Genomic DNA, 57671 nt, shown 5'->3' on the forward strand with positions numbered 1-57671 from the left:
GGCCGGGGCCGTACGCCCCCGGCCCGCGCCGGCGTTCACCTCGGTCGGCCGGCCGATGTCAGCGGCATTGGCCGAAGCGCGGACCGTGCACGGTGATGCCCGTCAGGTCGGGGGCAGGGGTGTTGCCCTCGCACCTCAAGGGGCCCGTGACGGTGGTGCCGGTCAGCGTGGTGCCGCCCGCGTTGGACTCGAAGGTGACCGGACCGTTGATCGATCCGCCTTCGCACAGGGAGACCGGGCCGAAGGTCCCGCGCACGGTCAGCGGGCCGATGACGCGCACGCCGCACAGCGACAGGGCGCGAGCGCCGTCGGCGGAGAACGATCCGGTGACGGCGGCGTCCCGGGCCGCCAGTGCGCCGCCGGACTCGATCCGCACCGGGCCGGACTGCCGGGCTCCCGCAGCGAGGCAGAGCGACTCTCCCGCGAGGACCGTCAGCGGGCCGGTGTGGTGTCCCGTCAGGCAGGGGCGGCTGAACCCGACGGTGACGGCGGCCGGTTGTGGACTGCTGCTCGCGGAGTGCAGCGGGTCGCCCTCGTACCGTGCGGTGATCGCATGGCTGCCCGGCCGCAGTACCGGCGTGCGCAGCACGGCCCGCCCGTCCGTGAGCGGCGCGGTGCCGAGCGGTGCGTCGCCGTCGAGGAAGACGACGCTGCCGGACGGGGTACCGCCGGCCGAGGCGGTGACCTCGGCGGTGACGGTGATGGCATGCCCGTACAGCGGGGTGGTGGTGTCCGCGGTGAGGGTGAGGGCGGTGTCGTGGCGCCAGGTGACGACGGCCCGGCCGTCGCCCTGGTTGACGCCGGGGGTCAGGCCGGCTCCGGTGGTGATCGGGTCGGCGTAGCCGCTGCCGCCGCCTCCTCCGGCGCCCGGCAGGTTGTCGGGGTTTCCGCCGCCGGAGCCGCCGCCGCCGCCGAACCAGCCGCCGCCTCCGCCCCCGCCGCCGTTGCCGCCGCGCCCGCCGTTGCCTCCCGCGCCGCCGCTGCCCGGGTTGGGCAGGCCGGTGTTGGGGTCGGTGGCACCGCCGGGGGAACCGGGGCCGCCCAGCCGTGAGTTGGGGCTTCCGGTGCCGTGGGCGGCTTGGGTGGCTCCCCCGCCGGCGATTCCGGAGCCCTCGGGTCCGTCGGCCTGGCCGCCGGGCTCGCCGGCGCGGCCACCGCCGTCGCCGCCGTGCAGCTCGGGCCCGCCGTTTCCGGCTCCGCCACCCCCTCCGGCGACCAGGATCCGCTCGGACGGGCCGAAGGCTCCGACGCGGAGGTCGGAGGCCCCGCCGCCGGAGCCCCCTCCCCCGTGGGCGCCGCCTCCGCCCGCGCCGTGGCCGTACCCTCCGGGTCGGGCGTACTCCCCTCGCCTGGAGCTGCCGGGGATGCCGGCGGCGCCCACGGTGAGCTGGAGGACCTGGCCGGGGGTGACGGCCACGGTGGCACGGGTGTGGCCCCCACGGCCGCCGGGGGCACCGGTGTTGGGCGGGTTGGGGGTGACGTATCCGGCGGCGCTACCGCCCTCTGCGCCGAACAGGTCCACGGTCACGGAGCTGACCCCGGCCGGGACGGTGAAGGTGTCGGTCCCGGGCGCGGTCCAGGCGCATCCGGCTCCGGGGCCCGTGGTGACGACACCCGTCGTCCCACAGACGGGTTCGGCCGCGGCGGCCGTCGCGGCGGGTGGGTGAAGGGCGGCGGCGACGAGCACGGCGGCGCCGGCCAGGACGAGGGCAGGGGTCCGCACGGGGCGGGTTGTGTTCATGTGTCAGTTCTTCTGCCGAGTCGGGGAAGGGGAAGCGGGAGGGCGACGGACGGGTTCAGATGCCGTCGTCCGCGCACAGCGCCCAGGAGTCGGTGTAGGTGTTCGGGGAGCTGCCGCCGCCGGTGTGGGCGTCGGCGGTCCAGTACGCGGCCGTGGTCGTTCCGTCGCCTACGGGGACGCCGCCGGAGGTGCTGGGGAAGCTGCCGTTGAGGTGGTCGCCGACGGAGCCCGGTCCCGTGAAGTTGGTGGTGGTGAGGCTGCCGCCGCTGATCGCGGCGCCGCCGCTGACCAGGGTGCCGTCCCCTTCGCCGCAGCCGACGGTGGCCGTCTGCCCGCTGGTGGCGGCGGTGGGGCCGCTGACGGAGGTGTGCCGGACGGTGACCGTGGCGCCGCCGACGTCGATGCCGTTGCCGCTGCAGATGGCGTACGCGTAGGTGGTGTTGTTGCTGTTGCCTCCGCCGCCGTTCCAGCCGACCGCGGTCCAGGAGTCGGGGTCGGTCTCGCCGTTGGCGGCGGCCTTCTGGCCGAAGCCGTGGGCGGAGTCGTCGAAGGTCGGGAAGGACGCGATCGGCTTGAGGCTGCCGACGCTCGCGGGGGTGATGCGGGCGCCGCCGCCGAGCAGGCGGGTGTTGGCGGGGCAGGTGGCGGTGACGAGGCCGACGGTTCCGCTGCTGGTGGGTCCGGCGAGCTTGTTCATCACCACCTGGGTGTGGTTGACGAGGCTGCTGGTGAAGCACAGGGCGTACGGGGTGCTGGAGAAGGAGGCGTTGACCGCTCCTCCGCTGCCGCCGATGCCGAGCCAGTGGGTGACGTCGGTGCCGACGACTCCGGTGGAACCGAGGTACTCGGTGCTTCCGTCGGGGCTGGGCACGGTGCCGTTGATCTTGTTGCCGTTGGAGGAGGTGCCGGTGCCGATGGTCTGGCTGATACCGCCGCCGGAGATCAGGCCGCTCGAGCAGGCGGCGTCGGTGGTGATCTCGGCGAACGTGGACGCGGGACCGGCGGTGGCCCCGGGCGTACGGACCGTGACGCCGACGGAGTTGGCGTACGCGACGAACGGGACGGTCACGGCGAGGGCCGCTCCCGCCACGAGGGCGAGAGCGCGGCCCATCGGGCGAGGACGGCGGTCGAAGACAGGGTGCATGGGATCCATCTCCTCGGATCTCCGCAGGGGTGCTGCCCAGTGCGGTGGGCGGCAGCTGCGTACCGTAGCAGCGGAATCCATTCGTATCTATGAGGTGTTTGCGGACTGAGACCTGCCATATGCGAGGTGCCGTGTTCGCCCGGGGTATCGAGCGCCAGGTGCTGCCGGTCGCCCAGCGGTACGGACTCGTGGAGCCGGCTCTCGGGATGCCCGGCTGATGTCCGGCCGATGTCGGTGGCGTCTGCGACGATGCATCGCATGTACGAGGCAGTCATCCCGGTCCTCCGGGTCGGCGACGCCGCGGCGGCCGCCGCGTGGTACGAGCGGCTCGATTTCGCGCAGCAGTGGGTGCACCGTTCGAGCCGGGGTTTCCCGCCTTCGTGGAAGTGGCCCGGGGTGAGGTCCGCTTGTTCCTGTCGGAGCATGAGGGCGACGCCCGCCCCGACACCCTGGTCTATCTGCGCGTGCGTGATGTCGACGCCGTGGCAGCCGAGTTCGGGGTGCGGGTGGAGGAGGCTCCCTGGGCGCGTGAGATCGAGCTGCGGGACCCGGACGGGAACCGGCTCCGGATCGGAACGCCCAAGGCGTGACCCGCGGCTCCCGAGGAGCCGCCGAGCGGGCCGTCGCCGGGCTCGACCGGGGCATCGGCCGGCTCGAGCGGTCGAGCCGCCGGCGACGGCCGAATCCCGGCAGATCGCGCCCGGTCGGTCGGTCAGGGACGCCCGGACCGGACGATATCCGCCCACTGGGACGACAACGGCGTCCTGAAGCAGGCCGTGGGGCCGCCCGGCCCGCGTGCGGGCACCGGGCGGCTTCGCGAGGTCACGTCCTCGGAACGGAGCTCAGCAGGCCGGCCACCTTCCACCGGCGGTCGGCCGGAACAAGACCGAGGAGCAGCACTTCCCACATCTCGTCGACACGCTGGTCCAGGTCACTGCGGCCGGACAGCACCGAAGAGACCATCTGGATCCCGGCCAGGCTGGAGATCACGAGATATGCCACGGTCTCCGGTGAGATCGTCGGCACGATGTCACCGTCCTCGATCGCCTTGCTGACCATGTTCTCGCACGCGTCGATCCACATCCGGTACGCGACGGGCAGATCGCCGGTGTAGGTGAGCTCCATCAGCAGCCGTGTCCCGGCCCGCACGAGGACGTCCTTGTCGATCATCCGCGCCGTGGTCTTGGAGATCACGACGATCTTCTCCAGCGCGCTCCCGTCGCTTCGGATGACCTCCTCCACGACGGCGCTCATCCGGCTGTTGTGCTCGTTGAGCACCGCGTTGGCGAGAGCCTCCTTGGCCGGGAAGTGGAAGTGCAGTGCACCCCTGGTGGTCCCGGCCTGCTCGATGATCCGACCGAGGCTCGCTCCGGCGAAGCCTGCGGCGTCGAACACCGCCGCGGCGCTCTCGATGATGTGCTGCCGGGTCGCGATCGCCCGTTCCTGCTGAACTTCTCTCATCCGTTGGACCCTCCCAACGGGGCAACTGTTGCTGACATCGCTCAAACCTATCCGGACCGCTGTCATCGGCCCATGCCATGGGTGCGCCACACGTCCTGCCGGCCCGTGCCGACGGCACCCGTGCCCGCACCGTACGTCGCCCCGTCCCGTCCGTTCGCACTCCGTGTCCGCCACCTGCGGCGTGCTCGCCGCATACCACTACTTGATGGCGACCAGACGCTCCACGTGCCCGCCCTTGAGGCGGTCCGACTCCTTGATGTCGAAGCCCGTCGAGCGGACGTTCTCGATCGGACGGCGGCGCAGATGTTCACCCGCCGAAGGCACGCTGAACCGCTCGATGATCCCCTGGATGCCTCGGAGCAGCCAGTTGGGGCTCACCACGTGGTCGATGCAGACGAATCGGCCGCCGGGGCGCAACACCCGGTGGATCTCACGCATCGCCCGGTCCACGTCGGGAATGGCGCACATGCTGAGCGTGCAGACTACCGTGTCGAAAGTGGCGTCCCCGAAGGGCAGTTGATGGGCGTCGCCCTTGCGCAGCTCGACCTCGCGCCCCAGTTCGTCGGCGCGTGCTCGCGCGGCCTCCAGCATCTTGTCGCTGATGTCTATGCCGGTCAGCGCGATGCCGGACGGGTAGTAGGGCAGGTTGAGACCGGTCCCGATGGCGACCTCCAGGACCTCTCCGTCCGCCCGGCTGCACACCCATTCCCGCTGCCCCTCGTACAGCAGCCGATCCCAGAACTTCATGTCCTTGTCATAGCCCGCTGCCATCTTGTCCCAGTACGCGCGCCACTTCTCCTGCTTGCTGACCATCGGCTCCGCCCTCTCTCGGTGTCTGCGTTCTCACTTGCCGGTGACATAGCGGGGCCGGGCGAGCCGTCCGGCCACCACGCCGGAGAGCTTCTGCGCCGACATCGCGAAGAGCATCCTGCTCGCCATGAAGCGGTACAGGTGCCGGGGCCGGACGCCGCGCATTCCCACTTCCAGCCGGCGCACCACCTCGCGGGCGTCCTCCTCGGTCGTCATGGTCCGGTGCAGGAAGCGCAGCATGAACACGAAGATCCCGCTCCGTTCGAAGACCATCTGCGCGGCCGCCATTTCGAGCAGTACGCCGAACTTGGACCTGCCGAAGGGGAAGTACGTGTCGTTGAGCCTGAGCCGCAGCATCGCTCCCCGGCCCTCGACCTTCCCGAAGAGCGGCGATTCCTCGGCGAGGCGCCGGATGCCGGCCTCGAGGATGCGCTGGGCCGCCACCGCCCGCTCGTGCGCGGCCGGGTCGGTCATCTGCCGCAGTGCGTGGTGCGCGATGTGTGCGCCCAGCCCGTTGCGAAAGTACCTTCTGCGCATGGCGACTTGGCCGGCGTCCGTCGCCATGGCCCGGTCGAAGACCTCCTGGGTGCACAGCACCGACGAGATCGGGAAGAGCATGTCCGTCATGGCCTTGCCGATCGCCACCAGGTCGACGTGGGTCAGCATCTGTCGATGTGCGAGGTAGTCGTTCCCCGTGCGCCATCCGCCGGACAGCACCTCGTCGACACCGACCAGGTAGCCGCCCGTCTCGCGCAGGCGCTCGACCGTACTCAGGATGCGCTCCGGCAGACGCTGGCACATGCCGCCGCGGATGGCCTCGAACCACACCAGTGCGACGTCCCCGGAGGAGAGCACCTGCTGGAGCCTGTGCACCGCGTCGTCGGCGAACGGGTCGATGTAGACCAGGTCGTGGTAATAGGGGCGGAAGGCGTCCTCGTCGGATTCGGTGACCTGCGGGCCCTCCTTGCTCAGGTTGATGGCGAACAAGGACTTGCCGGCGAAGTTGCCGGTGAAGGTGACCACCTTGGTACGCGTCGGGTTGGCCAGCATCGCGAGGGCGGCGGCCTGGTCGACCGCGGTCGCCCCGCTGACCGCGGGGAAGGCCTTGTCGAAGCCGGTCAGCCCGGTCAGGAACTCTTCGAGGTCCGCGTAGTAGTCGTGCTCCGGCTCGTGGACCGCCAGCACCTCGGCGGGGACGTCCGGCGGGTTGTGCCCGCGGAAGTTGCTGCCGAAGCCGCCGCAGCAGTCCAGGATCTCGCGTCCGTCGTCGAGGCGCAGCCGGGCGCCGCTCGCGCGCTCGACCTCCAGGTGCATACCGACGATCATTTCCATCTTGGCCATGGAAGGGTTGATGTACCGCGCCCAGTACTCGCGCATCGTGTCCCGGTCGGCATCGATCTCCGCCAGTGTCCTGCGCTGCTCGGGGCTGATCAGCCCGTACTCGTCGAGCGCCGCCAGCACGACCTCGGCACAGAAGGTGTTGCCACCGAAGGTGGAGGTCTGCGCGTAGCAGTCGACGTCGTTGTTCCAGATCTCGTACGCCTGCTCGGTCATGGTGAAACAGCCGAACGGCACCTGGTGTCCGCCGATGTTCTCCCCGTAGACGAGCACGTCGGCGCTCAGTGGTCCGGTGAAGAGGCTGGTGTCACCGAGATCCAGTTCGCTGTCGCAGAGCACCACCATCCCGCCCTGCGACCGGACGGTCCTGAGCAGCGGCTCCAGTTCGTCCGTCGACCCGCCGGCCGATCCGTCGCGTACGACCACGACGGCCGACCAGGAGTGCTCCGGTAACGCCTCCATCGCCTCCAAGGCGCTGGGCACCACCACGACGTGCGGTGTCATCGCTCTCTCGACCCCCTGGGAGGTCGGATCGACGAAGGGTGCGAAGACGCCCTTCGCGTCGATCAGCAGGATCCAGCCGCCGTCGTGCCGCTTGTTGCGTACCGAGGTCTGCCGCGCCAGCTTCATCGCGCCGGAGAGCGCCTCGACCGTCGAATTGATGAGGAAGCTTCGGTAGAGAGGCGCACCACCGCGCGCTGTGAGCGACGAGCTGATGAGGTAGGCCAGCTTGGTGCTCGCCTCGTTCATGTAATTGCTGGACGTCAGAAAGGTGCATTTCTGATCGGTGATGCGGCGCTCCATTCGGTCCAGCAGACCGGTGGTCGCCGGTCTGAACACTGAGCCCTCGGTCGACTGTCGCTCCACGGAAACTCCTCGGATTCAGCTGATCACAACAGGAAAGTGGGATGGGGAACATGCGAGGGGGACACGGGCGGCGCCGGCGTGGGCGCCGCCCGTGTCGGGGCGGGGAGCCGCCGTTCAGCGAACCCCCGCGGACTTGGCCAGGTGCCAGCCCTGCGCACGGCGGCGTTCCCGCCAGAAGTGGGCGTACCGGCCGTCGCGCGCGACGAGGTCGGTGTGGACGCCCTCCTCCACGACCCGGCCTTCGCCGAGCACGATGATGTGGTCCGCCTCGCGCAAGGTGTGCAGCCGGTGCGCGATCACCAGGACGGTGCGGTCCCGCGCCAGTGCCGACATCGCCTCTTGCAGGGCGTGCTCGTTCTCGGCGTCGAGTGCCGCGGTCGCCTCGTCGAACAACACGATCGGGGTGTCCTTGAGCAGGGCGCGCGCGATCGAGATGCGCTGCCGCTCACCGCCGGAGAGACGACTGCCGCCCTCTCCGACGGGCGCTTCCCAGCCGCCCGGCAGCCGGTCGGCGATCTGGTCGACGCGCGCGGTGCGGGCCGCGGCGTAGACCTCCTCGTCGGTCGCGTCGGGCCTGCCGAGACGTACGTTCTCCAGAATCGTTCCGTCGAAGAGGTAGACGTCCTGGAAGACGGCCGAGATGACGGACGTCAGATCCTCGGTCCGCATCTCGCGCACGTCCACGCCGCCGACCCGCACGGCACCGGCGTCCGGGTCGAAGAACCGCGCGATCAGCCGGATCACGGTCGTCTTGCCGGCGCCGGACGGACCCACCAGTGCGGTCATCCGGCGCTGCGGCACCCGCATCGACAGTCCGTCCAGGACCGTGGAGCCGTTGTAGCCGAAGCGCACGCCGTCGAGTTCGATGTCGGCGCCGTCCGCCCGGCGCGACGTCTCCGGTTCGGGCAGCGTCTCCGTGTCGATCAGTTCGTTGATCTCGGTCAGCGCGTTCTCGGCCACCCGGATCGCGCCGCCCAGTTCGGAGGTGAGCATGACGGGCTCGACGAACCGGGCCGACAGCACGAGCAGCGCGATGAACTCGGCCGTCTCCAGTGATCCGCCCAGCGCCAGCCGGGTTCCCAGAGCGAGGAGCACGATGAACGACGCCTGTGCGATGAAGGCGAGCCAGAGCAGACCGGGCATGCCGGCGCGCAGCATGCGCCGACCGGCCGCGTGCTGCGCGACCAGCGAGTCGTCGAGCGCGGCGTGCCCCTGCGCCGTACGGCCGAAGGCCCGTAGCACCGGCTGGGCACGGGCGAACTCCACGATCCGTACGGCCGCGTCGGCGTGGATGCGGTCCGCCTCCTGGTCGGCCGCCGCCATGCTGCGGCCCGCCACCCGGTACACCAGCGCCACGGCGATCGCGGCGACGGTCATCGACAGGGCCAGCCGCCAGTCGAACAGGAACATCGCCAGCACCACGACGGCAGGCGTGACGAAGGTGTCGACCAACTGGCGCAGCAGATGGGCGGGCACGCCCATGATGTCGACCACGCGCTGTGAGGCCAGGCGCCCGAGTCCGCCGACGCGGTCGGGGGTGAACCACGCCAGCGGGAGCTGGGCGACCTTGTCTCCGATCCGGTGGTGCAGGTCGCGGCTCATGGCCGCACCCGTGCCGTAACCGGCCAGCGTCGCCGGGTAGCTCACCGCGGCGTAGCCGAGCCACAGCACCGCGAGGGTGATCACCCACGGCCAGGCTCGTTCCGGTTCGTCACCGAGCAGTTCACGCAGGGCGGGGACGAGCATGACGAACGCCACGCCCTGGAGTACGGCGGCGACGGTGAACCAGGCGAGCAGTCTGCGCAGCGCGCGGTCGTGCTTCGGGCCCAGTGCGGTGAACAGTCGACGAATCAACGCCCCTCCTCCTTCGCGATGCCGGCGCCTGCGTAGGCGTCGTCGCCGTCGGCGTCCTCGACGCCGGCCTGCTCCTGCAGGCTCCACAGCCGCGCGTACCGCCCACCAGCGGCGAGCAGTTCCTCGTGTGTTCCCTGCTCGACCATCCGGCCCTGTTCGAGCACCACGATGCGGTCGACGCCGACCACCGAGGCCAGCCGGTGCGCGACCACGAGCACGGTCCGCCCGACGGCCAGCTCCGACAGCGCGTCCTGGATCATCGCCTCCGATTCGGGGTCGGCGTGGGCGGTCGCCTCGTCGAGCACCACGATCGGGGTGTCCGCGAGAATCGCCCGGGCAATGGAGATCCGCTGTGCCTCGCCGCCGGAGAAGCGGGCCTCCGTGCCGACCATCGAGTCGTAGCCGCGCGGCAGCTCCTCGATGCGCCGGTCGATGGCCGCCGCGCGAGCGGCACGGCGCACCGTCTCCTCGTCCGCGTCGGGACGGGCGAGCCGGATGTTGTCCCGCACGGAGGCGTCCAGCAGCTGAACGTCCTGCAGGACGAACGACACCAGCCGGTACAGCTGGTCCGGCGCGATGTCGCGCAGGTCCACGCCACCGACCGTCACGGTGCCCGCGGTCGGGTCGAAGAACCGGGGCAGCAGCTTCGCCAGTGTCGTCTTGCCCGAACCCGAGCTGCCCACGAGGGCTGTCACGCTGCCGGGTTCGAGGGTCAGGTCGATGCCGCTGAGGACCGGTCGGTCCGCGTCGTAGGCGAACTCGACACCGGACAGTTCCACCCGGACGCCGCCGTCGGTCTCCGGCTGCCTGGGCGAGTCGGGGATCGCGAGTTCCGGCGCGGCGAGCAGGGCGCCCACGCGCTTGGCCGCCGACCCGGCCATCTCCATGTCGTGGCCGTGGAAGTCGAGAGCCTGCAGGGGGGCGGCGACGCTCAGGCCCAGGATGGCGAACGGCAGCAGGTCGAACGGGTCCAGGGAACCGGACGAGACGAGCGCCGTGCCGCCGATCAGCACGGTGAGCAGAATGGTGACGGGTCCGAGGATCAGTGCCGAGGCCGCGGTGGCCCGGTAGCCCTTGGAGATCCAGGCGATGAAGAACGTCGTGAAGTCGTCGGCGGCCTGCGCGTACTGACGGTGCGCCCGCCTGGCCTGGCCGAACATCTTGACCACGGCGATGCCCTCGACGAACTCGATGACCCTGGAGACGATGCGTTCCTGGGCCTTCTCGTAGGCGTCGGTCTGCGCGTCCAGGCTCACCATCATCCGGATGAACAGCCCGATTCCGATCACCAGCGGGATCATCAGGATCAACGCCATCCGCCAGTCCACCACGAACAGGTAGACCAGGGTCGCGAGCGGGGTGACCACGCTCGCGGTGAGGTTCAGCAGGGAGTGGGCCACCAGGTGGTGCATCGTGTCCACGTCGTGCTGGACCGCTTTCCCGATTCCGCCCGCGCCGCGATCGGTGAACCACCCCAGCGGCACCCGGCCGAGCCGGTCGACCAGCCGGCGTCGCACCGAGAGCTGGAAGTCCAGGTCCGCGGCATGGGCGATCGCGCCCGCCGCGGTGTTCAGCGCCAGCCACAGCATCAGCGCGCCGCCCGCCACGGCGGCGACCGTCCATGCGGCGCCTTTGTCGACGGGGCCTTCCGTCAGAAGCACCCTCGCCAGTTCCGCAACCGCGGCGAACGGCACCACGGCGACCACCGCCGCGACGGCCTGCACCCCGATCGCAGCGCCCAGCCTCGACCTGACGGGGCGCAATAACTCTCCAAGACCAACTGTTTCCAACGGTTGCGCCTGCTCCGATTTCATTGCGTCCCTGTCACCTTCCGTCGACTTCGACCCCCCGCTCCGGCCATCCGCCAGAACAGTTGGAGTGCGCGCACACGCCTGCCAGGCCCATGTGCGCGTTCACCAACCTACCAAGAAACAGGCTGATTAACCCGTTTCGTTTTCCGCTTCCGTGCCGGACCCCGTCTACCGGGTGAGGGACAGGCCGCCGTCGAAGGGGATCACCGTGCCGGTCAGGTACGCCGAGCCCCGGGAACCCAGGAACTGGACGATGCCCGCGATGTCGTCAAGACCGCCTGGCCGGCGCATGGGTGAGCTCAGGCCGATCTCGGCAGCCAGCGATTCCTGCAGCATGTCCGACTCGAAGGGGCCGAGCGCGATGGCGTTGACCGCGATGCGCGGAGCGAGCCGGCCGGCCAGGTGCCCGGTCAGATGGTGCATGGCGGCCTTGCTCGCCGCGTAGGAGTAGATCTCGGCCGACGGTACGTGCAGCCCGTCCACGGAGCCGATGTTGACGACGCGGGCCGGGTCTCCGGCGACCGCGGCCGACTCCAGCAACGGCCGGAGGAACCTGACCAGATGGAAGACGGCCTTCAGGTTCACCTGGAGCGCCGAGTCCCAGGCCGCGTCGTCGAAATCGTCCAGCGGTGCCGTATGCAGGACGGCCGCGTTGTTCACCAACAGATGCAGCCGGTCGACGTGTTCGCCGAGCTGGTCCGCGAGCGCGCGGCAGTCGTCCTCCGACGCCAGACCGCCGGCGAGCGGAACGCAGTCGCCCAGCAGCGAGAGCCGGGCGGCCGTCTTCTCGGCCGCCGCCATGTCGCGAGAGGTCAGGTACACCGTTGCGCCCGCCTCGACCAGGGCCTGGGCGATCAGCGCACCGACGCCCTTCGCCGCCCCGGTGACCAGCGCGGACTTGCCTCGGACCGAGAACAGCCCGGAGGGATCCTCGTTCATGATGTGCGTCCTTCCTTGACCGCCAGCTCCGCGGCCCGCTTCCGCAGCTCCTTCTTGTCGATCTTTCCGACGGAGGTGAGCGGCATGGCGTCGATGAATACGAACCGGTCCGGGATCTTGTAGGCCGCCAGACCGCGGTCGCGGAGGTGCAGTTTGAGTACGCGGCTCTTCAGCCCGTCCTCGTACGCGACGACGAAGGCGCAGATCCGTTCGCCGAGACCGTCGTCGGGTTCCGCGACGACGGCGACGTCATGCACCGCCGGGTGGGTTGCCAGCTGCTCCTCGATCTCGTCGGCCGCGACCTTGTCGCCGCCGCGGTTGACGAGGTCCTTGGCCCGGTCGACCACGACGAGGTGGCCGGACGGCAGTCGGCGCACGATGTCGCCCGTGCGGTAGAAGCCGTCGGCGGTGAAGGCACGCGCGTTGTGCTCGTCCGCGCGGAAGTAACCGCGGATCGTGTACGGCCCCCGGGTGAGCAGGTGTCCCGGCTCGCCGTCCGGTACGGGGCGGTCCTCGTCGTCCACGACCGCGATCTCGTCGGCCGCCGACATCGGGACGCCCTGCGTCGTCTCCACGAGCTCGTCCGGGTCGTCCAGCCGCGTGTAGCAGATCAGGCCTTCCGCCATGCCGAACACCTGCTGGAGCCGGCAGCCCAGGACCGGCCGGACCCTGGCCGCGGCGGACGGTCCGAGCCGGGCGCCGCCGACCTGGAGGACCCGCAGGCTGGACAGGTCGTGCCGGCTGTCCTTGGCGGCGTCCAGCCACAGCAGCGCGATGGGCGGGACCACCGCGGTGACGGTCACCCCGTACCGCTCGATCAGGGGAAAGACATCGCCGTCGCTCGGACCCGGCGCCAGGACCACGGTCGCCCCGCTGTCCAGCGCCCCCAGCACACCCGGTGCGCAGAGCGGGAAGTTGTGCGCGGCGGGCAGTGCGCACAGATAGACGTCGTCCACGTCGAGCGGGCAGGCCATGACGCTCGCTCGCGCGTTGTACAGGTAGTCGTCGTGGGTACGCGGGATCAGCTTCGGGACCGCGGTTGTTCCACCCGACAGTTGCAGCACCGCGGGAGACCCCGGATCGGGTTCCGGCAGGGGCACCGGATCGGCGAACAGTCCGGACAGCGCGCGGTGGTCCCCGGGATCGCCGTCCACGACGATCGTGCGCAGCGTCGGACACTCCGCCCGGACCCGCTCGGCCATCACCCGGTGGTCGAACCCCGACCGCTGGTCCGGAATGACCATCGCCACGGCCCCACTCTGCCGGCACAACTGCGTGATCTCGTGCTCGCGGTGCGCAGGCTGGGCCAGGACCGGCACCGCGCCGACCCTGAACAGGGCGAAGCAGACGAGCACGAACGCGGCGGTGTTGGGTAGTTGGACGAGCACTCGCTCGCCCGCGGCGGCCGTCCCCTCCTTGTGCAGGCCTGCCGCGAGGCGGTCGACCTCCGCGTCCAGCTCGGCGTAGGTCCAGCTGTTCGGGCCGTCGACCAGAGCCGTACGGGCGCCGTGCCGGGCCGCGGAGTCACGCAGCATGCGGCCGAGCGAGATGCCGCTCCACAGCCCCTCGGCGCGGTACTTCGCGGCCAGGTCCTCGGGCCACGGCGTGAACTCGCGCTGCCGCGACGCTTCACTCACCAGTGCATTCATCGTCGATCCTCTTCAGGGGGTGGAGGGCCAGCTGGGCGGGTCGACGCGCAGCGCCGTCACCAGCCACCGCACGAACTCACGGTCCTGGTCGACCAGGTGGAAGTGACCGCCGGGCATCTCCCGCAGCTCGAAGTCCCCCGTGGTGCAGTCGCTCCAGCCGCGGGCCTCGTCCGCGTCCACCTCTCGGTCGTCGAGGTTGATCACCGCTGCGATCGGGGCGTGGACCAGGCCGGGCGAGGCCGGGCGGTACGTCTCGATGAGCCGGTAGTCCGCCCGGATGGTGGGCAGCACCAGCTGGCGGATCGCCGGGTCCTCGAACCGGGCGGCCGAGGCGGCGTTCAGGCCGACCACGTCGGCGATCAGCCCCTCGTCGTCCATCCGGTGCACCGTGTTGGGCCGTTGCCGGTGGGGGGCCGGATGAGCGGAGAGGATCAGCCGCGTGAGGTTCTTGCCTCGCCGCTCCAGCCGCCGTGTGACCTCGTAGGCGACCGCGGCGCCCATGCTGTGCCCGAAGACGGCTGTGGGCCGGTCGACGGCCGGTGCCAGCGCCGCGGCGAACTCGTCCGCCAGCTGTTCGAGGGTGTCCGGCAGGGACTCGCCGAGGCGGTCCTCCCGGTCCGGGTAGCGGGCGATGACGAGTTCGACCCAGTCCGGGAAGTGCTGCACCCAGCGCTGGTAGAAGCTGGCGCTGCCTCCGGCGTGTGGGAAGCACACCAGGCGCAGCCGCGCCGTCGGACGCGGACGGTACACGCGGTAGCAGTCGTCGTAGCGGACCGCCCTGCCCTGTCGTGTCGTCAGATCCGTGCCGTTCATATCGCTCCTTCGTCCTGCGGAACCAGTTGCTCGAGCGGGACGTCGTGGACGCTCAGTTGCGCGACGCCCGGGTCTCCGGCCAGGGCCGCGCCGGCGCGCGACGCGTCCAGTACGTCGGCGGCGAAGTGCACGCCCGCCGGGACGTGGCCGCGTACCACTTCGTCGACGGCCACCGCCGCCGCGGCGGCGACGAGTTCCGCGGCGCCGGTGGCCCTCAGCACCAGCGAGCGGGTCATCGACCCGCCGCCTCCGCGCCCGTCGAGCTGGCAGAGCAGGACGACCTGCGGGGTCCGGCCCAGCAGGTCGAACTCCGCCGCGCGGCAGAGCCGTTCCGCCGCCGCTGCCAGGCCGTCCTCCGTGAGTCCGGGCAGCCCGCCGAGCACGGCCGACGTCTGCCCGTCGAACAGGACGCTGTACCAGTCGCCGTCGCGAAGGCCGAGCCGCAGCGCGGTCCGGCGCGCCTCCGGCGACAGATAGGGGTGAACCGTCATCGCGTCGGTGAATCCGGGCAGGGCGCGGTCGGCCGCGCGCCGTGCCACCCCCGAACGCGGTTCCCCGGAACGCCAGGCCGCGAACGACTCGTCGGCGCCCTCGGCGATGCCCGCGACGAAGTCGTAGGCGCCGGCCCGGCCGATCCGGTCCCGGACGGCGTGGTACACGGTGAGGCGGTCCACGTCCGTGAACCCGAGACCCGCGAGATAGCGCGGGAGCAGCCCGGTCAGACCGGGAATCATTCCCGCGGAGAGCAGCACGCTGCCCGTGTCCACCGCCGACGAGCGGGTCATCCGCTCGTACACGGGGTCGTCGCCACCGACGTCGACGTACCGCGCACCGCTCCTGACCGCCGCCACCGCGACGCGGTCCATGAGCAGCCGGGACGGGCCGGCGCAGTTGACCACCACGTCGGAAGCGGCGCAGAAGTCACGCAGCGACGCCGGGTCGTCGGCGTCGGCCGCGACGGCGTGTCCTTCGCCGTGGAGCACTCCGGCGACCACGGCCTCCGCCGCCGCCATGTCGCGGCCTCCGATCAGCACCTCACCGACGCCGCGTGCCCGGAGTCTCGCCGCCACCTCCCGGCCTACGGCGCCGGCTCCGCCGAGCAGCCCGATCCTCGGCGCCCGGCTCATTGGTCCCGCCCGTCCAGCAGGGCGGCCAGGGCCGCCATCGCCGACTGCCGCCGCTGCGGGACCGTCCGGAGATCGACGCGGCCGGCGTCGGTCAACTGCGCGGCCAGTGCCTTGCCCAGTGGATGCGGCACCGCGCCGGTGTCGATGACACGCACCGGCCCCGGATACGGCTGCGGATCGTGCCCGCGCAGGGCCCGCACCGTTTTGCGGAACAGGTCGAACCGGGTACCGATCGGCGTCCGCGAACGCAGCCCCGCGGCGAGGCCCAGCGCGTCGAGCCGCTCGGACGGCCGCCGCGCCCGCAGCGGGTGGTCGTCCGGCACCGGTTCGCCCGGCGTGTGGCCGAACTCCGCGGCGTCGAGCCCGAGTTCGGCCGCGAGCAGGCTTTCGAGCCACAGCTCGTCGGTCACCTGCTCGTCGACCCGGTAGCCGTCGACCAGCACCACCTCGTCGACCTCTGTCCCCAGGTCGCGCAGTGTCCGCGCGACCTCGAGCGCGAGGACCGCCGCGGCACCGGCTCCGACCACCGTGACGGCGGTGGGGTTCTCCGCGCGCACCAAGCGCGCGTATCCGGTGGCCCTTCGCCGGATCAGCGCCTCGTCCGGGGTCCGCGTATAGCTGTCGGAGTGACCCGCGGACAGCCCGTAGACCTTGCGCCCGGGATCGAGCAGGCCGGACAGCTCGCTGTACCGGTCGAGTTCGCCGGTGCCGTCGTGCACCAGCAGCACGGCGGGCTCGGTCTCGCCGGTGCCCATCCGCCGCAGCGGGGAGACCGTCCTTTCGGCACCCGTCTCCGGCGGTTCCTCGACCTGGGACTGAAGGAACTCGGCCATCGCGGCCACGGTCGGCGTGGGCAGCAGCTGGCGCACCAGGGTGTCGAAGAACATGCCCGCCGCCTGCGGCACGCGTGCCCGCAGCTGTGCGACGAGCTGCGTCGACAGCAGCGAGTTGCCGCCGAGCACGAAGAAGTCGTCGTCGCGCCCCACACGCTCGACCTGGAGGATCTCGGCCCACAGATCGGCGAGTACGGTCTCGAGACCTTCGCGGGGCGCTTCGCCGGCGGCCGCCGGGGCGCTGCCGGGGATCTCGGCCAGCTCGGCGGTCAGCGCACGCCGGTCGATCTTGCCGTTCTCCGTGACAGGCAGGCTGGGCATCGTCCGGATCACCGCCGGGCACATGTACTCCGGCAGCAGGTCGCGGAGATGGTCCTCGATCTGCGGTTCACCGGCGTCCTGGCCCGTGGTCTCGTACTCGACGAACGCGACGAGTCGGCGCCGCAGCGCCTCGACGCCGTCCACGAGGACCACCGCGGCACGCACCGCCGGATGGCCGAGCAGGGCCGCTTCCACTTCCGCGAGCTCCACGCGGTGTCCGCGGATCTTGACCTGATGGTCCTCGCGACCGAGGAACTCGATCGCGCCGGTGGGCAGATAGCGGCCGAGGTCACCGGTCCGGTACAGCCTGCGGCCGGTCACCGGGTGGGTGAGGAAGCGTTCGGCGGTGCGCCGCGGGTCGTTGAGGTAGCCCTGGGCCAGCCCGTCCCCTCCGATGTAGAGCTCGCCCGCCACCCAGTCGGGGCAGTCCCGGAGCCCCTGGTCGAGGACGTGGAACGTCTGATTGCGCAGCGGGTAGCCGTACGGGATGCTCGGCGCGCCGGGGTCGACGTCGCCGATCGGGTAGTGGATCGACCAGATCGACGCCTCGGTGGCGCCGCCCAGCGAGATGAGACGCAGGCCCGGGATCCGGGCCCGGATCTCGTCGGGGAGATTCACCGGGATCCAGTCGCCGGACAGCAGGGCCAGGCGAAGCGTGCCGTTGCCGAGGCCGGGGTGCGAGCCCAGGTAGTGCCCGAGCATCTGCAGTTGCGCGGGAACCGAGTTCCACACGGTCACTTCGTGGCGTTCGATCAGCTCGGCCCAGTGCCCGGGGTCGCCCCGGCGGTCCGGTGCGGGCAGCACCAGCACGCCACCGATGCCGAGCGGTCCGAAGATGTCGTACACCGACAGGTCGAAGCTCAGGTTCGCCAGCCCGAGCACGCGGTCGGCGGGTTCGATCCCGAAGCGCTCGTTCATGTCCGCGACCGTGTTCGCCGCGGCCTGGTGGGTGATCACCACGCCCTTGGGCGTGCCCGTCGAACCCGAGGTGTAGATGACGTAGGCGACGTCGCCGGGGCCGACCCGGCGCTCGGTGGTGTCCGGGAGGCCGGCGTCGGCGGGCAACGTGTCGAGCGGGATGCCCCGCACCTGTTCCGGCAAGGTGTCGTCGGCGCGGGCACTGACGAGGAACCGTGCCTCGGAGTCCTGGAGGATGACGTCGCGCCGCGCGGTCGGCTGCCCCATGTCGATCGGCAGGTACACACCGCCGGCCGCGAGGATGCCGAGCACCGCCGCGATCTGGTCGAGCCCCTTGTCCAGGGCGACGGCCACGATGTCGCCCGGCGTGGCGCCCGCCGCGCGCAACGCGGCCTCGACGGCGGTCGCGCGTCCGCAGAGCGCGCGGTAGGTGTGCGCGCCCTCGGCGTCGATGACGGCCGTCCGGTCCGGGTGCCGCCGCGCGGTGGCGAACACCGGCTCGTGCAGAAGGACCGCTGGCAGGTCGCCGGTCGTCGCGTTCACCTCGGCACGCCGTGCGGCCTGTGCCGCGGGCAGCGGGACGGGCTCGGTGTCGGCCCAGGCCGCCGACCCGGTGGCGAGCCGCTCGAGCAGTCCCGCGAAGGCTTCGAACATCGCCTCCACCAGGCCGGGCGGGAAGACGTCGTCGCGGACGTTCCAGTTCAGCAGCAGCGCGCCGTTGCGCTCCATGACCTGGCAGTCGATCCATACCTGGGGCGTCTGGGTGATGCTGAAGCCGACGTCGCCGGCGGCCTGCTCCTCGTGCTCGGATCCGCCGATCGCGCTGGTGAACACGACCGGCATGACGGCCTCGTCCCGGCTGCGCCGCCGCATCAGCTCACGGATGACCTCGATGCCCGAGTAGAGCCGGTGGTCCATGTCGTCGAACAGCTGCTGTCCGAGGCGCCGTGCGCGTGCCTCGAACGACTCGCCCTCGCCGGGCCGGACGGCCAGCAGGGTGACGGCGGTGAAGTCGCCGAAGAGCGCCTCCACCTGGGGGTGCAGCGGCAGACGGTTGTGCAGGGTCAGGTTCAGGGTGCACTCGGGACGTCTGCTGAACCGCCCGACGACGTCCGCGAACGCGGCCATGACGGCACCCGACGCCGTCAGCCCGGCGCCGCCGGCGCACTCCCTGAACGCGGCCCACTCCGCGGCGTCCAGGCTGCCGACGTGCCGGTGGAAGGTCGGCGCGGCGTCGAGCAGCGTCGTGGTGGGCAGTTCGGGGGCGGGCGGGAGGTCGTCGATGCGCTCCAGCCAGTAGTCGCGGTCCCGCTGGTAGCGCGGGGATTCGAGCAGCGCCCGCTCGGCGAGCACGTAGTCCCGGTAGGTGATGTCGCACGGCGGCAACGCGTACTGCGGGTCCGCCTGCAACCGGTCCAGCTGACCCAGGAGGCGCTGGATGCTCGTCCAGTCCGCCATCAGGAAGTCCAGCGACAGGTGCAGGATCGCCCGGTCGGGGGTCTGGGTGACGCGCACCTCGAACAGCGGCCACTCACCGGTCGGGTGGACCTTGTGGCCGAGTTCGTCACGCTCCTCGCGCAGCCGCGCCTCGACCGCGTCGTCGCTCTCGCCCCGGAGGTCGGCGACCGGGATCCGGTAGTACGGCACCGTGGGCAGCACCTGCTGGTAGCCCTCCTGGTGGACCACCAGCCGCAGCATGTCGTGGTGCTCGATCAGGCGGTTCCAGCCCTGCTCCACCCGGACGGGGTCCAGGGCGGCGTGCTCGACCTCCATGTAGAGGTGGCAGGCGACACCGCCGTACGCGTATCCCTGCTGGCGACCGACCAGGTACGCGGCCTGCACGTCGGTCAGCGGGAACGGCTCGTAGCGGTTCTCGGGATCCGGGACGATGGTGCGCAGTTGGTCGCCGCGCAACTGCTCGAGCAGTTCCTCCTTCGCGGCACGCATCCGCTCGATGCGGTCGGGCGTCAGGGCACCCTTCGGCGCCCGGTAGCGCAACTGGCCGGCGTCCTCCCACAGTTGCACCCCGGCGGCGGACAATTCGGCGATCAGACCTTCAGCACTCACAGGACACCGTCCTCCATCGAACCGTCTACCGCTCCGGCCGTCTCCAGGCTCGCGTCGATCGACGCGGCGACCGCTGCCACCGTCGGTTCCTGGAACATCTGCCGGAGCACCAGTTCCACGCCGAACCGGGCACGAATGGCCTCGGCGAAGCCCGTGGCGGTGAGGCTGTCACCGCCGAGGGCGAAGAAGTTGTGCGCCCTGCCGACCTGGGGCGCGTGCAGCAACTCCGACCACATCCGCGCCACCGTCTCCTCCATCGGGGTCCGGGGCGCCTCACCTCCGTCGCCCGGGTCGGGCTGTTCGGCGAACAGCTCCCCGATGCGGTTGCGGTCGATCTTGCCGTTGGCGCTGAGCGGCAGCACCGGGAGCATCAGCACCCGTTCGGGCACCATGTGCGCGGGCAGCTGCTCCCTGGCCAGTGCCAGGACCTCGGTCTCCCTGACCACCGGCAGGTCCGCGGCGGTGCGCGCCACCAGCAGCATGAGCGAGGTGTCGTCCCGCTCGGTGATGGCGACGTCGCGGAGCCCGCCCTCCTGGAGGACCTCCGCCCACTCCGCCTTGTCGAGCAGGGGCCCGCCGGCGCGCGCCCGCTGTCCGGCGCGGGGTGCGAAACCATGCTCGATGAGACCGGCGGTCAGCAGACCGATGGGGGCCAGCTCCGAGTGCTCCAGGCCGATCAGGATGCCTCCGGGCACGAGCAGCTGGCGTACCTCGGCCGCGCCCGCGACCGCGTCGGCGTACCGGTGCAGCGAGTTGTTCGCCAGGACGACATCGAAGGCGTGCCGCGACTCGGACGGCAGGACACCGTCGCGCACCACGCGGAAGTCCGTGCTGTGCGGAAGGTCGGCGAGACGCTCCTCGGCCGACTCCAGCAGCCGCGGCGCGGCATCGAACAGGGTGAACTCGACGCTTCCGGGCGCGACCGTCTCCAGCAGCCGCCGGGCGGCGATGCCCGAGCGGGCGCCCAGCTCGGCGACCCGTACCGGGCGGCCGAGTTCGGCCGCGAGGGCGTTGACGGTGTCCGCCGCACCGCGTAGCGCGCTCTCGGTGTCCGGCCGGTCGGTGACCGCCGCTTCCGGCGACAGCACCGGGTCTTCGAGCAGGACCAGCGGATCGCGTTCACCGCGCAGGATGCCGGCGATCGTCCCGGTCATCTCGGCGAGGCGGTCGGCGGTGGCGCGCACGACGCCGGTGGCCCGCTCCAGGTTTGCCTGCCACGTCCGCGGATCGAGGGCGGTCTGCCAGCGCTTTCCGACGGCGTACGCGTGGTCCTCGCAGTTCAGCACCTCGCGTACGACCAGCCAGTCCAGCCAGAGCCGCAGCGCGCCCCGCATCCCTTCGGCGGTGCCGAGGGCACCGGCCACCTCGTCGAGGGACGCGGGCGATTCGGTGATCCCCGCCCTGATCACGCCCGCCATGCAGGACTCGATCAGGGCCGCTTCCACCTCCGCGGAATCGGCGGCGCTCTCCGCGGTGATCTCCACCGTGGGTGTCGGGGCGGTCAGGGCGTCGGGCGTGACGGTTGCCCCGGTGGCGTCGGTGACGACGGCGGCGACGAGCTTCTGCTGGTTTCCGGTGCCGATGGTGGCGACCACGACCCGGCCGATGTGCGGATGCGCCTCGAGTACGGACTCGATCTCACCGAGCTCGATCCGGAAACCCCGGACCTTGACCTGGTGGTCGGCGCGGCCGAGGAACTCCAGGGTGCCGTCGGCCCAGAACCGGCCGAGGTCGCCGGTGCGGTACCAGCGTTCTCCGTCCCGCTGCACGAACTTCTCGGCGGTCTTGGCCGGATCGCCGCGGTATCCCTCGGCGACGCCCGTACCACCGATCCACAGCTCGCCGGGGACCCAGTCGGGGCAGTCGCGGCCTGCCTGGTCCACGACGCGGTAGCGCTGGTTCCGCAGGGCGAATCCGTAGGGGATCGATCGCCAGTCCTCGGGGACGTGATCGACCTCGATCGCGTTGGACCAGATCGCTGCCTCCGTGGCACCGCCCATGGCGATGAACCGGCCGTCGGGACAGCGCTCCTTGAAGCGGCCTGGCAGGTCGAGCCCGACCCAGTCACCGGATACCAGGACCAGCCTCAGCCGGTCGTCCAGTGCGCGTGCCTCGGCGACGGATACGTACATGTCGAACAGGGCCGGGACGCTGTTCCAGACCGTCACCTCATGGCGACGGCACAGCTCGACCCAGCGCTGGGCCTCGCGCCGGTCGCCTTCCTCGATGAGTACCAGCGCGCCGCCGACGGCCAGCAGTCCGAACATGTCGTAGACCGACAGGTCGAAGTCGGCTGCGGACACGGCCAGTACCCGGTCGTCGGCTCCGATGCCGAAGCGCTCGTTGATGTCCTCGACGGTGTTGACCGCCGCTCGGTGGGAGACCTCCACGCCCTTGGGCAGGCCCGTCGACCCCGATGTGAAGATCACATACGCCGTGTCCGACACCTCGCGAGCCACCGGTGCCGACAGGCCGTGCGACGTGGAGCCCAGCTCTCCCGGTTCCAGGACCTGTACACCGGACGGCCAGGAGCCGTCGGCCGCGTCGACGACCGCGTACCGCGCACCGGCGGCCTCGAGTATCAGCGACCGGCGGGCCGCCGGCTGGTCCACGCCGACCGGCACGTACACGCCGCCCGCGGCCAGCACACCCAGGATCGCGGCGATCTGGCCCGGTCCCTTCGGGACCGTCACCGCGACAGCGTCGCCGGGCTCGACACCGTGGGCCGTCAGCCCGCCGGCGATCCGCAGCGCCTGTTCGGCAAGCTCGCCGTACGACAGTTCGCCGTCCTCACCCCACACCAGAGCAGCCCGGCCGGGCTCCGCGGACGCCCGCTCGAAGAAGCCCTGATGTAGCAGACGGCCACTCTCCGGAGCACCGGTCTCGCTCACCCGCGCACGCACGGCGAGCTGCCCGGCCGGCAGCCTCACCGGAGCGGCCTGCGACCAGTCACCCTCGACCAGCCACTCCAGCACCCCGCAGTACGCCTCGAACATCCCCTCGACAACACCCTCGGGGAACAGGCCCTCCACGAAGTCCCAGTTCAGGTACACGCCGTCGGGGTGCTCGCGGACCTGGTGGTCCAGCCAGACCTGCGGCGTCTGGGAGATGCCCCAGCAGATCTCGGCGTGCTTGTCGGCCCCCAGGTCGGGCAGGCCCTCGACGATGCCGAGGGCGCTGGTGAAGACCAGCGGCATGCTGACCTCCGCCGCGCCGGCCCGGCGCGCCATCTCCCGCAGCACCCAGGTGGCGGGTACGGCCTGGTGGTCGAGGTCCTGCCACATCTGCTCCTGCAGCGTGCGGGCCCTGTCCAGGAGTCCGGAGCCGGGATCGGGCCGGTAGGAGACCAGCAGCAGCGAGGTGAAGTCGCCGAGGATGTTGTTGATGTCGGGATGCACTTCGCGGCGCTGGAACGTGGTCAGCACCAGCGTCATGTCCGGGCGGGTGCTCCAGGCGCCGAGGACCTCCGCGTAGCAGGCCAGCAGCAGCGCCGACGGCGTCAGCTCGTACTGACGCGCCCGCTCGGTGATCCGGGCCCACCGGTCGGCATCCAGCCAGATGTCGTCACGTGCGAACCGGGGCTGCTCGATGCGCGCGGGGTCGGTGGCCAGCGGCAGCTGCGGGGCGGGCGGCAGGTCGTCCAGTCGGGACAGCCAGTACTCGCGGGCCGCTTCGACCTCGGCCTGCGGGGGCTGCGCGTTGAGCTGGTAGTCGCGGAACGACACGCCGACGGGGCGCAGCGCCGCCTCCGGGTCCCGGTACAGCTGCTCCAGCTCCGTCGTGAGAATCAGCACGCTGAGCGCGTCGAGGATCAGGTTGTCCAGGCCCACACCGATGCGCGTCCGGTCGCCGTACCGCACCGCGCGCACGTCGAACAGGGGCCAGACGGTGGGGTCGAAGACGCGATGCGACATCGTGTCGCGCAGCGCCTCCAGTTCCTCGTCTCCGCTCTTCGCCGCGGTCTCCACGGGGATGGTGAAGCGGGGTACGGACGGCTGTATCCGCTGCATGCCCTGGTCGTCGAAGACCGCACGGAGGATCTCGTGCCGGTCGATGAGGATGTTCCAGGCCCGCTCCAGCCTGTCGAGGTCGACGTCGGTGCCGTCGAACTCGGTGTAGAAGTGGCAGCCGACACCGCCCAGGGTGAACTCGGGACGGCGGCCGAACCAGTACGCGCGCTGGACGTCGGTGGCCGGGAAGGGCTCGTACCTGGCCGCCTCGTCGGCGTCGAACGGTGTGGCGGCCGGGCTGGAGTCGTCGAACCGGAGGAGTGCGGCGAAATCGGCCAGCACCGGGTGGGCGAACAGCAGCCGCAGTTCCGCGCCGGCGATCCCCTCGGATATCAGGCCGGCGATCAGCCGGGTTCCGATGAGGCTGTCACCGCCGCAGTGGAAGAAGTTGTCCGTACGATGCAGCCGCTCCAGGGACAGCAGCTTGGTCCAGAGCCGGGCGACCGCCTCCTCCATGGGCCCGCGCGGAGGTTCGGCGACGACGGCCGCGGCGACCTCGTGCTCGGCGAGTTCCGCGAGTTCGGCGACGACCCTCGCGCGGTCCACCTTGCCGTTCGCGGTCAACGGAAGGTCCGCGGTGACGACCAGCCGCTCCGGCACCATGTGGCCGGGCAGCCTGTCGCCGGTCCAGTCGCGCACCTCGTCCACGTCCACCGATTCGCCGTCGGGGTGGGTGACGACGGCGGCGACGATCTTCTGCTGGGTACCGGTGCCGACGGCGGCGACCACGGCACGGCCGATGTGCGGGTGAGCCTCCAGCACGGACTCGATCTCACCGAGCTCGATCCGGAAACCCCGGACCTTCACCTGATGATCGGCACGCCCGAGGAACTCCAGCGTCCCGTCCGACCAGAACCGCCCCAGGTCACCCGTGCGATACCACCGCACACCGTCCCGCACGAGGAACTTCTCCGCCGTCTTCGCCGGATCACCGCGATATCCCTCGGCGACTCCCACGCCACCGATCCACAGCTCGCCCGGCACCCAGTCCGGGCAGTCCCGACCGGCCTCGTCCACCACCCGATACCGCTGATTGCGTAACGCGAACCCGTACGGAATCGAACGCCACTCCTCCGGCACCCGGTCGACGTCGAGCGCGTTCGACCAGATCGCCGCCTCCGTCGCACCACCCATCGCGACGAAACGGCCCTCCGGACATCGCGCCTTGAAACGACCCGGCAGATCGAGACCCACCCAGTCGCCCGAGACCAGCACCAACCGCAACCGGTCGTCCAGCCCCTGCGCCTCCGCCACCGACACATACATGTCGAACAACGCCGGCACACTGTTCCACACCGTCACACCATGACGACGGCACAACTCCACCCACCGCTGCGCCTCACGCCGATCCCCCTCCTCGATCAGCACCAACGCGCCACCGACGGCCAGCAGGCCGAACATGTCGTACACCGACAGATCGAAATCGGCCGCCGACACCGCCAGTACCCGGTCCTCGGCACCCACGCCGAACCGGTCATTGATGTCCTCGACCGTATTCACCGCCGCCCGGTGCGACACCTCCACACCCTTCGGCCGGCCCGTCGACCCCGACGTGAAGATCACATACGCCGCATCCGACACCCCACGATCCACCGGCACCGGCAAACCGGCCGACCCGACCAACTCCCCGTACTCCCACACCCGTACATCCGACGGCCACTCGCCGGCCGCCCCGTCCACCACCGCATGACGGACACCCGCGGCGTCGAGCATCAACGCCCGACGCACCGCGGGCTGATCCACACCGACCGGCACATACACAGCACCCGCCGCCAACACACCCAAGATCGCGGCAACCTGCTCCGGCCCCTTCCCGGCCGTCACCGCCACCGCATCACCCGGCAACACCCCACCGGCCACCAACCCGCCGGCCACCCGCAACGCACGCCCGGCAAGCTCGCCGTACGACAACTCACCGTCCTCACCCCACGCCAGAGCAACCCGACCGGGCTCCGCACCGGCCCGCTCGAAAAAGCCCTCATGGAGCAAACGGCCGCTCTCCGGCGCACCCGTCTCCCCCACCCGAGCACGCACCACTTGCTGCCCCACCGGCAGACCCACCGGAGCGGCAACCGACCAGTCACCCTCGACCAACCACTCCAACACCCCGCGGTACGCCTCGAACATCCCCTCCACGACACCCTCGGGGAACAGCCCCTCCACAAAGTCCCAGTTCAGATAGACGCCGTTGTCCATGTCCATGAGCTGGTGGTCGAGCCATACCTGCGGAGTCTGTGTGATCGAGTACCCGAGTTCACCGAAGGATTGACGGAAGCGACCGCTCAGCAGCTCTCCGCCACCGGCGTTGCTGGCGAATACGACCGGGGCGGTCTGCGCCTCCAGGTCCGTGTGGCGTGAAATGTCGCGGAGGACTTCGACAGCGGAGTACGCGCTGTGGGAGATGTCGCTCTGGAACCGCTGCTGCACCGCGCGAACACGGTCGAGGAACGAATCACCGGACAGATCGACGTCGAGCAGCACGAGATTGGTGAAGTCGGCAATCATGCCGGCGACATCTTCGTGCAGCGCGACCCGGTCGAACAGCGGAAGATTCAACAGCAGCCGCGACTGACCGCTCCAGCGTCCGAGGATCTCGGCGAAGGCCGTGGCCAGCACCATGGCAGGGGTGACCTGGTTGCGCCGCGACAGCTGCACGAGGCGCTCGAATCTCTCGGGCTCGAGCCGGTGCTCCAGGCGCCGGAAGACCGGCCGCTCGATCAGAGCCGGGTCCTGGGCGAGCGGCAGCCGCGGCGCGGAGGGGAGATCGGCCAGGCGTGACAGCCAGTACTCGCGGTCGCGGACGAATGCCGCGCTGCGGGAGCGCCCCAGGTCCGCGCGGTACTGCGGGAAGCTGTAGGTCAGGGGCCGCAGGGCCGCGGCGCCGCCGGTGTAGCACACGGCGAGGTCGTCGAGGAAGACGTTGAAGCTGAGGACATCGGCCACCAGCAGGTCCAGCTCGATGTGCAGGCGCGTCCGGCCGCCCGGCAGCAGCGACAGCCGTACGTCGAACACCTCACCCCGCTCCACGGCGAGCCTGCGGTGCGACAGTCGGCCTCGGATCCGCGTCAGTTCGCGGTCCGTCGCGGTCTCGTCGAGGTCACGCAGGTCGTTCCGGGTCAGCCCGGTCCATGCCGCCTTCGGCATGATCTGCTGGGTCCCGTCCTCCAGGAAACGCGCCCTCAGCATCGGATGCCGCTCCGTCAGCGCGGAGACCGCCCGCTCCAGGCGGTCCGCGTCCACGCCGGCCCCGTCGACCTCGAGATAGATGTGGCAGCCCACACCGCCGAGCACCTGGCCGTCGGTGCGCCCCACCCAGTAGGCGTGCTGGACCGGGCTCAGCTCGAACGGTGCGCCGAGGTCGACCTCCACCGCAGTGTCCTCGGCGGGAACGATCGCCTTGCACTCGCTCAGGAGGTCCCACCACTCCGCGATCGTCGCATGGGCGAACAGTTCGCCGACGGTGATGTCGAGCCCTTCGCGGTTCCACAGACTGACAACACGCATGACGCCGATCGAATCAATTCCGTACTCGATCAGATTCTCATGCTCGTCGAGGTCTTCGGGGTTCTCCCCCAGCAGGGCGGCAACCAGGGAAAGCAACTCGCTCTTGCTTGCCGGAATTCCCTGCTCAGCGCCTCCCGAACCGGAAGGACTCGCGTCAGACATGTTGTTCTCCAGTATGTGAGATTCCCAAAAACCTGCCACGGAACAATGCAAGCGGCCGGCCGGACCCGGAGCAGGGCCTGTCCGGCGGACAGGCGCTACCGGAAGAGGCGCCTGATGTGCTCGGGGGCCTCCTCCTTGCCCCACGCCACGACCTGCTCCATGACGTCGGGTGTGGCGTCGAAGAAGCGATTGTCGGGGTTGCTCAGATCGAGGGGCGTCGGGATGACTTCCGTGTCCCGTACCCGGGCGAGGATCTGCTCGGCGGCGTCCGCGGGCGTCACCTCACCGTCCTCGACCCGCCGGCAGAGCTCCCTCGTGAAGGTGAGGAGGCGGACGAGGCCCTGGCCGACAGGCGCGGGCAGCCCCGGCGGATCGGACTTCTCCAGATCCCTCAGGGGCCCGTCGTGCTTGGTCTCCAGGAACAGGCGGTGGGCCCGCTCCAGGGCCATCGACGGCAGGAAGCTGATCGACTTCCAGACCTGGCAGACCGCGTTCCACAGGGCGTAGTCGCGGAATCCGACGAAGGAGCTGTAGACCAGGTCGTCGTGGACGTCGAACAGGCCCTGCTGGAGCGCGTCGATGTACGAGAACCGCTCGGTCGACCAGTCGCCGTCGCGGGACGCCTCGATCAGCCGCCACGCCAGGGCGTTGACGACCTCGAATGTGTTGTTCAGGCCTCGCGAGTAGAGCGCGTCGATGAACCCCGCAGCGTGCGCGGTCAGGCAGTACCGCTCACCGACCGTCCGCGTCGCGGAGTACTGCAGCCGGCCGGTGCTGACCCAGGGGCGCACCGCCCTGGCACCGTGGAACTGTTCCGCGATCTGCGGGTACCGCGCCAGGAACGCGTCGAACTCCTCCTGGGGGGAGCGGCCGTCCTTCGGGAAGACCCTCTCGTCCACCGTCAGCCCGACGCTGCACAGCGTGCTGACAGCGCCCTCGTGGTTGTCGAACGGGATCACCCACAGCCAGCCGCCGTCGAAGACGTGGTGCAGGGTGCCGGCGTGCCAGGGGCTGGGCTGGTTGTGGCCCTTCGCTCCCTCGCAGTCGTCGTACGGCTTCACGCCCACCATGTGGGTGAACAGACTGCGCGAGTGGTGCCGCGCCCGGGTGGGCTCCTCCCGCAGGCCGAACTTGTCGGCCACCGGCGAACGGAATCCGCTGCCGTCCACCAGGTACTCGGCGTGGAACTCCTCCCCCCGGTCCGACCGCAGCACGACCCCGTCGGGTCCGGTCTCGATGTCCTGGATGCGGGTGCCCAGGCTCGCGTCGGCACCGTAGGCGACGGCGACGTTGAACAGGTAGGCGTCCGTGTCCTGACGGAACAGGTGACTCTCGGTGCTGTGCCAGCTGGGGATCTTCAACTGGTTGACCTGCTCCGGGTCCTGGAGCTTGCCCTCCTGGTGGTACACGAACCCGAAGTTCTGCTTGCGGCCGCTCAGGGGGGAGATCTTCGTCTGGATGCCGCGGAAGCTGGCGAGCGATCCGATCTCGGGCACCTCGTAGCGGTCCGCGATGACCTTGATCATGGTCGAGGTGTACGGGATGGTCGACTCGCCCACCGCGAAGCGCGGGTGCGTGCCCGCGTCGATGACCAGCACCTTCACACCGTGTCTGGCCAGCACCGCGGCAAGCGTCCCACCCGCCATACCCGCACCGAGGATGGCGACGTCGTAACGCTTCGCGTCCCGCTGTCCGTTGTCCGTCATGTTCACAGTTCGCCTTTCGGAGCAGTACGTGGCCGGTGTCCTGGTAGGGGGCTGCGGAGTTCTCGCCCGATCGCGTCCTGCGGCACCGGGAGCCGGACACGTCTGTGCGGCAGGCGGACGCGGCGGGGCCTGCGGGGGGACCGACGGCGAACGCCGGCCGAATGCGGAGGTGTTGGGGGTCCCGTGAGTGATGTGTCATCCGTGAGCGGCCCGGCGGCGGGCCGACACGGCAGCCGTCAGGTCGCTTCCTGGAGAGCGCGCAACGCTCCGCGGAAGAAGACCAGCGGTTGCTCGAAACGCGTCGGCAGTCCCATGTCCACCACCTCGCTGACGAAGATGGTGTGGTCACCGACCTCGGACGCGCTGACCACGCGACAGGAGAGGAATCCCAGCGCGTCGTCGAGGACGGGCGTCCCCGTCGCCGAGGGGCTGTGCGCCACGTCCCGCAGCGACGCCGTCGCCTTCGCGGCGAACTTCCGCGCGAGGAGTTCCTGTTGCGCGGAGAGGAAGTTGACCACGTACGCTCCCGTCCCCTCGATGATCGGGCGCAGTCGGGAGTCGTTGTGCAGGCAGATCAGCACCAGCGGCGGATCGAGGGAGACCGAAGTGAAGGAGTTGACCGTGGTCCCGGCCGCCTGTGCACCGGTTCCGCTGGTGATCACCGTCACCCCGGTCACGAAGTGACCGCAGACACGACGGAGCATCGCCGTGTCGACGGGTCCGGCCTGGTTCGGCTTGTGAGTGTCCGGCTGCATCGGTCACATGGCCTCTCGGGGCAGGGAGGGCGTTCGACGCCTTCCTCGGCTGGATATGCACACCATCTGTTCCTGCGAGGTGGAATTCCCCGGCTGAAGCCGCTCCCCCTTTCCTTCGGTCTTCGCGCAGGTCGACCGGCCGCCCGATGCTTCTCGGCCGGCTTCTCTCGCCGTTTCCGCGTTCAGAAAGGAGAATTCGACGACATGCGCTCGATGAGGTTGGCCCTGATCCTGTGACCGTCCCGCCACAGGATGGCACGCACCGAAGATAGCCACGCCACCTGAGAGCTGTCATCAATTCGATCACCAGTGGGGTCAACTGGTGAGAGAGACAGAATGGGCCGTGAGGAACGCACGGGCCGATGAGGAATTCACATGCCGCCCGACAAGTCGGAAATCACCACTTGGCGGACAGGCCGGGGGAAGAGCCGAGGCCCTCACGATGAAGGCCTCGGCCGGTGAAGCCCCCTCCTTCACGTGCCACGACGCGTCAGCGGCGCCGGCCGTGCCACGCGGCGGCCACATCGAGTGCCTGCCGGCGATTGAGTCGCGGGTCGCACAGCGTCGTGTACGTCCCGTCCGCCCGCCCCGGCCTCTCCGGCCCGGACGCCTCCGCCACGCACTCGGTGACCGCATGCGGCGTCGCCTCCAGATGCAGTCCTCCCGCGACCCCCTTCGCCGCGACGACGGCGTCCTGGAAGCGGACGACCTCTCGTACGATCTCGTCGACGCCGCGGGTCTTCAGCCCTCCCGGTCCGGTCACGGTGTTTCCGTGCATCGGGTCCGACAACCAGCTGACCGGATGCCCCGCGGCCCGTACGGCGGACACCAGTCCCGGCAGCCGCTCGGCCACGGTCCCGGCGCCCATCCGGGCGATCAGGGTCAGTCTGCCGGGCACCCGGTCCGGGTCCAGCACGGCGCACAGGCGCACCAGTTCGTCCGAGGAGCAGGACGGGCCGACCTTGCAGGAGACGGGGTTGTCCACGGACGCCAGCAGACGCACGTGCGCCCCGTCGGGCTGTCGGGTGCGCTCGCCGATCCACGGCCAGTGCGTCGAGGTGAGCAGCAGCCTGCCGTCGATACTGCGGCGCACCAGGGGGAGTTCGTAGTCGAGGACGAGTGCCTCGTGGCTGGTCCAGGTTCGTGCTTCCGGCGCCCCGGCTCCCCCGCCGCCGCGAAGCCGCAGGGCTGCCACGGCCGTGGCAGCGGCGTCGTAGCACGCCACCATCCGCGAAGGCTCCGGGCGCCGGGCCAGGGCATCGGGCTCGGGAGCGTTGACCAGGTGGCCGCGGTAGACCGGCAGTTTCCCGTCGGTACGTTCCATGGGCCGGGACCGAGGCTTGGCGAACTGGCCGGCGATGCGGCCGACCCTCAGGACGGGCGCGCAGGAGCGGGCTCGCATCGCCTCGGCGAGCTCGTCCAGCAGGTCCGCCTTGCGCAGCACCGGACCGGCGGCGCATTCCGCCGGGTCCTCCGCGCAGTCGCCGGCCTGCATCACCAGGTACCGGCCGTGCGCGACCTCGGCCAACAGGGCGCGCAGCGTGTCCACTTCGTCCCTGGTGACCAGCGCCGGGCTGTTCGCGAGGGCGTCACGCGCCGGGGCGAGCCGCGGATGGTCGGTCCAGTCGGGCTGCTGCTCGGCGGGCAGCGCGCGCCGGCGTCGCATCTCGTCCGAGGAGAGGGCGACGCCCTCGTCCTCGGCGAGCAGCAGGGCAGCGCCGCTGTCCGCTACGGCGTGCCCTTTCCACGGACGGGAGGACGTCGCCGTCATGCGTGCGCCTCTTCGGCCATCGCCCCGGAGGCGACGCCCACGGGCTCGACGGCCGGCACCAGGAAGCGCCCGATGCTGCCCATCTTCTCGCAGGTCTCCTCCAGTTCCCGCTCGGGTCGGGAGTCCCCCACGATGCCCGCGCCCGCACGCAGCCACGTGCGTCCGTTCTGCCGGTAGACGCTGCGCAGCACCAGGGCGGCGTCCATGGCCCCGTTCTGGTCCAACGTCAGGACGGCTCCGCTGTAGAGCCCCCGCACCTCGGACTCGTTGTGGCGGATGCTGTCGTACGCGGCCTCCTTGGGAACACCCGATGCGGTGACGGCGGGAAAGACCGCGCTGAAGGCGTCCCAGGCGTCCCGGCCGGTCTCGAGCTGCCCGCTCACCCGGGAGGCCAGGTGCTGCACGGTGCCACGCTCCCGCACGGCCATGAACTCCTCGACGCCGACGGTGCCGGGGGCGCACACGTCGAGCAGCTCGTCGTACGCGACCTTCACGGAGATCGCGTGCTCGAATATCTCCTTGGGGTCCGCGAGAAGATCTCCGCGGAGTCGCTCGTCCTCGGCCCGGTCCCCCGTCAACGCCCTGGTTCCGGCGAGGGGTTGGCTGACCACGCGCCCGTCGGGGTCGATATGGGCGACGATCTCCGGGCTGAAGCCGGTCGCCTCGATGCCGCCGAGGCGGAGCAGGAAGGAACGTGCGGGGCTGTTGCCGCGCCGGCCCGCCAGGTACGTCCCCACGAAGTCGACCTCGAAGTCGACCGGCACCACCCGGGAGAAGATCACCTTCTGGAGGCGCTGGTCCTGGATCGCCTCGACCGCGGCACCCACGGACCGGCGGTAGGCGTCCGCTCCGGCCTGCCGCACGTCCACAGGGTTCGGCTCGGTCCGGAACTCGTCGTTGTCCTTCATCAGTGCGTCCAGAGCGGCCGTGAGGGTGGCCTGGTCCGCGGAGCGCAGATGGGCCTCGCCCTCCTCGATCCTGATTTCGGTGTGGGGTACGACGAGGTGGAGCAGGCGCTGATCACCGATGTGCCGCACGTCCCCGTCCTTGGCGTACGACAGCTCGAACGTCGCCCAGCCGTAGGCACGCCAGTCCTTGATCCGTACGGCGTCGAGAAGGTCCTGCACCTGTTTCAGTGGACAGCCGTCCCACGGCAGCAGCACTTCTTCCTGCTGGCGCAGTCGTGCGCCGGTGCGGTCCAGGGTGACCTCGGCGAAGGAGCCGCCCGCATAGGACCACGTACCGCTGTTCTCGTACACCACGTAGTCCGCGTGCAGGCCGGACGAGGCCAGGCGGGCGACAGCGGTCATGGGGTCCGAGACCAGCCTCAGCCGCGTCTCGAAGTAGTGCCTGGGGAACTGGTTCATCGCGAACGTCCTTTTCTCGAAAGCCAAAAGGGAAATGCGAAGCGGAGAGTTCACCGCAGGCCGACCGGCGGCACCGCGTGCGCGACGGCACCGGGTTCCGGGCAGGCGCCGAGTGCGGCCGGTCCCGGGACCCGGCAGTGCTCGGGGTCCGTGGACGGCGACCGCTTCCGGCCCGAGCCACAGCCGTGGACGGCGAGCGGTCCGAACGGGACGCCCAGCCGAAGAAGACAGGCGCGAAGGCGGCCCGGAGGTTGGGTGAATGCCGCTCGGTGGACAGTGCGTGGACCGGTATCCCGGGGAGGGGGACCGGCAGCACGGGTCACGAGATCATCCGTACCTGCTCGGTACGGGCCGCGGTGAGGGACGGGTCACCGCGTACATCAGCGCGCAGAACAGCGCGGTGAGGCCGAGAATACACACGATCCCGTCAACTGGGGTCGGTTCCCTGGTGATTGTGTTCGTATCCGGCCCCGCAGACTTCGACTTCCGGTCCCGGGGACACGGAGGCGTCCCCGAACAGGGGCGTGCCCGGGTGCGGTTCAGCACCCGGGTCGCAGGTCAGCCGGGTCAGGCCGTGCCCAGGGCGGCGGCCAACAGCCCGCAGCGCAGTACGGGCCTCAGGAGGACGTGGCGCACGTCGGCGAAGAGGGTGACCTGATCGCCGTGGGAGGAGTGCCCCATGATCACGCAATTGGCGACCGCATGAGCGTCGGCGCGCAGGTGGGGTCCGGTGGCACCGCGCGGTACGGTCCAGTCGATACGGTCGAAGGCGTCGGACGCCTCGGAGGCGAACCGCTCGGCCGCCGTCCGGGCTCCTCGGCGAAGGACGTTGAGGGCGAACTCACCGACGGTGAGCGCCGCGTGGGCCGTCGGGCTTGCGCTGTGCAGGCTCACCAGGATGGTGGCCGGATCGCGGGCGACGGTCGCGAGGAACGTGCACTTCGTACCCCAGGGGCGGGCCTCGGTGTCGAAGGCGGTGGCGACGGCCACGCCCGTGCGCATGCGCGCCGTCAGGTACTTCATGCCGTCGGCGCCGGCCGGGCGCATCCTGTTGACCGCGCGCGTACGCGCTGCTCGGATCATGCGAATCTCCACGCTCTGCTCGTCGGACGGGTACGGGGCGTGGGACACGGTGCCGCAATCCGGTCGGCCGTTCCCCTGCGACGAGTGACTCGACCCCGGAAACTCGCGTCGTCCATGGCGCTCTCCTGAGCTGCGGCGGCGGATATCTTCTCGGATGTTCGCTCGGCTGCCATCGTGCCGGGAGTTTCTATCGGGGCGGAATGGAGCCTTATCCCGACTGTATCTCACATATGTCCCGCAGGCCGTTACTACGACTATTTCGTACGACTCCTCATTTTCGGGAGAACTTCGCAGGTCCCGCGCAGGACCCGCGGCAGGACGAACGGTGGCGGACCGCGCCGCGGCTCGGGCCCATCCACCGCCGGGGCGACGGCCGGTCGAACTCGGCGTGATCGAAGGCGGCATCGGTCGTCACCGGCCGGCGGCCCGGCCGGTGACGACGGATGCCGAACTGCGGCAGACGGTTCACGGAGCCGCGATACGTGAAGTACGCAATTCCACCCGGAAAGCATGAGCCGAATTCCACCGTCAGCCTGTTCCGAACAGGGGGAACACCCTCGGCATTGCCAAGGAATTCACGCGGCGACGAACAGCCACCTCACATGTGCGCGTGCGATTCCCCTGTACGGACTTCCCATGCCGAGGATTCCGGCAGGGAACCTCGTGAGGGGATCGGCCCGTGCCTGCGGGAGGCCTGCTCCACCCGGGCGTCAGTGCTGCCCGGCTCCGTCTGCGTCGGGGACGGTGCGGGGCAGCACCGCGAGAGCGACGAGGACGCCGGCCACCACGATCACGGCGCCGATGGTCATGCCGAGCGCGTAGCCGTCCGCGAGGGCCTCGAGCGTGCCGGAGTCTCCGGTGCGCGCGTTGGCGGCGGTGCCGAGGGCTGCCAGCCCGAGTGCGGCGCCGATCTGGCGTGAGCTGTTGAGCAGACCGGAGGCGGCGCCCGCCTCGTGGGCCGGGACGCCCCCGGTGGCGAGGGAGGCGATGGGGCCGAGACAGAGCCCGATGCCGATGCTGGCGACGAGCGAGGGGCCCAGAACGTCGGCGGCGAACGAACCGTCGGCGGTGAAGAGGCTGAACCAGGCGAATCCGATCCCCGTCAGCACGCCGCCGATGGCCAGCACCATCCTGGGGGCGAGACGGCCGCCCAGCTTGATGGCGAGAACCGACCCGACGACGACACCGAGCGCGAAGGGCAGGAATTCGAGACCGCTGCGGGCGGGACCGCTCCCCAGCACGCGCTGGAGGTAGAGGGAGATGAAGTAGAAGGCCGACGCCATGGCGCCGCCGAGCAGGAGGATGAAGAGGTTGGCGCCCACGACCGAGCGGTGGGTGAACAGACCCAGCCTGATCAACGGGTCGCGTGAGGTGGTCTTCTCCACGTAGAGGAAGGCGGCCAGCAGGACGACGGCCGCGGCAAGCGTCAGGAGGGTCGTCGACGAGGTCCACGGGTACTGGTCGGTGCGGACGACGCCGAACACGAGCAGGCTCATGCCCGCGGTGGCGAGGACGGCGCCCAGCACGTCCGGGCGGCCGCGCTCGGCCGTGGGCCTGTCGGCGACGATGCCGCGCCAGGCCAGGGCGATCGCGACGACCACCATCGGCACGTTGATGAACATCACCCACTCCCAGCCCACGTACTCGGTGAGCAGGCCACCGATGAGGACGCCGAAGGCGGCGCCCGCGGCGTTCATCGCGCTCCAGACGCCGAACGCCTTCACGCGTTCCTTGCCGGACGGGAAGGTGGCGGTCAGCAGTGCCAGCGCGGCCGGGGCCAGCGCGGCCGCCCCGATGCCCTGCCCGGCGCGGGCGGCCACCAGATGCCACGGTTCCGTCGCGAAGCCGCCGGCGAGGGAGGCGATGCCGAACAGGCAGAGACCCAGCAGCACGAGCCGCTTGCGGCCGAACAGGTCGGCGATCTTGCCGCCCAGGAGGAGCAGTCCGCCGAAGGTGAGGGCATAGGCGTGGATCACCCAGGTCAGGCCGACTTCACTGAAGCCCAGGCTGGTGCTGATTTGTGGGAGTCCGACGTTCACGACCGACAGGTCGAGAGACACCATGAACTGCACGACACTCACTGCGGCAAGCGTGAGTCCCGGCCGACCACCCCCACTGGTGGCCGGCGTCTCCTTTAACGAATCCGTATTGGTCACAGTGCCTCAGTCCTCGGTCGTGGCGCGTATCGGTGGAGTTTTCGAACACATTCAGAAATTGGCATCTGGGCAGTGTACTGTCGATCAAATAGCCTGAGAAGTACGCCAATTGAGCCAACATATCGCGCTTGGATTCCGCCCTCGACCGCACCGCGGTCGGCGAGTCTCAGGCGAGGTGTGCGCGGACCACCCAGTGGTGGTCGTGGGGCGGGCAGAGCCGCTCGGGCGGAGCCGGCAGCCATGAGCAGGCATCAGCGGCGAGCCGGCTCAAGGTGTACGCCTCGGCCCGCCAGCCATGGCGACCGAGGAGGCGGCCGAAGTCGTCCGGGCCGGGCCGGAACGCGGACCCCCGGGACTCCATGAACGCGAGGAACCTCTCGTTGGCCGCGTCCTCGACGTAGGCGGGGTGCGGTGCGTCGACGAGCAGCACGGAACCGCTCCTCGACAGCTCCCCGATGCGGGTGAGAAGCCGGGTGAACTGCTCGACTCCCAGGTAGGGCATGAGCCCTTCGACGATCCACACCGCGGGTCGGTCGGGTGTGTAGCCCGCGTCCTTCAGCCGCCGCGGCCACGTCTCGCCGCGGAGGTCCTCGCTCAACGCCACCCGATGGCACGTGAGCCGGTCACGGACCGGAGCCAGCAGCACCTCCTTCGCCGCCAGCTGACCCGGCAGGTCGATTTCGAAGAACCGGGTACGGGCGGGCAGTCCGAGGCGCCAGGCCCGCGTGTCGCTGCCCGCCGCCAGGCACACGACCTGCGTGATGCCGTCGGCGACGGCCTGTTCCAGCGCGATGTCGCCGAACCGGCCCCGCACGATCACGGATCCGATCGTGCCGCCGACGGCCAGAGCCTCCTCCGCCATCCGCCTCGACCGCGGCGTGCTCAGCAGAATCGCGTGATAGTCCGTCAAGTACGGGTCGGGACGGTCGTTCTCCATGGCCCTGATGACGGCGGTGATGAAGCTGGTCTCCTTGACGGCTTCGTCCCTGTCGCCGCGCCGGTCCGTATCCGTCACGCTGCGCTCCCGTTGTTGTGCCGCATTGCCGGCTGCCGACGTCGGCGGACAGAGAGCGAGGGCCGCGAGTTGACCCAGTCCTGATCGAACTTCCCTGTCGCCGCATAACTGCGGGAGATCTCCGCGAGTTCCTCCTCGCTGAAGACGTCCCCTATTCTCTCGAATCCCCGCGGGGCCCTCTGGTGCGCCAACGTGAGCACCCTCTCCGGGCCCATGGACCGATTGATCCGCTGCAGTTCCGCCATCTGGGGCAGGCGCTCGGCCTCGTACGCGCCCAGGGCCTCGCCCACGTCGGAGTGCGAGGCAAGGTGCCACGCGAGCACCCGCGCGTCGACGATCGCCTGCGTGGCGCCGTTGGACCCGGCGGGGTACATCGCGTGGGCGGCGTCGCCCAGAAGCGTCACGCGGCCGAACGTCCACCGCGGGACGGGGTCTCTGTCGATCATCGGGTACGTGTGGATCCGCTCGGTGTCCCCGATCACTCGGACCAGGTCCAGGTCCGGCGGTGACCAGCCGCCGAACTCCCGCAGGAGGACCTCTCGCATCCCGGAGACGTCCTCCTGGGGTCGGGAGCGCCCTGCGTCGGCGGTGGGGGCCGGGAACGCGGCGACCCAGTTGATGAGACATCTGCCCCTCGTACCGTGGTCGATCGGGTACAGGACGAGCCGCCTCCTGTCGTCCCCCAGTACGGTCATGGAACCTCCGGTCAGGAACCCGCTGCTCCAGGCCGTTCCCCGGTACAGCGTCATGCCGTTGGTCCGGGGTGGGCCCTCGGAGGGATAGAAGGCCGCGCGCACCGCCGAGTGGATGCCGTCCGCCCCGACGAGTACATCCGCCTCCACCGTCCGCCTTGCGCCGTCCTCGTGCACGAAGACACCGCGCGCTTCGTCCAGGCCCACGAGCCGGGCGCCGGTGACGATCGCCCCGTCGCCCAGGCGGCGTCGCACCTCCGCCGCCAGTACTCCGACGAGCCGAGCGCGGGATATCGAGACCTGAGGCCATCCGTAGCCCGCCGACAGTCCTCGGTCCTCCCGCCACACCACGTCGCCCTGCGGGCTGCACATCAGCAACTCGCGTGTCTGGACGCCCTGTTGTCGCAGTTCATCCAGGAGTCCGAGCTCCGCCAGCTCGCGCACGGCATTGGGCAGGATGTTCAGACCGAACCCCTGCGTGCTCAGGCGGGGTGCGGCCTCGAAGACGGTGACGTCCTCGAACCCCGCGGCGTGCAGAGCGATCGCGGTGGCCAGTCCGCCGATTCCGCATCCGACAAGGGTGATTCTCATCGCCCGCTCCCTCTCCGGGGGTGTGACCGTGACGTCACGGCGCGGCGGCCCGGCTCATCCCGGCGTGCGTCTGCCGGGTGAGGGTCATGATCGCGTCGAGCAGTTCCGTGCTTGCCCCGCCGCTGCCCCGTTCGTAGAGCCGGACGTCCTCGTGATAGGCGCGCCGCGCCATCACCAGGTGCTTGCCGCGGAACGAGATCAATACCCTGAGCGCCTCCCCCAGCGCCCGCGAGCCGGCCTGCACATGCAGTGACTCGTCCGGCGTCAGGGGTTCGCCGAGGGCTGCGGCGAACCGGGAGGCCAGGGACGGCTTCGCTCTCCATTCCGCGTACCGTTCCCGCCAGCCGGGAAGCGTGTGCGAGGCGAACTCCTCACAGAACGCCAGGTACTCCTCGCTGCCCCCGTCCGATGCCCAGAGCAGCAGGTCGATCAGGAACAGTGGGACATGGGCGGCGGCCGGGCCCATGTAGGTGCGTCCTGCCACGCAGACGTCGTCGAAGTACGGTCGCAGCTGGCGGGCGAAGAACTCGTGGGAGACGTCCGCGAGTACGGCCCTCATCACCGTGTCTACTGCGTTGACGCACGCGATGAAGGACGTCCAGTCACCGGTGTACCCGGGACTGCGCGGGTCCGCCTCGGACAGGGAACGGCCGATGTCGAGCGCACGTGCCAGTTCCGGTACGCATGTCCGCACCGCGTCGATGAGGGCGCGCTCCATCGGGTTCCCGGTGTAGAGCCGCTCGCGCTCTCCGGTGGGGTTCCAGCAGGTGTAGTGGTAGACGGTGTCGCGCGGGATCATGCACGTACGCCGTCCCAGCAGTTCGAACGGCTCCGTGGCGCCCGCGACGACATCGAAGGCCACCACTCCGTGCCTCTTGAGGCTGCCGAGATACATACCCAGGTCACGCATCGCGGCGAGGCATTCCGGCAGCGTGAAACCGGCGATGCGCTGCTCCGTGGGGAGGGCCTCGCCGAGGACACGCGCCAACGCGTCGACGTCCGCGGCTTCGTTCATCTTGGGCAGGCGTCGCAGGTCGATGTCGAGGTTCAGCGGATCGAGCCGTCCGACCTCTGTGTTGAACTCCACGGAAGCCACGTCTATGTGTGTGCTGAATGGCATGTGCACCAACTCCGGTATGTGTCCCTGGGTCACGTGACGTCGAAGAGGGGGTGTGCTGGGGCCCTTGGACGGCGTCGCCGCACCCGGTGGGCGGCCGTCAAAACCGGAAGTCGGGCGAGGGAACCCGTGGATCCGCGCCGGTGTCCCGGCGGCGGTCCACCGATCCCCTCACCACGAGCCGCCGGCCCACGACCTTCGTACGCCACCGCGGGCACCGGACTCAGGACGAGGGCACCCATCCTTCGACGAACATCTCGCGCGCCTTCGACCGCTGCAGCTTCCCGCTGGTGGTCTTGGGGATGCTGCGCTTGGGGACCAGGTGGACCGCGGCCGCCCGGACGCCGGTCCGCGAGCCGACGGCGGCCACGACGGACATGCGCAGCGCGTCGTGCCGGTCCTCCTCGAGCTCCGTCTCGACGATCAGGTGCAGGTCCTCCGAGCCGCTGCGGTGGTCCCAGTACCCGACCGCGATCACCGCGCCGAGACGGACGCCGGGCACGGTCTCGGCTGCCTGCTCGAAGTCCGAAGGGAAGTAGTTGGCACCGCGGATGATGATCAGGTCCTTGGCCCTGCTGGTGATCCTCAGCCGGCCACCACGGAGATAGCCGACGTCGCCGGTCCTCCACCAGTCCGGCCCGTCGATCGACGCGTCGGTCGCTTCCGGCAGGTCGAAGTATCCGGCCGTACGCGACGGGCCGCGGAACTGGATGTGCCCGATCTCGTTCTCGCCGAGAGTGCGGCCTTCGCCGTCCACGACGCGGACTTCCGTGTCCGCCACCGGCTCACCGCAGTCCACTATCTGCAGCGCGTCCGTGTTCCGCGGGTCGACGTCGACCGCCCGTGCCTCGGAGACGGCGGCCCGCCGGTCGATGGAATCGTAGGTCAGCGGCTCCTCGGGGCGTGCCGTGGTGATGGCGAGGGTGGCCTCCGCCATTCCGTAGCCGGGCGTGAAGGCGTCGGCGGGCAGCCCCCAGGCGGCGAAGCGTTCGACGAAGCGCCGCGCGGTGGCCGGCTGGACGGGTTCGGCACCGCAGAGCGCCATCCTCCAGGACGAGAGGTCCACGCCTTCGAGCTCCTCGTCGCGCACCCGGGCGGTGACGTAGCCGTAGGCGAAGTTCGGGCCCGTCCCGAACGCGCCGCGGTGGGTGCTGATGAGCCGCAGCCACTCCGCCGGGGAGCGCAGGAACCGGGTCGGCGGCATGAGTACCGTGTCCGCCCCGGCGTAGATCGGGCACAGGACCCCGGTGATGAGCCCCATGTCGTGGTAGAGCGGAGCCCAGCTGACCATCGTGTCCTCGGGCGTCCACGAGAAGTTCCCGATCAGCTGCGCGCAGTTGGTGGCCAGGGCCTCGTGCGAGATCATCACACCCTTGGGGGTGCCCGTGGATCCGGAGGTGCACTGGATCAGCGCCAGGTCGTCACCCTTCGGCAGGCGTACGGGCTCCTGCGGAGCGTCGCCGGCGGTGGCGCGCGCGTACAGCTCGGCTCCGTCGAGCAGTCGGGTGCCGCCGGGATGGGGAAGGTCCTCGATCACCGCCGCGGTGGTGATGATCGCGGCGGGGCGCAGGTATCCCACGAGATCCTTCAGCTGGGCCTCGAACCCGGCCGCGCCTCCGAAGGCGACGGGCAGCGAGATCGCCGTCGGTACGGCCCCGAGCAACTGGATCCCCAGGAACGAGGTGACGAACGGCGCGCCCGTCGGCAGGCAGATCAGCACCCGGTCGCCGTGGCCGACACCGCCCTCCTTGAGGGCCGCCGCACACCGCGCGGCGGTTTCGAGGAGGCCGTCGCAGCGCAGCGTCTCCTCCCTGCCCGGTTCCGGTACGAGGGTCACCTTCGACCCGTCCGGACCTCGTTCCGCCTCCGCCGCCAACGCGTGCAGGAGGCTGGGGGAACGCCGACGAAGCATGGTCATCCGAAGTTCTCCTCTAGAGCGCTGCTGAGTGGATCGACGGTCCACGGCTGTACCGAAACGTCGTCGGCGGCGATGCGGGCGGGGAGCAGCCCGTGTCGTACGGACAGGTCTCGGGCGGCCAGCACGCCCGCCGAGGAGAGCCCGCCGTAGGAAGGGCTCGGGGCATCGGGTTCGAAGCCGAGCAGGATGGTCTCGGCCAGGCAGGAGTAAAGAATGCCCGGCGGCAGCGTGATGCCGGGGAAGTGGGGAGTCTGTCCGCCGGGCAGCCGGATCCGTCCGCCCGACACCAGTTCGACGTTCGGCAGGCCCTCCACCGCCGGGTGCACGTCGCCGGGGACGGCGAGGTCGCAGACGAGGACGTGCCGGTCGCCCGCGAGGTGGTGGGGCAGGATCACCGGGTCCGCCGCGTTGGTGGCGCTGACCACGATGGGGCAGTCCCGCAGGGCGGCGAGGTCCTCGGCGACCGACACGTCGACCAGGTGGGAGAGCCGGTCGGCGACCGTCGCGAGTCGTCGCGCCGAGCCCGGCCGGCCGACGAGCACCAGCGAATCGCAGTGCGGGGCGACGAGTTCGGCCATCACCGCGCCGATGTTTCCGATTCCGCCGACGACGCCGACGCGGCGCTCACCCGGGGCGGAGCCGGCCAGTCGCAGCCTCAGCAGGTCGTAGGCACAGGCGGCGGTCAGCGAGTTGCCCGAGGTCACCCGGACCTCGCTCTCCACCACGTCCCGCCCCGCGTTGGTCACGATGGAGGTGTGGCCTCCGAGGCCGATCACCTCGGCCCCGAGCGAGACGCTCAGTTCCACGGCGTCGAGCACCGTCCGGCGCAGCCAGGCCCCTTGGCCCCTGCGCAGCGCCTCGTTGGCCTGAGCCGCGGTGAACGGCACGGCCACCATGATGACTTCGGCCTCTCGATGTGCCCCGGACGTGATGCGGTGCCGGGTGACCTCGAACGGATCGAGTTCGCCCCACATCCGGTCGAGCGCCGCCTCGCACTGCTCGTCGGTCCATGCCGCCAGCTCCGGCGCCATGGACGTCAGCTTGCCCGGCACGTCGAGATTGGCGAGGAACGCGACGCGCGGCACGTCGCCACGGCTCCCACCGGGCGGCACCAGCCGGTCGCGGCGTGGCAGCGGGACGTGCTGAGGGGGCAGCCAGGCGGTGTCCGTCGGCTCCGTCAGGTGTGCGAGCAGGGTCGCGTAATCACCGCGGGAGAGCAGCCCCGCGACATCGTCGAACGCGGCCACGATACGGTCCACGTCGGCGGGCTCCAGCAGTGCCGACGGCTCGACGCGCAGGGTCGTGGGCGCGGACATGGTCGGGATGACTCTGATCCGGTGCTCGCGCAGCAGCCGGCCGGCGATGAGGTAGCCGAGCGACTCGCTGCTGAACACCTCGCGCAGCATCCCGGAATCGGGCTGCGGAAGGGTGAATTCGACGCCCAGGAACAGCCCGCGCCCCCGTACCTCCACGATGGCGTCGGGCCAGCGGGCGGCCATGCCCGCCAATCGGTCGCGAAGCAGCGTGCCCGTCTCCACGATGCGCTCGCGGTATGCGAGGGAGAGGTCCACCGCCGCCTTGGCGATCCACGCGGAGAAGTCGTCGTCGGCGAAGGTGGAGAGGTGGTGGCGACCGAACTCCGCCACGTACTGGTCCGCGGCGACGAGCAGTGCCGAGACCTTGGCGAGTCCCCCACCGAGCGCCTTGGAGAGCAGGTAGTAGTCGGCGACCACACCGGAGTCCTCGGAGGCGAGAAACGTGCCGGTGCGCCCCATACCGCTCTGGATCTCGTCGAACACCAGCGCCGCCTCGTGCCGGTCGGCGAGCTCCCGCAGGGCGCGGAGGGTTTCGGTGGGGACCTCGTGCACCCCGGCCTCGCCCTGGATGGGCTCGACGAAGCAGGCGGCCACCGGCGACAGGTGACGGACGTCGGAGTGGGGTACCCCGGAGGCGTCGACGCGTACCGAGTGGACCGGTACGCGCTCGGAGTCGAGCGCGGCCACCACGGCCTCGGGGGTCCAGTCGTCGAGCCGCCGGTGCCGGGGTCCCGGCACACGCAGGTCGGACGGCACGTTGCCGCTGTGCGTCAGCGTGCCGGCGGCGGCCGACTTGCCGTGGAAGGCGTTGCGCAACGAGGCGAAGACCGGGTCCGTCTCCCGCATGGTGACGATCCGGTCGAGGGCCTCGCTCAGCACCTCGGCGCACGGGCGTCCCTCCGCGGGCCCGCTCGCGCACGGGACGCTCGCGAGTCCGTCGCGGCGCACGCGCCGCAGGGCGACCTCGTACTCCTCCTGAAGCGCGCCGAGTCGGCGCCTGTGCGCGACCGTGGCGTGCTTCACCGCGGCTTCGACCGCGTCGGCGCCGCCGCTGCCGAGGGTGACCACGTACCGCGCACCGGTCGTGGCGCCGACGACATCGGACAGCCGCTGCGCCAGAGCGGCCGCCCCCGGGCGGACGCTGGCCTGGGCGTTGAAGGGGATCTGCGCGTCGAAGCACCGCCGGGCCACATCGACCAGGTCCGGGTGGTTGTGCCCGAGCAGCGACGCACCCGCGCCGCCGACGAGGTCGAGGACCTGGTCGCCGTCCGGCGGATCGTCCGCGCCGTCCTGCGGTTGCAGGACCAGGTGGTCACCCTGGCCGGCCCGGTAGGTGACGTCCAGGTTGAGCGCGCGGAAGATCCTGGCGAACTCCGGGCGGAGGAAGCGCGCGAAGGGAGTGTCGCTCATGCGTCGTCACCCCCCTGCCCGACCTGCACGCTGAGCGACTGGGACACCTGCTCCACGACGTCACGCAGCGTCCGCATCCCTGCGGCCTGTTCGTCCGAGATCCGGATGTCGAACGCGGCTTCCATCTCGACCACCAGACTGATGGAGCGGATGGAGTCGAGGCCGTAGTTGACCAGCGGGGCTTCCGGGTCGAATTCGGTCACCTGGAGCTCGCGCCGAAACATCGGTTCGACGATCTCAAGAATTTCGCGGTTCATTGCTTCCTTCTCCATTCGAACGCTCATCGTTCGGCCGGTGCGGGCTCGGCAGGCCGGGACGTGTCGCGCGGTTCATCGCCGTATCGCGACGGCGAACGAAAGTTCTGCCTCGGAGCGAACCCACACCGATGCCGGTTCGCCGCGGTACGAAGCGATCAACACGTCGCCGGCCCGGCGGAGTTCGATCCGCCAGAACGTGAAGGCTCCGAGGGTTCCCATGCTGCTCAGGGCCTTGAAGGCCGCTTCCTTGGCGGCGAACAGATCGCGCGCGGTGTACCCCCCGGGCGATCCGAGCAACGTGCGCCGCTCGCGCTCCCCCAGAACGAACCCGGCCACGCGAGGGGTGACGACCCCGCTCTCGATGTCGACGCCGACCGCCTCGGCCCCGGGGACCACCACCGCGACCGCCCAGCGCTCGGTGTGGGAGATGGAACCGGCGAATCCCTCGGGGAATCGCGGTCTCCCGTCGGCTTCGCGGGGAACGGTCCGGTCTGCCGACCCGGCGGACGCGAGGGCCGTGGCCGCCGCGCGACGCCCCGCCGCGGACTGCTCAGCAGGTCCGTAGGGGCGCGCCACCGGGTGGAACACGACCGTCGCCTCCGGACCGACTCCCTCGGGGGGATCCCACCCGACAGCCACCGTGTGCCCTTGTGTCCTTCAGTGCCGCAGGGCCAGGACGTGACGCGTCAGGGAGTCGATCGAGCGCAGCACCTCGGGCTCGACGTCGTCGTCCCATTCGAATCCGAAGGCGTCCTCCATCGCCACCAACAGGCTCACCAGTCCGGTGGAGGGCAGTCCGGCCTCGCGCAGCGACACGGAGTCCGGGATGCCGCCGGCGAAGCGCTCGTCACCGAACAGCTCGACCAGCAGTCCGCGGACGCGCTGCCGGATCTCGGACTCGGTGTCAGACACGCGACTCCACTTCCTCCACGAACTTGCCGACGAGCGTCTCGAAGTGCTCGGGGTCGTCGAGGAACGGCACGTGCCCGGCGTCCTGCACGATCTCGCAGCGCCCGTCGGGGAACAGCGCGGCGACTTCGTGGCCGCGCTGCGGGCTCAGCAGCATGTCGTCGTCCCCGAGGACGAGCAGGGTGGGCGCGGCAACGCGGGACAGCAGCTCGGAACTGGCGTCGCCCGTCTGGACCAGGTTCAGACCGTTGGTGAGTTCCTCCGGGGTGGACATCGCCAGGAAGCTCTCCCGGAGGCCGAGGAATCCCGGTGTGCCGCCCTCCTCGTTCATCCGGCCGCTGATCACCTCGGCGTAGAGCTGGTTGTACAGGGAGGCCATGCCGTGGCTCTGCAGCGTCAGCAGCCACGAACGGTTCAACTGCCGGTGGCGCCGCATGCCCTTGACGCCGAAGACCGGTCCCGCCAGCACCAGGCCCTTGACCCGGTCCGGGTGTGCGAGCGCCACGTCCCTGGCGAGCTGGGAGGAGGAGGATGTGGCGACCAGATAGGTCGCGTCGATCTCCAGCGCGTCGAGCAGCCCGATCACGTCCGCCGCGTGCTCTTCCCAGGTCGGCTCCCGGTCGAGCCGTGCGGACGCACCGTGATTGGCCATGTCGTAGCTCACGACACGGTGGTTCTTCACGAGTTCCTGGGTATGAGCCCGCCAGAACGGCGCGGTGATGAAGAAGTTGTTGAGCAGGGTGATGGCCGGGCCCTCACCGCTGGACTCGTGGTAGAGCTCGACGCCCTCCCTGGTGCGTATGCGGGGGGTGTCCTCGCGGTACGACAGGTCGTAGGACTCGTTGGCTTCACTGTCCGACACGGGATTCCGTCCTTCTCTTGGTTGCTGTGGCCATCGGGGGTCGGAGGGCGCCTGCGTACGCGGCGACGACCTCGGCCGCCGGAGCTTCGGCGGAGACCGCGGTGCAGGACCGGCCGCAGTACAGCGCCATCTCGTCGATGCGCCCGCTGGTCGCGTCGGTCGGTACGGCCGCGCTGAATCGCGGCACCAGATACGGCTTCCCCTCGACCATCGTGCGGCCGATGAACTTCTTGGGCTGACGGGGATCGGCGGTCACGGCCGTCGCCAGCACCCGGTGCCGGCGGCCGGGCCACCCGATCTCGTAGACGTCGGTGATCACGGTGTCGCTCGCGTCGGCCTCGGTCACCGCCGACTTGAATTGGCCGTGGGCGCGGGACTCGTGTGCGACGACGAAGGCTGTGCCGAGCAGGATGCCGTCGGCTCCGGCGGCGACGGCCCGCTCGGCCTCGGCCGGCCCGCCGATGCCGCCCGCGGCGACCAGACAGGCGTCGGGCAGCCGGTCACGCAGGGCGGTGACCAGCTCGTCCCGCCCCGACACCCCGAGCAAGTGGCCGCCGGCCTCGATGCCCTGGGCCACCACCACGGCGCCGCGCTCGGCCGCGTGCACACCGTCCTCGACGGTCCCCACCTGCACCACCGTCTGCCGGCCCGCAGCGGAGACCCGTTCGAACACGGCGTCCTCGGGCATGCCGAACAGGGACACGTACACGTGCTGCGGCGTCTCGGCGAGCACCTGCGCCACCTGGCGGTCGAGCTCCTCGGGCCCGACCACCTCCGGGATCAGATTCACGCCGACGGGCCGATCGGTACCGGCGACCAGCCGCTCCAGTACGGCCGACAGCGCGTCGCCGACCAGCTTGTACCCGCCCACACAGCCCGCCGCACCGGCGTTGGACACCGCGCAGGCGAGCTTCGCCCCCGCGACACCGCCCATGCCCGACTGGAGGAGGCTCACCTCCGTACCGAGTACCGCCGCCACCGTGGCACGCATCAGCGGATGCCCTCGAGCGCGGACACCGCCGCGGCCGTGGTGCCGAACCGGTCGGTCAGGACATGCACCCAGCGCTCCAGGCCGAAGGCGAGGCAACTGGTGTGCGCCGCCTCGTCGCCGGCCTCGATCTCGCACCGCTCGCCGAAGAAGTTCCGGTGGTAGTTCACGGAGCCGATCGCCAGGCCGTCGACGACGAACTCCTCCTTGACGGGGAACAGCCGCTGCATCTTCGCCTTGCCGCCGTTCTTGTCGAAGAACGGGTCGGTGGCGACCTCCAGCTTGAGGTCCAGTCCGAGTGCGGCGCACAGTTCCGTCACGGCGTCCTTGGCGCGGACCAGGTGGTTCTTCGCCACCTCCTCGGCACCGATGCAGACGATCTCCCGCATGGTGAAGCCGAGCAGTCGCTGGAGGCCCTGGTAGTGGTCCTCGTTGCGGAAGCACGTACCGGCCGTGGTCCGCAGCACTCCCTCGGCGGGCAGCGTGGAGCCTGCCAGATCGAGGTAGACCGAGTAGCACGCGGCCGAGGGCAGCGCGAACGCGGTCGGCTCCATGACCTCGGCGGGTAGCAGGCCGACCGGCCGGGAGCTCTGCGCCAGCAGGGCACCGAGGCGCTGGGGATCGAGCCGGGTCGCGGCGAGGCCCAGATGCGGGAAGTTGTCGTAGTAGTCGAAGGTGTCCAGGTCCTGACAGCGCATCAGGAACGGGAACCGGAATTCCGGGGCACCCCAGGCATCGGCCCAGCGCAGGACTGCCGCGTCGAACGCTCGGAGCAGCCGCAGCTGGCCTCCGTCGAGGACTCCCAGACCGTTGTCGGTCGCTGCTGTGGTCATCGCGCCGCTTCCTTCGTGAAGAATCCTGCCTCGATCGCGTCGAGCGTGCGGAGATCGTCCAGATCCACGTCCTCCGGATCGATCGGCTCGCCGGTCAGCTCCTCCAGCAGGAAGATGAACTCGACGAACGCGAGCGAGTTGATGGCCCGGCTGTCGATCAGGTCCAGGTCGCTGGGCAGGTCTTCCAGCTTGGGGTTGCGGCTGAGAATGAACTCCCGCAGCGCCTGCATCGGTTCGGCACTCACTTGATGGATTCCTTGCCTACGCCTGCCCTCGACAGGAACTTCCTCGTCCTCTTCAGTACCTGGTCGTGCGCTTCCGCCCGGGCCGGGTGCTCCATCGCACGGCGCCGGAGCGCGAGCGCGTCCGGAATGCCCGCGTCGCGGTAGGCGGCCGGGTTGTACAGGGTCGCGACGCTGTACTGGAGGTAGTTCTCGAGGTACTCCGCCACCAGCGGCACCTCGTCCGGGTCGTTCTTGACCACCTGACCGAGCAGGTTGGTGAAGATCATCCGACCGAAGGCGACGTGCCGGCTCTCGTCCTGGTGGTGCACCCGGTTGATCTCACGGGCGATGTGCGGCAGGGACTCGTCGGTCGCCATGTACGCGTTGTAGTAGTCGACGATCTCCTCGAAGATCAGGATGCGCGCGAACACGATGAGCTCGCGGGCGACCGGCGACAGGTGTTCCACCGAGTCGGCCTTCAGCGTCGGCTGCGCCGGGTACAGCTTGCCGCCGTAGCGCAGGCAGAATTGCGCGAAGAACCACATGTGCTCGTTTTCCTCACCGATGAAGTGGTGGAGGAACTCCGAGACGTCCGCGTAGGTCCGGTCGTGAATGCGCATCACGACCTCGCTGAGCAGCTCGCGGATTCCGTGGATATTGAGGCTGAAGAAGTTGATCGCCTCGTACCGGGTCAGTGCGATCTGCTGCTCACGTGTGAGCTCGTCCCACATCGGAGTGCCGGCCAACGTGGTGAGGCTTTCGCTCATCCAGGGCATGTCCGGCTCGATCTTGTCCGGCCACTCGAAAATCGTATACGGGTTGTAGTAGCCGGATTCCGCCATGCTTTCCAGCCTGTCCAGCTCAAGAACGATCGGTTCGATCTTGGGCACTGCCATTTACTCGCCCTTCCACACAGTGAGATGAACAGGTCGGCCTCAACGAGCCGATCGAATGTCCGCGCGTACATGGGCCGGCACCGGTGAACCGCATTCGTGGCGGCCGAACGAGGCAGCGCCCGAAGCGGTGGACTGGATGACCTTGTTGTACGTCGACCCCAGGCACAGTTCCTGAAAGTCCTTGGTGTCCGGGGACAGCCGAGCCGCCAACTGCGCCTTGGCGATGTCGACGCTCTTGAGGACTCCGTCCTCGTCCTCGACCTCCACGCACGCGTGCGGCAGGTCGAGGGCGCCGCCGAGCACGCCGCAGAACCAGCCCCGCTTCGCCTCGGCCCGGTAGCCGGCCTCGCGGAACTGCTCGGCCAGCAGCAGGCTCGCGGCGATGCAGCTGGTCGCGCCCAGAGCGTGCACGAGCCGGTAGTCCGCCTGCATCGCGACCGGAACCATCTGCCAGCGGTAGCCTGATTCGAGGTAGTCGCGGGTCAGGGTGCGCAGCTCGGGGGAGACCAGAGGCGTACGTGCGCCCGTCGTGGTGATGGTCGCCGCGTACTCGGCCGTCCCGGAGCCCGGCCCGGGGGCCGACCCGCCGACGACGCTGCCGCCGAAGCGGACGACGTCGGGCGCCTCGAAGCGCCAGGGCGCGTGCCCCTCGCACTCGGGGCACTCCAAGTGGACCCGGAAGTCCCAGGACTTCGGACGCAGCAGACTCTCGACCGAACGGCCGGCGAACCGGAAAAGCATACGGAACGTCAATTCCGGCTGCGTGTCCGACTTCTGTGAATACATCCCGAGGTTGTACAGGTCGTTCATGTCGAAATAGCGCACTCCTGCACGCTCCTCGAACGGCAGAGACGCATCGACGAGCCTGTCGATCTCGGCCGAGTCGCAGCGCAGCAGCTCCCGCGCCACGGACTCCGACTGGATCTTGTTGGAATACTCGGCGGGAACGAATTCAATGAAGTCCGCCACCTTTTCCCAGGATATGCCCGGGATTTCGGTTCGGTCTGACACGGGCTACCCCTCAAGAAAGAAGAACACGCCGACGATTCGATGCCTGACATGCACGGCCGACATCCCCTGGCTCCTGCGTGAATCCCCGGAACGGGCTCGACGCTACCATTCTGCAATTGCTCCACGACAGGCCGTTTTCACACGCGCACCCATGCGTTTTGCACGCCTATTCCTACTGGGTGACGGCGACGACACCCGAGGGCACGATCCGCAGCTCGCCGCTCTCGTAGCGCCGCTTGCACTCCCTGCGCTGCACCTTGCCGCTGGAGGTCTTCGGCAGCCCCCCGCGCCGTACGATCACGATGTCGTCCGGCGAGATCCGGTGCCCGCTCCGTATCGCCTCGTCCACTTTTGCGCGCACGGCTCCGGCGCCCGGGGAGTTGAGGAGCCTGCCGTCCGCCTCCACCACCAGCACGAGCCGCTCGGTCTGCCCGTCGTCGCAGGAGAACGCGCTCACGCTGTTCGGGTGCAGCCCCGGCACGGCGCGTTCGGCGGTCAGCTCGAAGTCCTGCGGATAGTGGTTACGGCCCTTGCGGATGATGACGTCCTTCAGCCGTCCGGCGACGTACAGCTCGTCGCCGTACAGGAAGCCGAGATCACCGGTGCGCAGATGGGGCCGGCCGGAGGCTTCCTCACCCGCGAGACGCGCCCGGAAGGTCTCCTCCGTCTCCTCGGCCCGCCCGAGGTAACCGGCGGCCGCGCAGGGGCCGTCGATCCAGATCTCACCGACCCGCCCCTCAGGCAACGCGACCCGCGTGACGGGATCCACGATCCTCACCCGGGTGCGGCCCGACGTACTGCCGTTGCTGACCAGGGGGACGGCGCCCTCGGTACCTTCGCCGACGGGCCGCGCGACGCCTTCGCCCAGGGCCTTTGCGGAAACCCAGAGTGCGGTGGGTTCCTGGTCCGCGCGGGAGGCGGTGGTCTTGAGCGTGTTCTCCGCCAGGCCGTAACCGGGGCTCATGGCACGGTGGTTGAAGCCGTACGGCGCGAACGCGTCGACGAAGGAGCGGATGGCGGCCCAGCGCACCGGCTCGGCTCCGTTGGCGGCCGTCCGCCAGCGCGACAGGTCGCCCACCGCGCCGGTCTTGCCGTCCGCGGCGGCGCGTGCACACAGTTCGTAGGCGAAGCTCGGCGCCGCCGAGTGCGTTCCGCCGAACCGGGAGAGGGCTTCGAGCCAGCGCGCCGGACGGCGGATGAAAGCCTCGGGAGCCATCAGATACGCGGGGATGCCCGCCCACAGGGGCATGACGACGCCGAAGAGCATGCCCATGTCGTGGAAGAGGGGCAGCCAGCTCACCACGGTGCCGTCGGGCTCGCAGGGGAACGCGTGGTCGGTCTCGGCCGCGTTGGCGATGAAGTTCGCGTGGGTGACCACAACTCCCTTGGGCCGCCCCGTCGAACCGGACGTGTACTGCAGCAGCGCGGTGTCCTCGGGACTCGGCCGCGGCGGCGCGGGGGCACCCGCGTCGTACCCGAGGGTGTCGGTGGCCAGCAGGGTGAGCCCGGCCAGGGCGGGCGTGTCGCCGTAACCCTCCTGGAGGTCGCGGGCCACCTCGGCAGTGGTGAGGACGATCGAGGTACCGGCGTCGTCGGCGATCCGGCGCATCCGTTCCACCTCCTCGCGGCGCCGGGGCACCTGGACGGGCGCACCGGCCACCCGCCCGTACATGCACCCCAGGACGGACCGTACGAACTCCAGGCCCGTGGGGTACATGAGTACGGCGCTGCGGCCGGCGAGACCGACGGCGGCGAAGGCGGCGGCCCGCAGACCGGCGATCTCGTGGAGCTCGCGGTAGGTGAGGGTCTCGTGGGGCACCTCGCCGTCGAGCAGGTAGACGAAGGCGGTCTCGTCGGGCTGTTTCTCGCTGCGTAACCGCAGGGCGTCGGGAACAGTACGCACGTCTGCGTTCGGATACGGTCCGATGCTGCTCACAGTGAGGATCTCCTTGTCGGCCGGTCGTGCACGGAAGGAAGTTCGGCAGGGAGAGGCCCCGCGGCTCGGCGCTCGCCGGGGACCGCGAAGGCCGAGCCGGCGCGTCGTGGTGCCCGCCGTTCGCCCACGGCGCGCGTTCGGGGCCGGTGCGGTCGGGAGCGGTCCGGGTCAGGAGGCGAGGCGCCGTCGGCCGCGCACACGCGCGGCACCAGGGCTGGGCTGCGGCCGACGGTGCTTCGGGCGGTCCCGGTGGGGCGGCACTGCCGCTCCGGACCGGGGCATCGGCGGGCGGGCTCCCACCGGTGTCGTCGAATGTGATCAGGTCGAAGTCGCCGCGACCCGGGCGATGTCGGCGAGGGCGTCGGCGTCGTACGTTCCGGCGTCCTGGACCATCGGGGCCGGGTGCGGTTCCGCTTCCGTCTTCAGGGTCCTCTCCAGTGCGTCCAGCACCGCGGTGGCCGCCTCCGCGGCCGCAGGGACGACATCGGCCAGGAGCAGATAGCCGTGCACCAGGCCCGGACCCTCGACGTGTTCCACCGTGACGCCGGCGGCGGCCAGCCGTCCCGCCAGTTCGACCCCCTCGTCGTGCAACGGGTCGAACTCGGCGGTGCCGATCACCGTCGGCGGCATCCCGTGCAGATCGGCGCGGAGCAGATCGATCGCCGGGTCGGTGCTCCGCCGCGGATCCTGCACGTACTGCTCGTAGTACCACCGCAGATCGTCGATGTCCGTCAGGTAGCCCGAGCCGTAGATGCGGATGGACGGTGACTTCATCTCCGGATCGGCAGGGGGGTAGACGAGAAGCTGCGCGCTGAAGTCGACGTCACCGTGGTCCCGTTGGTGCAGGGCGACCCCCACGGCCAGGCCCGCTCCCGCGCTGTCGCCGGCGATCACGTGCTCGCGACCGGGGAACGCGCCGGCCGCCCATTCCGCCGCGGCGATCCCGTCATGGAGGGGGCCTGGATAGGGGTGCTCCGGCGCACGCCGGTAGTCGACGGAGACCACGACGGCGCCGAGGGCGACGGCGATGCGCCGGCAGACGGCGTCGTGGGTGTCGATGTCGCCGACGGTCCAGCCGCCGCCGTGCAGGTACGTCACGAGGCGGCTCCGGTCGATGATCGGCCGGTACGTGCGCACACCGAAGCGGCCGTCCACGCCGTCGATCGGCTGATCGGTGACCGCAGCGACTGGTTCCGGTGCGCCACGGCGCGTGTGCTCCGCGCTTTCCGCGTACCTCCGACGCACTTGGTCGACCGTGAGCGTGCGCGCCGGAACCGGTGGGTCGACCGCCTGCCATTGGATCAGGGCGCGGATGAAGCGGTCCATGGGCACGAGACTCTCCTCGGGTCACACCAGCCAAGTAGTCAGCACATTCGGAACCGTGCGGCCTGTACCCCCAGTTCACGAAGTACGGCGCATCGGACCGCCGTACGATCGCGGCGACGGTGGGCGAAGGCGGGCACAGCTCCTCGCACACGACTGGTCGCCCGGCGCCGTGCGAACGGGCGGAGGATCGCCCGCACCAGGTACGCGGGACGACGGCGCCGGCACTCCGTGACCCCGGCGACGCTCGCCGCGTGAACGGTGGAGCGGCCGAGAGCCGGACCGGGCCGATACGGCACGCTACAACGCACTCACCCGCCTCTCGCATATGCAGTTCTCATGACTTGCGGTTAATACTCCAGACGTGCGCACCGCGTGGGCCGGATCCGGCCTGGTGACGAGGACGGTGTCCACCCACAGGCCGGCCTCCCGGCATCGGTCTCCGACTCCGGAATGCCGGCGTGGGCGTCGGCGCTCCAGGACGCATGGCACAGTGGATGCCGCATCCGACACGGGAGTCGGGGGTGCTCCATCGTCACGGATCTGATCGATCATTCCAGTTGCGTGAACCGGAAACCCAAATTCCGCGTGTAACGCATGTGTCCTGTGAGAGCAGGGTGACAACCCGCCGGGCCGCTGCTAACGTGTTCGCCACTAACGGGTAAAGATGGGGGAAAGATGTTCACCGACACTGTGATCTTCTGTCCACTCACGAGTTCCTCATTCATGAGTTGACATGCGACACAGGCGGTTGTGACTGCAGCCGGTAGCACTGCCGGCGGCTCGTTTCTGCACCGATCCCACCACCGGTCTCTGATATGTCGAAAAAAGGCCGACCGTCCGGTCTTTTTTGGCCGTCGAGCGATCGCGGTGGCTGCCGAGCTCACGCCCCTCCAAGCCCGAGGAGCGCCTCTCGGCTTGAAATGAGGACCCGTCACCTCCGCCTTCTCCTCCGTGAACTCGGCGGAGAACAAAGACGAGGGGTCGACCCATTTCCGCGGATGACTCGGCGGAATCATGGGGACACTCCGCATTCGGACTGCCGGACCGAAATCCCCGCCAAATGCACAGACTCCCGCATGTGAATCGAGACGCCGTCACGGAGCGACTCGCGACCCTGCATCCCAGCGGTGACAGTTGCATGAACAGTGGGCGTTCACCCCGGCACCCCCGGGGATGTTCCGGCCGGATGGAGCGCGGCACGCTGCGGCTTCGGCCCTGCAGATCGGTCGTATCGGAGCACAACCCAAACCGGTGCGACTTTCAACTTCCAAAACCTTCGAAAGGGGCCGAGCGGGGAGCTGCCGACCGACCCTGCCGACTTCACCTTCGATGCATTGCACACGTTTTACTGGACCCGGCGCAGACGACAGTGGAGCGGCAATATTTCGTACACTAGTGCTAGGCTCGACGCTGCTTACCTGCCACGAGTCGGGTCGCCGCGGGCCACTCGGCTGAAGATCGAAAATCTACGTTGGGGGACGAGTGAGAATCGATGTTTTCATGTCCGACGGCCTGCATCTGTCGCGCTTCGGGCTCACAGCACTGCTGGAGCGACACGAGGACATCCGAGTCGTCGGATCGGCGGATAACAACATCAGCGCACTGGAGTTCGCCGAATTACACAGCCCTGACGTAGTGATCCTCGGCTTAGAAGGCGCTGACAACGACGCCATCGTCATTGCCGAAAAGATTGCAAGCATCCCGGGCTGTCGAAGCATGCTGCTGGTCACAGCGTCCACCCGGTCGATCGTCCGCCAGGCATTCGCCGCCGGAATCGGCGGCATCGTCGAGCGCAGCATGCGGCCCCGCCAGTTCTTCGAAGCCATCCACCGTGTGCACCAAGGGGAAAGAGTCTTCGACGCAGAACTGACCGTCGCCGCACTGGTCAATGAGGACTGCCCCCTGACTGAACGGGAATTCTCCGTTCTGGAGAATGTCTCCCGAGGCGACACCATCGACGAGATCGCGGCGCGGTTGCACCTCTCCCGAGGAACAGTACGCAACTACCTCTCGTCCGTGGTGGCAAAGCTGCACGCACGCAACCGGATCGACGCCTTGCGGATAGCTCAGAAGTCGAACTGGATCTGATTTCCGCACTCGCCGACTCGGATTCCGCGTGCGCCGGGGCCGCTCTCCGCGGATGCCGCGTCCCCTCACCCCCGTCCCCCGGCGCACTCGCCCGTCTCCTCCCCGACCCGTCCCGGCGGACTCCGTATCGCGGATCGACCGCCGGCCCCTCGTCCTCGAGCCACTGAGAACTCGTGCCCCGCGCGGCCCACTTGGCCCTTCCTGCCCCGGCGCCGCGCGGGTGACGAGCCATTGAGCGGAAGACCGGCCGGAGCGCTGGTTCCGCGCCCGTCCACGCTCGTCACCGTGATGCGCCGGTCGAACCGCCTCCCGCTGGTCCGGAAGGTGTGCACCCGGGACCGCCACGGCGAAGCTCGAGCCGCTTCAGGCAGTCACGCGCCCGGCCTGAACTCCCTTATGCACTGAGTCGATACGCACGCGCAGGCCAAGGCCGGGCTGTGAAGCATCGCAGCGTCGGCCCTGGCTCCTGCCTTTCCACGACAGGGCAGCCACGAAGGGCCTCATCCCATGGAAATATCAGAGTTCTTGACACATCCGCTGCATGTGATCGCGGCGCTCGCCGCCGTTCTGCTTCTCGCACGTGTGGGACGGTCCTGTGCCCGGTGGCTGCGGCAGCCCGAAGTCGTCGGGGAGGTCACGGCCGGGCTGTTGATCGGCCCCGTCGTGCTCGCGCTGTCCGACCGCGAACTGTTCGACGCGCTACTGCCGCCCGCCGTGCTCGACGTACTCAAACTGGTCGGCCAGACCGGGCTCGTGCTCTATCTGGTCGGACTCGCCCACAAGTTACGACTGGGGTCGGACGGACCTTCGAAGCGCACCCTTTCCGCCGTCGTCGCCGGCGCCTTCGCACTGCCCCTCGTCACCGGGCTGGTGCTGGTGGGCGTCATCTCGGTCACCGACGACTCGGGGGCCCGTGGCGAGGCGTCACTTCCCGCGTTTCTGCTGATGGTCGCGGTGGCCATGTCCATCACCGCGGTCCCCGTCCTGTCCCGCATCCTCAGCGACCGGCGCATGAGCGACTCGTTCGAAGGGCGGTCCTCCCTGGCCGCCGCCGTGGCCATGGACGGCCTTGGATGGATCATGCTCACGCTCGCCATCGGCCTCGGCGCGGGCAACCTGTCGGGGCTGGGCGAATCCGGCATCGCGCTCCTCGTGGGCGGTGCCTGCGCTTTCCTGCTGCGCGTGGGTCTGCGCACCCGGCAGGCGCGCCTCCTGTGCGAGCGGATGCCGAAGACGTCCGCGGTCCTCCTCGGCGCAGGCGCGCTGGGTACGGCGCTGCTGACCGAGCACCTCGGCATGACCGCCATCGTCGGCGCCGCGATGGTCGGCCTGGCGATCACCGGTGACAGCATGGCCCTCTGGGCCAAGCCGGTGGCCACCGTGTCACGCACCGGACGGGCGCTGACACCCGTCTTCTTCGTGGTCACCGGCGTCACCGTGCTCATCGAGGCGTTCACCGCCGCCTCCTGGACGCTGATCGCCGCCACGCTCGCACTGGGATGCGTGGGCAAGCTGATCGGCGGCTACGTCGGGGCCCGGCTGGGTGGCATGAGTCCCGGTTCGGCCTGCCGGGTCGGGGCCCTGATGAACACCCGGGGTCTGACCGAACTGATCGTGCTGGAGGCCGGCCATCGCGCGGGAATCCTGCCGGCGCAACTGGTCCTGGCCCTCATCGTGATGGCCCTGACAACGACGGCGATGACGGGACCGCTGCTCAGCCTCGTCGACCGCACCGAGCGGCGCCGCGGCACCGTACCGGTCGGCCCGGCGACTTCCCGCTCCGTGGCGGAGAGCAGTTCCTCCTGACCGGCCCGAATCCCCTCATCCGCTCGACGAGGGAAGAGGAACACCGCAGCAAGCATGTGAAATTCACAGGCCGTGGTGTGACTCTAATATCGCGCGGATACCGCGTCTCCAGATACCGTGATCACCTGGAAGCCCGATGAGAAATCCTGAACTGCGATTTCGGGCAGTGCATCGGCCACGAGCTGCCGGCACCTGAAGTATCCAGCCTTGTGCCGCTCCAAGCGACGTCTTCGAGCGCAATTAGGATCGAGGAGAATCAATGGCTCGCA

38 protein-coding genes and 1 pseudogene (1 of these 39 running past the window's edge) are annotated in these 57671 nt (G+C 70.0%); 4 read left to right on the forward strand and 35 right to left on the reverse strand.

What is annotated here, in order from left to right:
* Positions 1–58: 58 nt before the first annotated feature.
* Positions 59–1741: an Ig-like domain-containing protein gene (locus ACFC0D_RS21435; protein WP_376438140.1), complete on the reverse strand. Its 1683-nt coding sequence runs from the start codon at positions 1739–1741 to the stop codon at positions 59–61.
* A gap of 55 nt (positions 1742–1796) precedes the next feature.
* Positions 1797–2885, reverse strand: a complete 1089-nt coding sequence (locus ACFC0D_RS21440; protein WP_376438142.1) for a hypothetical protein — start codon at positions 2883–2885, stop codon at positions 1797–1799.
* A gap of 258 nt (positions 2886–3143) precedes the next feature.
* On the opposite strand from ACFC0D_RS21440, the pseudogene ACFC0D_RS21445 reads away from it, so the two are divergent.
* Positions 3144–3475, forward strand: a pseudogene (locus ACFC0D_RS21445) (glyoxalase superfamily protein).
* A gap of 232 nt (positions 3476–3707) precedes the next feature.
* On the opposite strand, the gene ACFC0D_RS21450 reads toward ACFC0D_RS21445, so the two are convergent.
* From ACFC0D_RS21450 to ACFC0D_RS21610, 33 genes are all read right to left on the reverse strand, one after another.
* On the reverse strand, positions 3708–4346 hold the full coding sequence (locus ACFC0D_RS21450) for a ScbR family autoregulator-binding transcription factor (protein ID WP_376438144.1): 639 nt from the start codon (positions 4344–4346) through the stop codon (positions 3708–3710).
* A 198-nt stretch (positions 4347–4544) separates the two neighbouring features.
* The gene (locus tag ACFC0D_RS21455) at positions 4545–5159 is read right to left on the reverse strand and encodes a class I SAM-dependent methyltransferase (protein WP_376438146.1); all 615 of its coding nucleotides are present in this window, start codon (positions 5157–5159) and stop codon (positions 4545–4547) included.
* A 30-nt stretch (positions 5160–5189) separates the two neighbouring features.
* On the reverse strand, positions 5190–7361 hold the full coding sequence (locus ACFC0D_RS21460) for an aminotransferase class III-fold pyridoxal phosphate-dependent enzyme (protein WP_376438148.1): 2172 nt from the start codon (positions 7359–7361) through the stop codon (positions 5190–5192).
* A 114-nt stretch (positions 7362–7475) separates the two neighbouring features.
* Positions 7476–9215 (reverse strand): ABC transporter ATP-binding protein, encoded by a 1740-nt coding sequence (locus tag ACFC0D_RS21465; RefSeq protein ID WP_376438150.1) that lies wholly within the window; start codon positions 9213–9215, stop codon positions 7476–7478.
* Complete coding sequence (locus ACFC0D_RS21470; protein WP_376438152.1) at positions 9212–11029, reverse strand: ABC transporter ATP-binding protein; 1818 nt, start codon at positions 11027–11029, stop codon at positions 9212–9214. Before ACFC0D_RS21470 ends, ACFC0D_RS21465 begins: the two co-directional genes overlap by 4 nt.
* 165 nt (positions 11030–11194) lie before the next feature.
* Entirely contained in the window at positions 11195–11965 is a 771-nt protein-coding gene (locus ACFC0D_RS21475) for an SDR family NAD(P)-dependent oxidoreductase (RefSeq protein WP_376438154.1), read from the reverse strand.
* A complete protein-coding gene (locus tag ACFC0D_RS21480) occupies positions 11962–13614 on the reverse strand; it encodes a (2,3-dihydroxybenzoyl)adenylate synthase (protein ID WP_376438156.1) in 1653 nt (550 codons plus the stop codon). Before ACFC0D_RS21480 ends, ACFC0D_RS21475 begins: the two co-directional genes overlap by 4 nt.
* A gap of 12 nt (positions 13615–13626) precedes the next feature.
* Positions 13627–14427 carry a thioesterase II family protein gene (locus ACFC0D_RS21485; protein ID WP_376438158.1) on the reverse strand — a complete coding sequence of 267 codons (801 nt, stop codon included), beginning with the start codon at positions 14425–14427 and terminating at the stop codon, positions 13627–13629.
* Complete coding sequence (locus ACFC0D_RS21490; RefSeq protein WP_376438160.1) at positions 14424–15554, reverse strand: saccharopine dehydrogenase NADP-binding domain-containing protein; 1131 nt, start codon at positions 15552–15554, stop codon at positions 14424–14426. The genes ACFC0D_RS21485 and ACFC0D_RS21490 overlap by 4 nt, the downstream gene beginning before the upstream one ends.
* Complete coding sequence (locus tag ACFC0D_RS21495) at positions 15551–19693, reverse strand: amino acid adenylation domain-containing protein (RefSeq protein ID WP_376438162.1); 4143 nt, start codon at positions 19691–19693, stop codon at positions 15551–15553. Before ACFC0D_RS21495 ends, ACFC0D_RS21490 begins: the two co-directional genes overlap by 4 nt.
* Positions 19690–27369, reverse strand: a complete 7680-nt coding sequence (locus ACFC0D_RS21500) for an amino acid adenylation domain-containing protein (RefSeq protein WP_376438164.1) — start codon at positions 27367–27369, stop codon at positions 19690–19692. The genes ACFC0D_RS21495 and ACFC0D_RS21500 overlap by 4 nt, the downstream gene beginning before the upstream one ends.
* A gap of 95 nt (positions 27370–27464) precedes the next feature.
* Positions 27465–29075 carry an NAD(P)/FAD-dependent oxidoreductase gene (locus ACFC0D_RS21505; RefSeq protein ID WP_376438166.1) on the reverse strand — a complete coding sequence of 537 codons (1611 nt, stop codon included), beginning with the start codon at positions 29073–29075 and terminating at the stop codon, positions 27465–27467.
* Positions 29076–29311: 236 nt separating this feature from the next.
* Positions 29312–29830, reverse strand: coding sequence for a flavin reductase family protein (locus ACFC0D_RS21510; protein WP_376438168.1), 519 nt, complete (start codon positions 29828–29830; stop codon positions 29312–29314).
* 490 nt (positions 29831–30320) lie between these two features.
* Positions 30321–31496 carry a 3-deoxy-7-phosphoheptulonate synthase gene (locus tag ACFC0D_RS21515; RefSeq protein WP_376438225.1) on the reverse strand — a complete coding sequence of 392 codons (1176 nt, stop codon included), beginning with the start codon at positions 31494–31496 and terminating at the stop codon, positions 30321–30323.
* A gap of 101 nt (positions 31497–31597) precedes the next feature.
* Positions 31598–32968: a salicylate synthase gene (locus tag ACFC0D_RS21520; protein ID WP_376438170.1), complete on the reverse strand. Its 1371-nt coding sequence runs from the start codon at positions 32966–32968 to the stop codon at positions 31598–31600.
* Positions 32969–33535: 567 nt separating this feature from the next.
* The gene (locus tag ACFC0D_RS21525; protein ID WP_376438172.1) at positions 33536–34051 is read right to left on the reverse strand and encodes a flavin reductase family protein; all 516 of its coding nucleotides are present in this window, start codon (positions 34049–34051) and stop codon (positions 33536–33538) included.
* Between the two features lie 710 nt (positions 34052–34761).
* Positions 34762–36132 carry an MFS transporter gene (locus tag ACFC0D_RS21530; protein WP_376438174.1) on the reverse strand — a complete coding sequence of 457 codons (1371 nt, stop codon included), beginning with the start codon at positions 36130–36132 and terminating at the stop codon, positions 34762–34764.
* 241 nt (positions 36133–36373) lie between these two features.
* The gene (locus tag ACFC0D_RS21535) at positions 36374–37222 is read right to left on the reverse strand and encodes a class I SAM-dependent methyltransferase (protein WP_376438176.1); all 849 of its coding nucleotides are present in this window, start codon (positions 37220–37222) and stop codon (positions 36374–36376) included.
* Positions 37219–38505, reverse strand: a complete 1287-nt coding sequence (locus ACFC0D_RS21540) for an FAD-dependent monooxygenase (protein ID WP_376438178.1) — start codon at positions 38503–38505, stop codon at positions 37219–37221. Before ACFC0D_RS21540 ends, ACFC0D_RS21535 begins: the two co-directional genes overlap by 4 nt.
* Positions 38506–38539: 34 nt before the next feature.
* Complete coding sequence (locus ACFC0D_RS21545) at positions 38540–39625, reverse strand: monodechloroaminopyrrolnitrin synthase PrnB family protein (RefSeq protein WP_376438180.1); 1086 nt, start codon at positions 39623–39625, stop codon at positions 38540–38542.
* 220 nt (positions 39626–39845) lie between these two features.
* Positions 39846–41540: a fatty acyl-AMP ligase gene (locus ACFC0D_RS21550; protein WP_376438182.1), complete on the reverse strand. Its 1695-nt coding sequence runs from the start codon at positions 41538–41540 to the stop codon at positions 39846–39848.
* Positions 41537–44266 (reverse strand): aminotransferase class III-fold pyridoxal phosphate-dependent enzyme, encoded by a 2730-nt coding sequence (locus ACFC0D_RS21555; RefSeq protein WP_376438184.1) that lies wholly within the window; start codon positions 44264–44266, stop codon positions 41537–41539. Before ACFC0D_RS21555 ends, ACFC0D_RS21550 begins: the two co-directional genes overlap by 4 nt.
* Positions 44263–44538 carry an acyl carrier protein gene (locus ACFC0D_RS21560; RefSeq protein ID WP_376438186.1) on the reverse strand — a complete coding sequence of 92 codons (276 nt, stop codon included), beginning with the start codon at positions 44536–44538 and terminating at the stop codon, positions 44263–44265. The genes ACFC0D_RS21555 and ACFC0D_RS21560 overlap by 4 nt, the downstream gene beginning before the upstream one ends.
* A 57-nt stretch (positions 44539–44595) precedes the next feature.
* Positions 44596–45162, reverse strand: coding sequence for a 4'-phosphopantetheinyl transferase superfamily protein (locus ACFC0D_RS21565; RefSeq protein WP_376438188.1), 567 nt, complete (start codon positions 45160–45162; stop codon positions 44596–44598).
* 18 nt (positions 45163–45180) lie between these two features.
* Positions 45181–45435 carry a hypothetical protein gene (locus tag ACFC0D_RS21570; protein WP_376438190.1) on the reverse strand — a complete coding sequence of 85 codons (255 nt, stop codon included), beginning with the start codon at positions 45433–45435 and terminating at the stop codon, positions 45181–45183.
* Positions 45428–46294 carry an alpha/beta fold hydrolase gene (locus tag ACFC0D_RS21575; protein WP_376438192.1) on the reverse strand — a complete coding sequence of 289 codons (867 nt, stop codon included), beginning with the start codon at positions 46292–46294 and terminating at the stop codon, positions 45428–45430. The genes ACFC0D_RS21570 and ACFC0D_RS21575 overlap by 8 nt, the downstream gene beginning before the upstream one ends.
* Positions 46281–47285, reverse strand: a complete 1005-nt coding sequence (locus tag ACFC0D_RS21580; protein WP_376438194.1) for an NAD(P)H-dependent flavin oxidoreductase — start codon at positions 47283–47285, stop codon at positions 46281–46283. The genes ACFC0D_RS21575 and ACFC0D_RS21580 overlap by 14 nt, the downstream gene beginning before the upstream one ends.
* On the reverse strand, positions 47285–48115 hold the full coding sequence (locus tag ACFC0D_RS21585; protein ID WP_376438196.1) for a hypothetical protein: 831 nt from the start codon (positions 48113–48115) through the stop codon (positions 47285–47287). Before ACFC0D_RS21585 ends, ACFC0D_RS21580 begins: the two co-directional genes overlap by 1 nt.
* Positions 48112–48360: an acyl carrier protein gene (locus ACFC0D_RS21590; RefSeq protein WP_376438198.1), complete on the reverse strand. Its 249-nt coding sequence runs from the start codon at positions 48358–48360 to the stop codon at positions 48112–48114. Before ACFC0D_RS21590 ends, ACFC0D_RS21585 begins: the two co-directional genes overlap by 4 nt.
* Positions 48357–49235, reverse strand: a complete 879-nt coding sequence (locus tag ACFC0D_RS21595; protein ID WP_376438200.1) for a diiron oxygenase — start codon at positions 49233–49235, stop codon at positions 48357–48359. Before ACFC0D_RS21595 ends, ACFC0D_RS21590 begins: the two co-directional genes overlap by 4 nt.
* A 39-nt stretch (positions 49236–49274) precedes the next feature.
* The gene (locus ACFC0D_RS21600) at positions 49275–50204 is read right to left on the reverse strand and encodes a hypothetical protein (RefSeq protein WP_376438203.1); all 930 of its coding nucleotides are present in this window, start codon (positions 50202–50204) and stop codon (positions 49275–49277) included.
* A 214-nt stretch (positions 50205–50418) separates the two neighbouring features.
* Complete coding sequence (locus ACFC0D_RS21605; protein ID WP_376438205.1) at positions 50419–52182, reverse strand: fatty acyl-AMP ligase; 1764 nt, start codon at positions 52180–52182, stop codon at positions 50419–50421.
* A gap of 318 nt (positions 52183–52500) precedes the next feature.
* Positions 52501–53508, reverse strand: coding sequence for an alpha/beta hydrolase (locus ACFC0D_RS21610; protein WP_376438227.1), 1008 nt, complete (start codon positions 53506–53508; stop codon positions 52501–52503).
* Positions 53509–55008: 1500 nt separating this feature from the next.
* On the opposite strand from ACFC0D_RS21610, the gene ACFC0D_RS21615 reads away from it, so the two are divergent.
* The 3 genes from ACFC0D_RS21615 to ACFC0D_RS21625 all read left to right on the forward strand — a co-directional run.
* Positions 55009–55596 carry a LuxR C-terminal-related transcriptional regulator gene (locus ACFC0D_RS21615; RefSeq protein ID WP_376438207.1) on the forward strand — a complete coding sequence of 196 codons (588 nt, stop codon included), beginning with the start codon at positions 55009–55011 and terminating at the stop codon, positions 55594–55596.
* Positions 55597–56121: 525 nt separating this feature from the next.
* Positions 56122–57402 carry a cation:proton antiporter gene (locus tag ACFC0D_RS21620; protein ID WP_376438209.1) on the forward strand — a complete coding sequence of 427 codons (1281 nt, stop codon included), beginning with the start codon at positions 56122–56124 and terminating at the stop codon, positions 57400–57402.
* 259 nt (positions 57403–57661) lie between these two features.
* Positions 57662–57671, forward strand: partial view of a chlorinating enzyme gene (locus ACFC0D_RS21625; RefSeq protein ID WP_376438211.1) — the beginning only. It continues 938 nt past the right edge of the window; the window shows 10 of its 948 coding nt (coding positions 1–10); the start codon lies at positions 57662–57664; the stop codon falls past the right edge of the window.

The organism is Streptomyces sp. NPDC056222, assembly GCF_042264065.1.
Lineage (GTDB): Bacteria > Actinomycetota > Actinomycetes > Streptomycetales > Streptomycetaceae > Streptomyces.

What these genes read in the sequence shown, in the direction of transcription:
- ACFC0D_RS21435 (WP_376438140.1), bottom strand. Translation starts at nt 1,741, where the DNA reads ATGAACACAACCCGCCCCGTGCGGACCCCTGCCCTCGTCCTGGCCGGC.
- ACFC0D_RS21440 (WP_376438142.1), bottom strand. Translation starts at nt 2,885, where the DNA reads ATGCACCCTGTCTTCGACCGCCGTCCTCGCCCGATGGGCCGCGCTCTC.
- ACFC0D_RS21450 (WP_376438144.1), bottom strand. Translation starts at nt 4,346, where the DNA reads ATGAGAGAAGTTCAGCAGGAACGGGCGATCGCGACCCGGCAGCACATC.
- ACFC0D_RS21455 (WP_376438146.1), bottom strand. Translation starts at nt 5,159, where the DNA reads ATGGTCAGCAAGCAGGAGAAGTGGCGCGCGTACTGGGACAAGATGGCA.
- ACFC0D_RS21470 (WP_376438152.1), bottom strand. Translation starts at nt 11,029, where the DNA reads ATGAAATCGGAGCAGGCGCAACCGTTGGAAACAGTTGGTCTTGGAGAG.
- ACFC0D_RS21475 (WP_376438154.1), bottom strand. Translation starts at nt 11,965, where the DNA reads ATGAACGAGGATCCCTCCGGGCTGTTCTCGGTCCGAGGCAAGTCCGCG.
- ACFC0D_RS21480 (WP_376438156.1), bottom strand. Translation starts at nt 13,614, where the DNA reads ATGAATGCACTGGTGAGTGAAGCGTCGCGGCAGCGCGAGTTCACGCCG.
- ACFC0D_RS21485 (WP_376438158.1), bottom strand. Translation starts at nt 14,427, where the DNA reads ATGAACGGCACGGATCTGACGACACGACAGGGCAGGGCGGTCCGCTAC.
- ACFC0D_RS21490 (WP_376438160.1), bottom strand. Translation starts at nt 15,554, where the DNA reads ATGAGCCGGGCGCCGAGGATCGGGCTGCTCGGCGGAGCCGGCGCCGTA.
- ACFC0D_RS21500 (WP_376438164.1), bottom strand. Translation starts at nt 27,369, where the DNA reads ATGTCTGACGCGAGTCCTTCCGGTTCGGGAGGCGCTGAGCAGGGAATT.
- ACFC0D_RS21505 (WP_376438166.1), bottom strand. Translation starts at nt 29,075, where the DNA reads ATGACGGACAACGGACAGCGGGACGCGAAGCGTTACGACGTCGCCATC.
- ACFC0D_RS21510 (WP_376438168.1), bottom strand. Translation starts at nt 29,830, where the DNA reads ATGCAGCCGGACACTCACAAGCCGAACCAGGCCGGACCCGTCGACACG.
- ACFC0D_RS21515 (WP_376438225.1), bottom strand. Translation starts at nt 31,496, where the DNA reads ATGCGACGCCGGCGCGCGCTGCCCGCCGAGCAGCAGCCCGACTGGACC.
- ACFC0D_RS21520 (WP_376438170.1), bottom strand. Translation starts at nt 32,968, where the DNA reads ATGAACCAGTTCCCCAGGCACTACTTCGAGACGCGGCTGAGGCTGGTC.
- ACFC0D_RS21525 (WP_376438172.1), bottom strand. Translation starts at nt 34,051, where the DNA reads ATGATCCGAGCAGCGCGTACGCGCGCGGTCAACAGGATGCGCCCGGCC.
- ACFC0D_RS21540 (WP_376438178.1), bottom strand. Translation starts at nt 38,505, where the DNA reads ATGAGAATCACCCTTGTCGGATGCGGAATCGGCGGACTGGCCACCGCG.
- ACFC0D_RS21545 (WP_376438180.1), bottom strand. Translation starts at nt 39,625, where the DNA reads ATGCCATTCAGCACACACATAGACGTGGCTTCCGTGGAGTTCAACACA.
- ACFC0D_RS21550 (WP_376438182.1), bottom strand. Translation starts at nt 41,540, where the DNA reads ATGACCATGCTTCGTCGGCGTTCCCCCAGCCTCCTGCACGCGTTGGCG.
- ACFC0D_RS21555 (WP_376438184.1), bottom strand. Translation starts at nt 44,266, where the DNA reads ATGAGCGACACTCCCTTCGCGCGCTTCCTCCGCCCGGAGTTCGCCAGG.
- ACFC0D_RS21560 (WP_376438186.1), bottom strand. Translation starts at nt 44,538, where the DNA reads ATGGAGAAGGAAGCAATGAACCGCGAAATTCTTGAGATCGTCGAACCG.
- ACFC0D_RS21580 (WP_376438194.1), bottom strand. Translation starts at nt 47,285, where the DNA reads ATGCGTGCCACGGTGGCGGCGGTACTCGGTACGGAGGTGAGCCTCCTC.
- ACFC0D_RS21585 (WP_376438196.1), bottom strand. Translation starts at nt 48,115, where the DNA reads ATGACCACAGCAGCGACCGACAACGGTCTGGGAGTCCTCGACGGAGGC.
- ACFC0D_RS21595 (WP_376438200.1), bottom strand. Translation starts at nt 49,235, where the DNA reads ATGGCAGTGCCCAAGATCGAACCGATCGTTCTTGAGCTGGACAGGCTG.
- ACFC0D_RS21610 (WP_376438227.1), bottom strand. Translation starts at nt 53,508, where the DNA reads ATGGACCGCTTCATCCGCGCCCTGATCCAATGGCAGGCGGTCGACCCA.
- ACFC0D_RS21615 (WP_376438207.1), top strand. Translation starts at nt 55,009, where the DNA reads ATGTCCGACGGCCTGCATCTGTCGCGCTTCGGGCTCACAGCACTGCTG.